This window comes from Corynebacterium timonense, assembly GCF_900105305.1.
Classification (GTDB): domain Bacteria; phylum Actinomycetota; class Actinomycetes; order Mycobacteriales; family Mycobacteriaceae; genus Corynebacterium; species Corynebacterium timonense.
Map to the genome: position 1 here is coordinate 2,556,862 of NZ_LT629765.1, position 57,671 is coordinate 2,614,532.

General features: G+C 66.8%; 48 protein-coding genes (1 of these 48 running past the window's edge). 35 read left to right on the plus strand and 13 right to left on the minus strand.

Annotated elements, in window-relative coordinates:
* Window positions 1-354, plus strand: partial view of a Rib/alpha-like domain-containing protein gene (locus tag BLT81_RS12110; RefSeq protein WP_019194759.1) — the final stretch only. 1,998 nt of this gene lie to the left of the window's left edge; only the last 354 of its 2,352 coding nucleotides appear in the window; its start codon lies off the left edge, out of view; the stop codon is at window positions 352-354.
* 401 nt (window positions 355-755) lie between these two features.
* Here BLT81_RS12110 and BLT81_RS12115 read toward each other — a convergent pair whose 3' ends face one another.
* From BLT81_RS12115 to BLT81_RS12135, 4 genes are all read right to left on the minus strand, one after another.
* Window positions 756-2,492 (minus strand): Rib/alpha-like domain-containing protein, encoded by a 1,737-nt coding sequence (locus BLT81_RS12115; protein ID WP_083337291.1) that lies wholly within the window; start codon window positions 2,490-2,492, stop codon window positions 756-758.
* 198 nt (window positions 2,493-2,690) lie between these two features.
* The gene (locus tag BLT81_RS12120) at window positions 2,691-4,634 is read right to left on the minus strand and encodes an ABC transporter ATP-binding protein (protein WP_155860864.1); all 1,944 of its coding nucleotides are present in this window, start codon (window positions 4,632-4,634) and stop codon (window positions 2,691-2,693) included.
* Window positions 4,631-6,346 (minus strand): ABC transporter ATP-binding protein, encoded by a 1,716-nt coding sequence (locus tag BLT81_RS12125; RefSeq protein WP_019194756.1) that lies wholly within the window; start codon window positions 6,344-6,346, stop codon window positions 4,631-4,633. Before BLT81_RS12125 ends, BLT81_RS12120 begins: the two co-directional genes overlap by 4 nt.
* Before the next feature lie 932 nt (window positions 6,347-7,278).
* On the minus strand, window positions 7,279-8,628 hold the full coding sequence (locus BLT81_RS12135; protein WP_019194755.1) for an FAD-dependent oxidoreductase: 1,350 nt from the start codon (window positions 8,626-8,628) through the stop codon (window positions 7,279-7,281).
* A gap of 296 nt (window positions 8,629-8,924) precedes the next feature.
* Between BLT81_RS12135 and BLT81_RS12140 the strand changes: the two genes are divergently transcribed.
* From BLT81_RS12140 to BLT81_RS12175, 8 genes are read left to right on the plus strand one after another with little or no spacing between them, the layout of a single operon-like run.
* Window positions 8,925-10,595 (plus strand): nitrite/sulfite reductase, encoded by a 1,671-nt coding sequence (locus BLT81_RS12140; protein WP_019194754.1) that lies wholly within the window; start codon window positions 8,925-8,927, stop codon window positions 10,593-10,595.
* Window positions 10,592-10,888, plus strand: a complete 297-nt coding sequence (locus BLT81_RS12145) for a hypothetical protein (RefSeq protein WP_019194753.1) — start codon at window positions 10,592-10,594, stop codon at window positions 10,886-10,888. Before BLT81_RS12140 ends, BLT81_RS12145 begins: the two co-directional genes overlap by 4 nt.
* Window positions 10,881-11,657: a phosphoadenylyl-sulfate reductase gene (locus tag BLT81_RS12150; protein ID WP_019194752.1), complete on the plus strand. Its 777-nt coding sequence runs from the start codon at window positions 10,881-10,883 to the stop codon at window positions 11,655-11,657. The genes BLT81_RS12145 and BLT81_RS12150 overlap by 8 nt, the downstream gene beginning before the upstream one ends.
* A gap of 44 nt (window positions 11,658-11,701) precedes the next feature.
* The gene (gene cysD / locus BLT81_RS12155) at window positions 11,702-12,610 is read left to right on the plus strand and encodes a sulfate adenylyltransferase subunit CysD (RefSeq protein ID WP_172812427.1); all 909 of its coding nucleotides are present in this window, start codon (window positions 11,702-11,704) and stop codon (window positions 12,608-12,610) included.
* Entirely contained in the window at window positions 12,610-13,878 is a 1,269-nt protein-coding gene (locus tag BLT81_RS12160) for a sulfate adenylyltransferase subunit 1 (RefSeq protein WP_019194750.1), read from the plus strand. Before cysD ends, BLT81_RS12160 begins: the two co-directional genes overlap by 1 nt.
* Before the next feature lie 10 nt (window positions 13,879-13,888).
* Window positions 13,889-14,584: a sirohydrochlorin chelatase gene (locus tag BLT81_RS12165; protein ID WP_019194749.1), complete on the plus strand. Its 696-nt coding sequence runs from the start codon at window positions 13,889-13,891 to the stop codon at window positions 14,582-14,584.
* Between the two features lie 3 nt (window positions 14,585-14,587).
* Window positions 14,588-15,550, plus strand: a complete 963-nt coding sequence (locus BLT81_RS12170; protein WP_019194748.1) for a sulfite exporter TauE/SafE family protein — start codon at window positions 14,588-14,590, stop codon at window positions 15,548-15,550.
* 10 nt (window positions 15,551-15,560) lie between these two features.
* Window positions 15,561-16,118 (plus strand): nucleosidase, encoded by a 558-nt coding sequence (locus BLT81_RS12175; protein WP_019194747.1) that lies wholly within the window; start codon window positions 15,561-15,563, stop codon window positions 16,116-16,118.
* Between the two features lie 6 nt (window positions 16,119-16,124).
* Here the strand turns inward: BLT81_RS12175 and BLT81_RS12180 are convergent, their stop codons facing one another.
* A complete protein-coding gene (locus BLT81_RS12180; protein WP_019194746.1) occupies window positions 16,125-16,649 on the minus strand; it encodes a type 1 glutamine amidotransferase domain-containing protein in 525 nt (174 codons plus the stop codon).
* 54 nt (window positions 16,650-16,703) lie between these two features.
* Complete coding sequence (locus BLT81_RS12185; protein WP_155860875.1) at window positions 16,704-18,089, minus strand: AI-2E family transporter; 1,386 nt, start codon at window positions 18,087-18,089, stop codon at window positions 16,704-16,706.
* Between the two features lie 267 nt (window positions 18,090-18,356).
* Between BLT81_RS12185 and exaC the strand changes: the two genes are divergently transcribed.
* The 6 genes from exaC to BLT81_RS12215 all read left to right on the plus strand — a co-directional run bounded on the left by exaC (window position 18,357) and on the right by BLT81_RS12215 (window position 25,290).
* The gene (gene exaC, locus BLT81_RS12190; protein WP_019194744.1) at window positions 18,357-19,877 is read left to right on the plus strand and encodes an acetaldehyde dehydrogenase ExaC; all 1,521 of its coding nucleotides are present in this window, start codon (window positions 18,357-18,359) and stop codon (window positions 19,875-19,877) included.
* Window positions 19,878-19,946: 69 nt separating this feature from the next.
* Entirely contained in the window at window positions 19,947-20,768 is an 822-nt protein-coding gene (locus tag BLT81_RS12195; protein WP_019194743.1) for a hypothetical protein, read from the plus strand.
* Between the two features lie 265 nt (window positions 20,769-21,033).
* Window positions 21,034-22,875 carry a molecular chaperone DnaK gene (gene dnaK / locus BLT81_RS12200; protein ID WP_019194742.1) on the plus strand — a complete coding sequence of 614 codons (1,842 nt, stop codon included), beginning with the start codon at window positions 21,034-21,036 and terminating at the stop codon, window positions 22,873-22,875.
* Window positions 22,876-22,887: 12 nt separating this feature from the next.
* The gene (grpE, locus tag BLT81_RS12205) at window positions 22,888-23,538 is read left to right on the plus strand and encodes a nucleotide exchange factor GrpE (protein ID WP_019194741.1); all 651 of its coding nucleotides are present in this window, start codon (window positions 22,888-22,890) and stop codon (window positions 23,536-23,538) included.
* Window positions 23,539-23,693: 155 nt separating this feature from the next.
* On the plus strand, window positions 23,694-24,881 hold the full coding sequence (dnaJ, locus tag BLT81_RS12210; protein ID WP_019194740.1) for a molecular chaperone DnaJ: 1,188 nt from the start codon (window positions 23,694-23,696) through the stop codon (window positions 24,879-24,881).
* A 10-nt stretch (window positions 24,882-24,891) separates the two neighbouring features.
* On the plus strand, window positions 24,892-25,290 hold the full coding sequence (locus BLT81_RS12215; RefSeq protein WP_019194739.1) for a heat shock protein transcriptional repressor HspR: 399 nt from the start codon (window positions 24,892-24,894) through the stop codon (window positions 25,288-25,290).
* Here BLT81_RS12215 and BLT81_RS12220 read toward each other — a convergent pair.
* Window positions 25,287-26,294 carry a LacI family DNA-binding transcriptional regulator gene (locus tag BLT81_RS12220; protein ID WP_019194738.1) on the minus strand — a complete coding sequence of 336 codons (1,008 nt, stop codon included), beginning with the start codon at window positions 26,292-26,294 and terminating at the stop codon, window positions 25,287-25,289. The genes BLT81_RS12215 and BLT81_RS12220 overlap by 4 nt on opposite strands.
* 106 nt (window positions 26,295-26,400) lie before the next feature.
* On the opposite strand from BLT81_RS12220, the gene BLT81_RS12225 reads away from it, so the two are divergent.
* On the plus strand, window positions 26,401-27,381 hold the full coding sequence (locus BLT81_RS12225) for an alpha/beta hydrolase fold domain-containing protein (protein ID WP_172812412.1): 981 nt from the start codon (window positions 26,401-26,403) through the stop codon (window positions 27,379-27,381).
* Window positions 27,382-27,496: 115 nt separating this feature from the next.
* Complete coding sequence (locus BLT81_RS12230) at window positions 27,497-28,825, plus strand: extracellular solute-binding protein (RefSeq protein ID WP_019194736.1); 1,329 nt, start codon at window positions 27,497-27,499, stop codon at window positions 28,823-28,825.
* On the opposite strand, the gene BLT81_RS12235 is transcribed toward BLT81_RS12230, so the two are convergent.
* From BLT81_RS12235 to BLT81_RS12245, 3 genes are read right to left on the minus strand one after another with little or no spacing between them, the layout of a single operon-like run.
* Entirely contained in the window at window positions 28,822-30,600 is a 1,779-nt protein-coding gene (locus BLT81_RS12235; RefSeq protein WP_019194735.1) for a pyruvate dehydrogenase, read from the minus strand. The genes BLT81_RS12230 and BLT81_RS12235 overlap by 4 nt on opposite strands.
* A gap of 34 nt (window positions 30,601-30,634) precedes the next feature.
* A complete protein-coding gene (locus BLT81_RS12240; protein ID WP_019194734.1) occupies window positions 30,635-31,807 on the minus strand; it encodes an alpha/beta hydrolase in 1,173 nt (390 codons plus the stop codon).
* Entirely contained in the window at window positions 31,804-32,061 is a 258-nt protein-coding gene (locus BLT81_RS12245; RefSeq protein WP_155860863.1) for a hypothetical protein, read from the minus strand. Before BLT81_RS12245 ends, BLT81_RS12240 begins: the two co-directional genes overlap by 4 nt.
* Before the next feature lie 100 nt (window positions 32,062-32,161).
* On the opposite strand from BLT81_RS12245, the gene BLT81_RS12250 reads away from it, so the two are divergent.
* Window positions 32,162-32,953, plus strand: coding sequence for a carbon-nitrogen hydrolase family protein (locus BLT81_RS12250; RefSeq protein WP_019194732.1), 792 nt, complete (start codon window positions 32,162-32,164; stop codon window positions 32,951-32,953).
* On the opposite strand, the gene BLT81_RS12255 is transcribed toward BLT81_RS12250, so the two are convergent.
* Window positions 32,950-33,936: a ferredoxin reductase domain-containing protein gene (locus tag BLT81_RS12255; protein ID WP_019194731.1), complete on the minus strand. Its 987-nt coding sequence runs from the start codon at window positions 33,934-33,936 to the stop codon at window positions 32,950-32,952. The genes BLT81_RS12250 and BLT81_RS12255 overlap by 4 nt on opposite strands.
* A gap of 107 nt (window positions 33,937-34,043) precedes the next feature.
* Between BLT81_RS12255 and BLT81_RS12260 the strand changes: the two genes are divergently transcribed.
* The 13 genes from BLT81_RS12260 to BLT81_RS12320 all read left to right on the plus strand — a co-directional run bounded on the left by BLT81_RS12260 (window position 34,044) and on the right by BLT81_RS12320 (window position 49,066).
* Complete coding sequence (locus tag BLT81_RS12260; RefSeq protein ID WP_019194730.1) at window positions 34,044-35,408, plus strand: sodium/glutamate symporter; 1,365 nt, start codon at window positions 34,044-34,046, stop codon at window positions 35,406-35,408.
* A gap of 720 nt (window positions 35,409-36,128) precedes the next feature.
* Complete coding sequence (gene clpB, locus BLT81_RS12265; protein WP_019194729.1) at window positions 36,129-38,678, plus strand: ATP-dependent chaperone ClpB; 2,550 nt, start codon at window positions 36,129-36,131, stop codon at window positions 38,676-38,678.
* Between the two features lie 139 nt (window positions 38,679-38,817).
* On the plus strand, window positions 38,818-39,849 hold the full coding sequence (gene adhP, locus BLT81_RS12270) for an alcohol dehydrogenase AdhP (protein WP_019194728.1): 1,032 nt from the start codon (window positions 38,818-38,820) through the stop codon (window positions 39,847-39,849).
* An 80-nt stretch (window positions 39,850-39,929) separates the two neighbouring features.
* A complete protein-coding gene (locus BLT81_RS12275; RefSeq protein ID WP_019194727.1) occupies window positions 39,930-40,343 on the plus strand; it encodes a DUF4265 domain-containing protein in 414 nt (137 codons plus the stop codon).
* Between the two features lie 28 nt (window positions 40,344-40,371).
* On the plus strand, window positions 40,372-41,214 hold the full coding sequence (locus BLT81_RS12280) for a sulfurtransferase (RefSeq protein ID WP_019194726.1): 843 nt from the start codon (window positions 40,372-40,374) through the stop codon (window positions 41,212-41,214).
* A 30-nt stretch (window positions 41,215-41,244) separates the two neighbouring features.
* Entirely contained in the window at window positions 41,245-42,177 is a 933-nt protein-coding gene (locus tag BLT81_RS12285; protein ID WP_019194725.1) for a type III secretion system chaperone family protein, read from the plus strand.
* A gap of 11 nt (window positions 42,178-42,188) precedes the next feature.
* Window positions 42,189-42,755, plus strand: a complete 567-nt coding sequence (gene pyrE / locus BLT81_RS12290; RefSeq protein ID WP_019194724.1) for an orotate phosphoribosyltransferase — start codon at window positions 42,189-42,191, stop codon at window positions 42,753-42,755.
* Window positions 42,709-43,398, plus strand: coding sequence for a TrmH family RNA methyltransferase (locus tag BLT81_RS12295; protein WP_231286666.1), 690 nt, complete (start codon window positions 42,709-42,711; stop codon window positions 43,396-43,398). The genes pyrE and BLT81_RS12295 overlap by 47 nt, the downstream gene beginning before the upstream one ends.
* Window positions 43,399-43,451: 53 nt before the next feature.
* Window positions 43,452-44,645 (plus strand): glycoside hydrolase family 76 protein, encoded by a 1,194-nt coding sequence (locus BLT81_RS12300; protein WP_019194722.1) that lies wholly within the window; start codon window positions 43,452-43,454, stop codon window positions 44,643-44,645.
* Window positions 44,646-44,684: 39 nt separating this feature from the next.
* On the plus strand, window positions 44,685-46,070 hold the full coding sequence (locus BLT81_RS12305) for an ATP-binding protein (protein WP_040421691.1): 1,386 nt from the start codon (window positions 44,685-44,687) through the stop codon (window positions 46,068-46,070).
* Window positions 46,067-46,729: a hypothetical protein gene (locus BLT81_RS12310; protein ID WP_019194720.1), complete on the plus strand. Its 663-nt coding sequence runs from the start codon at window positions 46,067-46,069 to the stop codon at window positions 46,727-46,729. The genes BLT81_RS12305 and BLT81_RS12310 overlap by 4 nt, the downstream gene beginning before the upstream one ends.
* Window positions 46,730-46,780: 51 nt before the next feature.
* The gene (fbaA, locus tag BLT81_RS12315) at window positions 46,781-47,815 is read left to right on the plus strand and encodes a class II fructose-bisphosphate aldolase (RefSeq protein ID WP_019194719.1); all 1,035 of its coding nucleotides are present in this window, start codon (window positions 46,781-46,783) and stop codon (window positions 47,813-47,815) included.
* Between the two features lie 84 nt (window positions 47,816-47,899).
* A complete protein-coding gene (locus BLT81_RS12320) occupies window positions 47,900-49,066 on the plus strand; it encodes an FUSC family protein (protein WP_040421689.1) in 1,167 nt (388 codons plus the stop codon).
* 60 nt (window positions 49,067-49,126) lie between these two features.
* Here the strand turns inward: BLT81_RS12320 and BLT81_RS12325 are convergent, their stop codons facing one another.
* Complete coding sequence (locus BLT81_RS12325) at window positions 49,127-49,978, minus strand: DUF2382 domain-containing protein (protein ID WP_019194717.1); 852 nt, start codon at window positions 49,976-49,978, stop codon at window positions 49,127-49,129.
* 306 nt (window positions 49,979-50,284) lie between these two features.
* On the minus strand, window positions 50,285-51,196 hold the full coding sequence (locus tag BLT81_RS12330; RefSeq protein WP_040421731.1) for a hypothetical protein: 912 nt from the start codon (window positions 51,194-51,196) through the stop codon (window positions 50,285-50,287).
* A 50-nt stretch (window positions 51,197-51,246) separates the two neighbouring features.
* Here BLT81_RS12330 and BLT81_RS12335 point away from each other — a divergent pair, with 50 nt between their 5' ends.
* The 4 genes from BLT81_RS12335 to BLT81_RS12350 all read left to right on the plus strand — a co-directional run bounded on the left by BLT81_RS12335 (window position 51,247) and on the right by BLT81_RS12350 (window position 56,495).
* Window positions 51,247-52,536 (plus strand): adenylosuccinate synthase, encoded by a 1,290-nt coding sequence (locus BLT81_RS12335; RefSeq protein ID WP_019194715.1) that lies wholly within the window; start codon window positions 51,247-51,249, stop codon window positions 52,534-52,536.
* 58 nt (window positions 52,537-52,594) lie between these two features.
* Window positions 52,595-53,653 (plus strand): ATP-grasp domain-containing protein, encoded by a 1,059-nt coding sequence (locus tag BLT81_RS12340; protein ID WP_019194714.1) that lies wholly within the window; start codon window positions 52,595-52,597, stop codon window positions 53,651-53,653.
* Between the two features lie 290 nt (window positions 53,654-53,943).
* Window positions 53,944-55,296 (plus strand): phosphate acetyltransferase, encoded by a 1,353-nt coding sequence (gene pta, locus BLT81_RS12345; protein WP_019194713.1) that lies wholly within the window; start codon window positions 53,944-53,946, stop codon window positions 55,294-55,296.
* A complete protein-coding gene (locus BLT81_RS12350; RefSeq protein ID WP_019194712.1) occupies window positions 55,296-56,495 on the plus strand; it encodes an acetate kinase in 1,200 nt (399 codons plus the stop codon). Before pta ends, BLT81_RS12350 begins: the two co-directional genes overlap by 1 nt.
* The last annotated feature ends 1,176 nt before the right edge of the window (window positions 56,496-57,671 follow it).

The following is a 57,671-nucleotide window of genomic DNA, read 5'->3' on the forward strand; positions in this document are numbered from 1 at the left end:
GAAGTACGGTACACACTGAACCTGGAGCAGGGGACGTTCACGAGGGTCGAGCATGCTCCAGACATTGGCGCCGCAATCGCCGGCGCCCTCTTGGGGGGTGTTGGTCTGCTTGGCGGACTGGCCCAGATACCAGGTGTGAAGGAAAACGTCACTCGCTTCCTCAACAACGCACTCGACCCCCAGACGGCCAAGGTGGCTGACATGGCGCTGCCCGTTATCAGCGCAATTCTGGGTCTGACCGGGCTGGCGTTCCTTGTCACCGCAGTCCTGCCCAAGACCAACAACGACGGCGCGTCCGTCACGGTCGGCGACACCGCGTTCACGCCTGTTGGTAGCAGCGGCAGTTCTATCTAGGACATACAAGCTGCTCTGAGCAAAGACCTGTGTACGGGAGGGGGAGCACGTCCCCGAAACCTTTCGTACATAGGTCTCTTTTCTGATGTAACGCCACACCCGCGACCCCATCTCACCCCTCCGGGAGCGCCAGCCTCGAAGCACGTTTCTGCGAACAATCCACCTCAGAGCCGTTGGACTCGCAGTGCACAGGGGTGGTGGCTCAAACACCGGAAAGTACACGCGAGCGATCGGGTAGGGGGCTTGGGTCCTCTCAGTACCTTTCGCGGGTAGGCCGCCTGGAGAAGTGCCGTCACCACGACTGAGGCGCCACCCGCGCGAACTCCGGACATATGGCTGTCAGGCAACGCGCGGTGGCGCCTCAGAGGGAAATCGATGTGCGGGGTGCCACCGAGTACCGGTTAGATCCGGATTCCGAAATGCTGGTTCAAAAATGCTGACACCTGCGGACTGGTGACAAACGCGAAGCCACCGAGGCCGAGGGCAAGCAGAACTCCAACGACGACGCCTCCTACGATCAACATTGTGTTGTCACTCGATCCTTCCGAGGAAGCGGAGCTCAAGTGAGTCCTGATCTCAAACCACACCTCGACAGTATCCGTCGACTGATCGGGGTACGTCACCGTGACCACACCGTTAGGATCGGCGGCGGTAGGAAGCTTTGTCCACTTCATTGAGGTGCCCTGTGGGAGCGACTCCACGTTACTGATGACCTCGCTCGGATCCGGCAAGCTACCCCCTTCGTAGGCCGAAAAGATCTGGCTCGTATCCCTAACGGGGTTGTACTTGTCCGCATCCCGGTTCGCGGGGGTGGTTGTGGTCGGCTCCGCGGGGGTGGTTGTGGTCGGCTCAGCGGGGGTGGTTGTGGTCGGCTCCGCGGGGGTGGTTGTCGTCGGCTCCGCAGGGGCGGTTGTGGTCGGCTCCGCGGGTGCGGTTGTCGTCGGCTCCGCGGGTGCGGTTGTCGTCGGCTCCGCAGGGGCGGTTGTCGTCGGCTCCGCAGGGGCGGTTGTGGTCGGCTCCGCGGGTGCGGTTGTCGTCGGCTCCGCGGGGGCGGTTGTGGTCGGCTCCGCGGGGGCGGTTGTGGTCGGCTCCGCGGGGGCGGTTGTGGACGTCGTGGGGGTCGGGCTCTGTTCCTCTGTCGGGAGCTCGTTGCGTGCTGGCAGGTCCTTAGCGGCGATGCGGAAGACTGCCTCTTTCATCGGCACGAGGACGTGGGTGGAATCCGTGTACTTGTACGCGGCGTATTGCGGCACGTGCAGCCCAGGAACATCCGGGGCGATGAAGTCGGCACCGATCTCGAAGGTGGTGCCATTGCCCGCGTTGTAGGTTCGAAGGTGTTGGAGGTCGACATAGCCCTCATTGACTGCGGGCCAGGGCTCCTTTCCCCAGTCAGAAGAATAAAAATCACCGGCGGTGTCAGTGGTGGTGACACCGTGGGCGTTGGCCCGTGTTTTAACGACCATGTTCGTCTCGGCTGCGCCGCTGTTCGGGTGGAAGCGAGACGCCGTGCCTTCCACATAGGTGGAGCCCGGCGAGGGGTTCAGGCCGGCCTCGTAAATCCGGGAATTAACAAAGGTGCGGACGGTCATGCGGCCCCGCAGGTGGTATTTCGCGCCCGGCTGGAGGTCCAGCGGGTTGGAGGCGGTGTGAACGTTGCCGTTGATGAGGAACGGGCCATAGTCGTCGGCGTCCGTATTGGTGTTCCCCTTGTCATTGCGGGAGTACTTTTCGGGAAAGGGGGTTGTGAACGTCGCGGTCCCGTCGGGGTTGACGTTGTAGGGGGTCTCGTTCTTTATGGTGACGTAGCGGGCGGTGAGGGTGTGCTCGCCGTAGGACAGCGGCGTGATGTTCGCGATTGCTTGACCTTCGGAGTTCACGTTGGCGGTGGCAACGGCAACGCCATCGAGGTAGAACTCAACCTTGCCGTTGGTAGCGCCGGGGATCGCGGCGGTGTAGGTGGCGGGGGTCTTGATGGCCACGGTCGTTGGGCCGGCAACCTTGACTGCTTCGCGGGTGTCGGCGGCGTGCGCGACGGATACATTGGGAACAGGGGCGTCAATCGGTGCGACGGCGGGGGCGATCAGCCCGACAGCGCACAACCCGGCGATGGCGGTGCGATAGGGAAAACGCTGGGACATGGAAAGTTACACCTCGGAGAGTTCAACCCGCGTGTGCAGCGGGAGGGGCAGGGCATGGCAGGGCTGATTCTATGAAATCTCACAGCTTGCGGCAATGCACGGTGTGGAATATGACCAGCAATGACGGAAAAATTCCGCATGAATTAATCAGGGATTAACTGAATGTGGCGCATGCGGTGACCAGAACTCCCGTTCCGCTCAGTTCTCCCCGGCGAACTGGGACTGGTTCAGCTGGTAGTAGGTGCCCCGCCGTTCCAGGAGCTCGGCGTGCGTGCCCTGTTCCACGATGCGGCCGGATTGCATGACCAGGATGAGGTCCGCGTCGCGGATAGTGGAGAGGCGGTGCGCGATGACGAAGCTGGTGCGCTGGGAGCGCAGCGCGTTCATCGCCTTCTGTACGAGCACCTCGGTGCGCGTGTCCACGGAGGACGTCGCCTCGTCGAGGATGAGCACGGCGGGGCGCGCGAGGAAGGCGCGGGCGATGGTGATTAGCTGGCGCTCGCCGGCGGAGATGGAGCCGCCGTCCTGGTCCACCACGGTGTCGTAGCCCTCCGGCAGGGAGCGCACGAAGCGGTCCACGTAGGTCGCCTTCGCGGCTTCGAGGACCTCCTCGTCGGTGGCGTCGAGGCGGCCGTAGCGGATGTTGTCCATGATTGTGCCCTCGAAGAGCACCGCGTCCTGGAGCACCATGCCGATGTTCGAGCGGAGGCCGGCGCGCGGCATGTCGCGGATGTCGGTGCCGTCGATAAGGATCGAGCCGGAGTCGACGTCGTAGAAGCGCATGATCAGGTTGACCAGGGTGGTCTTGCCCGCCCCGGTGGGGCCGACGATGGCGGCGGTCTGGCCGGGGCGAACGTGCAAGGTGAGGTCTTGGATGAGCGGGTCGTCGGTGTACGAGAACGCGACGTCGCGGAACTGGACGTCGCCGCGCACCGCGGGGGGCGCGGCGGTGGCGGTGTCGGCGGGTTCCTCCTCTGCGTCGAGGAACTCGAAGATGCGCTCGGCGGAGGCCACGCCGGACTGGAGCATCTGCGCCATGCCGGCGAGCTCGCCGAGGGGCTGGTTGAACTGGCGCGAGTACTGGATAAACGCGGTGGCGTCGCCGAGGGTCAGGGCGCCGGAGGCGACGCGCAGTCCGCCGAAGACGGCGATGAGCACGTACGACAGGTACGAGATGAACTGCATGATGGGGAGCATGGAGTTCGCGAGGAATTGGGCTTTCGATGCGGCGTCGAAAAGCGAGGTGTTCTTCTCGTCGAAGTCCTCGCGCAGCGCCTCGGTGCGGCCGAAGATGAGGGCGACCTCGTGGCCGCTGAAGGACTCTTCGACGTGGCCGTTGAGGTCGCCGGTGGAGCGCCACTGCGCGGTGAACTGGCGCTGGCTGCGCGTGCCCACCACGGCAATGACGACGGCCGTGAGCGGGATAGACAGCAAGACGATGAGGGCGAGCTGCCACGAAATCCAGAACATCATGCCGATGATGCCCACGAGCATGAGCGCGGCATTGAACAGCTGGGAGAGCGTCTCCTGCAGTGCCTGCTGGACGTTGTCCACGTCGTTGGTCGTGCGCGACATGACGTCGCCGCGTTGGCGCGTGTCAAAGTAGTTCAGCGGCAGGTGGTTGAGCTTCCGCTCGACGTCCTGGCGCAGCCGGTAGACCGTGGCCATGGTGATGCGGTTGAGGATCGCCCCTTGGGCCCACATGAGCACGCTCGACGCCAGGTACAGCAGCAGCAGCGTGACCACGAGCGCGCGCAGCCGGTCGACGTCGATGCCCTCGCCGGGGCGCAGGTCCATCGCCTCCGCCATGTCCGCGAAGCGGTCCTGCCCGCTTTCGCGAAGGCCCGCGATGGCCTCCTCCTCGCTCACCCCCGCCGGGATCTGCTGGGAGACCACGCCGCTGAAGATGACGTCCATGGCAAACCCCAGAACGCGCGGCGCGTAGACGGCCAGCACGACCGAGGCGGCGTTCATAAGAAAGACGAACGCGAGGCTCACCTTGTAGGGTTCCAGCAGCCGCAGCAGCCGCATCGCGGACGGCCAGAAGCGCTTGGCCTGGCGCGGCGCCTTGCCGCCCCACTCGTCGCCGGCCATGCGCTCCTCGTAGTCCGCGAGCTGCTCGTCGGTCATCGGCTCACTCATGCGCTCACCTCCTGCTGCGACGCCACGATTTCCCGGTACGTGCTGCTGCTGTCCAGCAGCTCGTCGTGCGTGCCCCGCGCGACGATCCTGCCCGCCTCGAGCACGAGGATCTGGTCGGCATTGCTTATCGACGCCACACGCTGCGCCACCACCAGCACCGTCGCGTCCCGGGTGTAGGCCTGCATCGCCTCGCGCACCTTCGCGTCCGTGATGGCGTCGAGCGCCGAGAAGGAGTCGTCGAAGATGTACACCTTCGGCCGCGCCACCAGCATCCGCGCGATGCACAGGCGTTGGCGCTGGCCGCCTGAGACGTTCGTGCCGCCCTGGGAGATAGGCATGTCGAGGTTCTCGACGAAGTCGGCCTGCGCGGTGCCGAGCGCCTCCCACAGCTCGGCGTCCGTGGCGTCCGGGTTGCCCATGCGCAGGTTGGAGGCCACGGTGCCCGAGAACAGGTACGGCTTCTGGGGCACCATGGACACGCGCTGGACCAGGTCGCTGCGGTCGAGGGCGGTGACATCTGTGGCGTCGATAAGCACGTGCCCACTCGTGGCCTCCCGCAGCCGCGGAAGGAGGGAGACCAGCGTGGACTTGCCCGCGCCCGTCGAGCCGATCAGAGCGGTGGTGGTGCCGGGGCGGGCGGTGAACGAGATGTTGTGGAGCACCGGCTCCTCCGCGCCCGGGTAGCTGTAGGACACCCCACGGAACTCCACCACGCCCTCGTTGGTGGCGGGGCGCGCGGTGCGCGGGCGCTGCTGGGCGACCGACTCGTAGAGCAGCACCTCCCGGACGCGGCGCGCGCACACGAGGGCGCGCGGGAGCATCATCACCATGAACGTGCCCATGACGAACGCGACCAGGATCTGCATGATGTACTGGATGAACGCCGTGAGCGCCCCGACCTCCATCTCGCCCTGGCCCACGCGCTGCCCGCCGAACCACACGACCGCCGCGATGGCGGAATCGAGGATGAGCATGATCAGCGGGAAAAGCAGCACGAAGACGCGGCCGATGTTCAACGACACGCGCGTGATCGCCCTGTTGGCGTCGGTGAAGCGCTCGCTCTCGTGCTCCTCGCGCACGAAGGCGCGCACCACACGCACTCCCGCGATTTGCTCGCGGAGCACCCCGTTGATCGCGTCGAGGCGGGCCTGCATCGCCGTGAACATGGGCATCAGCACCGCGACGAGCACGCCGGCGACGGCGAAGAGCACCGCGATGGCGATGGCGATGATCCACGACAGCCCCGCGCCCTGGCGCAACGCCATGACCACGCCGCCCACCCCCATGATGGGCGCTGGCACCATGAGGGCCAGGAAGAGCAGAAACGTCATCTGGATCTGCTGCACGTCGTTCGTGCCGCGGGTGATCAGGGTGGGGGTGCCAAAGCGGGCGAGGTCCTCCGCGTTAAAGCCGTTGACGCGGCTATAGACGGCGCGGCGGATAGCGCGCCCGGTGCCCATGGCGGTGCGCGCGCTGAACCACACGGCGCCGATCGCCGCGAGGCCCTGAACGAGAGCGACGACGAGCATGACGCCACCGACGCGCCAGATATAAGGGATATCAGCCTGGGTGATGCCTTCGTCGATGATCTGCGCGTTGAGGTCCGGGAGATACAGCGTGGCCAGCACGGTCACAACCTGCAACGCCACCGCCGCCACGATGTGGCCGCTGTAGGGTGTGGCCGCCCAGGCCAGGGTCTTGACAAAGTCCACGGCGACCGCCTTTCCTACGACTGTTGAGATGACCCGTTCAGCGTAATCTATTCGGCCTCCGGGCGTTGCGTGCCCTTGGTGGGGTTTCGGGGAGTGTGGTCGACCTCAGGGTGTTTGGGGTCTTTGCGACCTGGGGTTTTGTGCGTTGGTTTTCGTTGAGGTCGACCGGGGGGCGTGCCTAGTCGACGTCAGCGTGTGTGGGCCCGTTGCGACCTGGGGTTTTGTGCCCCGGAAATCCTTGAGGTCGACCGGGGACCGTGCCTAGTCGACGTCAGCGTGTGTGGGCCCGTTGCGACCTGGGGTTTTGTGCCCGAGAAATCCTTGAGGTCGACCGGGGTGTGGGGCCTAGTCGACCTCAGCGTATTTGAGCCCTTCGCGACCTGGGGTTTTGCGCCCCGGGAATCCTTGAGGTCGACCGGGGACCGTGCCTGGTCGACGTCAGCGTGTTTGGGCGATGTGCGACCTGGGGTTTTGTGTCCCGGAAATCCTTGAGGTCGACCGGGGACCGTGCCTGGTCGACCTCAGCGTGTTTGGGGTTTTTGCGACCTGGAGTTTTGTGTCCCGGAAATCCTTGAGGTCGACCGGGGGCCGTGCCTAGTCGACCTCAGCCTGTATGAGCCCATCGTGACCTGGGGTTTTGTGCCCCGGAAATCCTTGAGGTCGACCAGAGACTGTGCCTGGTCGACCTCAGCGTGTGTGGGCCCGTTGCGACCTGGGGTTTTGTGCCCGAGAAATCCTTGAGGTCGACCAGAGACTGTGCCTGGTCGACCACAGCGTGTGTGAGCCCTTCGCGTCCCGAGAAATCCTTGAGGTCGACCAGAGACTGTGCCTAGTCGACCTCAGCGTATGTAAGCCCTTTGGTATCCCGGGAATCCTTGAAGTCGACCAGAGACCGTGCCTAGTCGACCTCAGCCGCCGCTGACCACGAGCACTTAGGCGTGCGCGTGGCGCACCATCTCCTCCCACTCGACGATCTTCTTGCGCTCGCGCGGATGGATGGAGCAGGACTCGCCGAGGGTGCGCTCCGCCTTGTCCAGCTCGTACCAGCCTTCCCACGTGGTGTACTCGATGCCACGCTCGGTGAGCAGGTCGAGGATGGCGTCAGGGTCGGAGTGGGTGGGGGTGTTCAGCGTGCCGGCCGCGGCGTCGGCGAAGAGCATGTCGGTGGTTTCCTTCGCGTCCGACTTGGTGTTGCCGATGAGGCCGACGGGGCCGCGCTTGATCCAGCCGGTGACGTAGAGGGAGTCGGCGAACGTGGAGCCTTCCATGACGTGGCCGCCGTCGTTGGGGATGACGTTGCGCTCCAGGTCGAAGGGCACGCCCTCGACGGGCTCGGAGCGGTAGCCGATGGCGTGGTAGACCTGCTGGACCGGCCAGTCGGTGAACTGCCCGGTGCCGCGGATGCCTCCCTCGCCGTCGAGCTCCTGGCGTTCGGTGCGCAGGCCGACGATGGCGTCGCCGTCGCGCAGCACCTCGACGGGCTCTTCGAAGAAGTGGATGTGGATCTTGTGCGGGGCGTCGTCAGGCTCGCGGATGGCGTACTGCTCGAGTACCTGGCAGACAAGGTCGACGGACTTGTCGGCGCGGCGCACCTCCTCGGACTGCGCGTCGTAGTCGATGTCCTCCGGGTCGACGAGCACCTGGATCGTGTCGGACTCGTCGAGCTCGCGCAGCTCCTTCGGCGTGAACTTCGCCTGGGCGGGGCCGCGGCGGCCGAACATGTGGACGACCTCGGCCTTGTTGTTCTTCAGCGACTCGTAGACGTTGTCTGGGATCTCGGTGACCAGCAGCTCGTCGCCGGTCTTGGCCAGGACGCGGGAGATGTCGAGGGCGACGTTGCCCACGCCGATGACGGCGACCTCGCGGGCCTCGAGGTTCCAGGAGCGATCGAAGCGGGGGTTGCCGTCGTAGAAGCCGACGAACTCGCCGGCGCCGATGGAGGCGTCGCCGCCCGGCAGGAGCAGCTCGCGGTCGCGCACCGCGCCGGTGGAGATCACGATGGCGTCGTAGTACTGGCGCAGCTCGTCGATGGTGATGTCCTTGCCCACCTCGATGTTGCCCAGGAGGCGCAGCTCGGGCTTGTCCAGGACGCGGTGCAGCGAGTTGACGATGCCCTTGATGCGCGGGTGGTCCGGCGCGACGCCGTAGCGGATCAGGCCGAAGGGGGCGGGCATCTGCTCGAACAGGTCGACGTGAACGTCGTAGTCCTCGTTGCGGATGAGCAGGTCGGAGGCGTAAATACCGGCGGGGCCGGCGCCGATGACTGCAACGCGCAGACTCATGTGTGATGGTCCTTTCGCAGGGTGCTGGGGTCTAATTCGACCATAGTACCTCATAGACAGAGCAGTCTGAAAAATTACCCGGGGCCCGCGCGTTGTCACGACGGCGCGTTCCACTCTGTCTGTCACGCGCTGAAGGGGTTATTAAATTCACGCGCGAACAACCAGCTCAAACGCGGTATGGGCGGTGTGCCTGTTGTTACAGACCAAGCAGTATGGCATGCTGTGCCGATGTTGCCTCAGGGCGAGAAAAACTAGACCTATCGGTTCATTCCTGAACCACAGGACAAGGAGCAGCTATGTCGGCGGCACAGACAGCACACACGCGGGCGCGGGCGAAGAAGCCCGAGGGCCAGTGGCTTATCGACGGCACAGACCCGCTCAACCACGACGAAGAGCTCAAGCAGGTCGAGCCGGTGATGCAGGTGAAGCAGCGCGTCATCGACATCTACTCCAAGCAGGGCTTCGATTCCATCCCCGCGGAGGACCTGGCGCCTCGCTTCAAGTGGCTGGGCATCTACACCCAGCGCAAGCAGAACCTCGGCGGCGAGTACACCGGGCAGGACAACTCGGTCCTGCAGGACACGTACTTCATGATGCGCATCCGCTTCGACGGCGGGCAGTGCACCACCGAGCAGGCCCGCGCCGTCGGCGAGATCTCCCGCGACTGGGCGCGCTCCACCGTGGACCTCACCGACCGCCAGAACATCCAGCTGCACTGGGTCGCCATCGAGGACGTCCCGGCGATCTGGGACAAGCTGGAGTCCGTGGGCCTGAACACGTGGGACGCTTGCGGCGACGTGCCGCGCGTCGTGCTCGGCTCGCCGGTGGCGGGCATTGCCAAGGACGAGATCATCGACGCCACGCCGGCGATCCAGAAGATCCACGAGATTGTCACCCACGACGAGTTCCAGAACCTGCCGCGCAAGTTCAAGTCCGCCATCTCCGGCAACGCCCGCCAGGACGTCGTCCACGAGATCAACGACATCGCCTTCATCGGCGTCGAGCACCCCGAGCTCGGCCCCGGCTTCGAGTGCTACGTCGGCGGCGGGCTGTCCACCAACCCGATGCTCGCGCAGTCCCTCGGCGCCTTTGTCACCCTCGAGCAGGTGCCCGAGGTATGGGCCAACGTCGTGCGCGTCTTCCGCGATTACGGCTACCGCCGCCTGCGCAACCGCGCCCGCCTGAAGTTCCTCGTCGCCGAGTGGGGCGTCGCAAAGTTCCGCGAGATCCTGGAGCAGGACTACCTGGGCTACGCGCTTCCCGACGGCCCCCGGGCGCCCAGCAACCTCGTCGACCGCGACCACATCGGCGTCCACGAGCAAAAGGACGGCAACTTCTACATCGGCGTCAAGCCCACCCTCGGCCACATGTCGGGCGAGCAGCTGCTCGCCGTGGCGGACCTGGCCGAATCCTACGGGCTGACCCAGCTGCGCTTTACCCCCTTCAAGGAGCTGCTGTTCCTCGATGTCGCCGAAGAGGACGTCGATAAGCTGCGGGCGGACCTGGAAGAGATGGGCCTGTACTCCGCGCCCTCCGAGTTTCGCCGTGGGCTGCTGTCGTGCACCGGGCTGGAGTACTGCAAGCTCGCGCACGTGACCACCAAGTCCCGCGCCATCGAGCTTGCCGACGAGCTCGAGGAGCGCTTCGGCGACCTCGACTCGCCGATCTCGATCTCGCTCAACGGCTGCCCCAACGCGTGCGCGCGCCACCATGTCTCCGACATCGGGCTCAAGGGCCAGATGGTGCCCGGGCCCGACGGCGAGAAGGTCGAAGGCTTCCAGGTCCACCTCGGCGGCACCATCGGCGAGGGCGCGAACTTCGGGCGCAAGCTGCGCGGCCACAAGGTGCGCTCCGACGAGCTGACCGAGTACGTCACCCGCGTCGTCGGCAACTACCTCGACGACCGTAAGGACGGCGAGATCTTCCGCGCCTGGCTGCAGCGCGCAGACGAGGAGAAGCTGAAGTGAGCCTTCGCCGCGCGCCCAACCCGAACCGCAACTTCCCCACGTACTGCCCCTACTGCGCGGGCGAGGAGCTCTACCCCAACGAGGAAACGGACTTCGCCTGGAAGTGCGGCGAGTGCCTGCGCGTGTTCGACGTGAAGTTCTACGGCCAGGACGACCCCACCTCCACCCACGCGGCGGCGCCGTCGACCGAGGAGGCGCTGCAAGCATCGCTCGCGCGCCACGGCCACGATGCGGCGCTCGCGGGTTTCAGCGACACTGGTGGGAGCCAAAGAAAGGTAGATCATCATGCTTAACATGCTGGGAGGGGCCGGGAACTTCCGTGACCCGGAGGTCTCCCCCGAGGGCCCCCGCACGACGCAGCCGCTGCCCGAGGACGTGGCGGAGAAGAACCGCGAGCTCGTGGACGCCTACGCCGACGAGCTCTACAACGCTCCCGCCGAGGAGATCCTCGCGTGGGCTCACGAGCACGCCCCGGGCGACGTCGTTATCACCCTGTCGATGGAAAACACCGTGCTCGCGGAGCTGGCGGAGGCGCACCTGCCGCGCGCGGACTTCCTCTTCCTCGACACCGAGTACCACTTCCCGGAGACGATGGACGTGGCCGAAAAGGTGGAAAGGCGCTACCCGGCGCACCGCCTCGTGCGGGCGAAGGCCATCCTGTCGCGCACCGAGCAGGATAAGGTCTACGGCCCCGCGCTGTACCGCTCCAACCCGACCGCCTGCTGCCGCATGCGCAAGGTGGAGCCGCTGGCCGCGGCGCTGTCCCCCTACGTCGGCTGGGTCACCGGCCTGCGCCGCGCCGACGGCCCGACCCGCGCCGAGGCCCCCGCGCTGTCGCTGGACGCCACCGGCCGGCTGAAGATCTCCCCGCTGGTGACGTGGTCGCTCGAGGACACGGACACCTACGTCGCTGACCACGACCTCATCGTCCACCCGCTCACCCAGCAGGGCTACCCCTCCATCGGCTGCGCAACCTGCACGCTGCCGGTGGCGGAGGGGGAGGACCCGCGCGCCGGGCGCTGGGCCTTCTCCGACAAGACCGAGTGCGGCCTGCACGGGTAAAGGCTGTAGAGACGGACACCGAGAAAGAACTTAGGACAGTGACTATCACACAGACGAACGCGCTTTCGCCGCACTTGAAGGAACTCGAAGACGAGTCCATCCACATCCTGCGCGAGGTGGCCGGGCAGTTTGACAAGATCGGGCTGCTGTTTTCCGGCGGCAAAGACTCGTGCGTGGTGCTGGAGCTGGCGCGGCGCGCCTTCTTCCCGGCCGCCATGCCGCTCGAGCTCCTCCACGTGGACACCGGGCACAACTTCCCGGAGGTGATCGAGTTCCGCGACCGCGTGGTCGAGGAGTACGGCGTGCGCCTGCGCGTCGCCAAGGTCCAGGATTGGATCGACCGCGGCGACCTGGTGGAGCGCCCCGACGGCACCCGCAACCCGCTGCAGACCGTGCCGCTGGTGGACACCATCGCCGAGGTCGGCTACGACGCCGTGCTCGGCGGCGCCCGCCGCGACGAGGAGCGGGCCCGCGCGAAGGAGCGCGTCTTCTCGGTGCGCGACTCCTTCGGCGGCTGGGACCCGCGCCGCCAGCGCCCCGAGCTGTGGGACCTCTACAACGGCGAGAAGCTGCCCGGCGAGAACATCCGCGTCTTTCCCATCTCCAACTGGACGGAGGCCGACGTCTGGGAGTACATCGGCGCCCGCGCCATCACGCTGCCCGACATCTACTTCGCGCACGACCGCGAGGTGTTCAACCGCGACGGCATGTGGCTGACGGCGGGCGCGTGGGGAGGCCCGCGCGAGGACGAGACCCTCGAGGTGCGCCGCGTGCGCTACCGCACCGTGGGCGACATGTCCTGCACCGGCGCGGTCGACTCCGAGGCGACGACGATCGACGAGGTCCTCGCCGAGATCGCCAACTCCACCCTGACCGAGCGCGGCGCGACCCGCGCCGACGACCGGCTCAGCGAGTCTTCGATGGAGGACCGCAAGAAGGAGGGCTACTTCTGATGACCGTCTCCACTGTTTTGTCGCAGCGCCAGACCCTGCGCCTGTGCACCGCCGGCTCCGTCGACGACGGCAAGTCCACCTTCGTCGGCCGCCTGCTGCACGACACCAAGTCGGTCCTCGCCGACCAGCTCGCCAGCGTCGAACGCACCTCGGCCGACCGCGGCTTCGAGGGCCTCGACCTGAGCTTGCTTGTCGACGGCCTGCGCGCCGAGCGCGAACAAGGCATCACGATCGACGTCGCCTACCGCTACTTCGCCACCGACAAGCGCACCTTCATCCTCGCCGACACCCCGGGCCACGTGCAGTACACCCGCAACACGGTCACCGGCATGTCCACCTCCCAGGTCGTCGTGCTGCTTGTCGACGCCCGCCACGGCGTCGTCGAGCAAACCGTGCGCCACCTCAACGTCGCCGCCCTGCTCGGCGTGAAGACGGTCATCCTGGCCGTGAACAAGATCGACCTCGTCGACTACTCCCACGACGTCTTCGACACCATCCGCGCCGAGTTCGAGTCCAAAGCCGCCGAGCTGGGTATTTCCGACCCCCACGTGGTGCCCATCTCGGCGCTGCGCGGCGACAACGTCGCCGAGCGCTCCACGAACATGGACTGGTACGAGGGACCGACCGTGCTCGACCTTCTGGAGGAGATCCCCGTCCAGTCCGGCCGCGCCCTCGACCTCGACTTCCGTTTCCCGATCCAGTACGTGCTGCGCGAACACGCGAGCGACTACCGCGGCTACGCCGGGCGCGTCACCGCCGGCCGCGTCGCGGTGGGCGAGACCGTGAGCGCCTCCGGCCGCACCACGACGGTGACGCACATCGACACCGCCGACGGCACCCAGGACTCCGCGGTGGCGGGGGAGTCGGTGGCGCTGCGCCTCGCCGACGACATCGACCTCGCCCGCGGCGACCTCATCGCCGGCGGCGACACCCCCGAGACGGTGCGCGAGTTCGCGGCCACCGTCGTCGGCCTCACGGAGAAGAACATCGCGGCCGGCGCGACCGTCAAGCTGCGCTACGGCGCCGCCCTCGTGCGCGCCCGCGTGACCAGCATCGACCGCCTCGTGGACATCGATTCCCCCGCGGGGGACGTGGACAACCCGGAGGCTGTCGGCCTCAACGACATCGCCCACGTGACCATCCAGACCGCCCGGGACGTCCCCGCCGAGAACTACGCCGCGCGCGGCGCGGTGGGCAACTTCCTGCTCATCGACAACGCCTCCGGCGCCACCCTCGCCGCCGGCTTTGTGGGAACGCGCCTGCGGTAAGGACCACGCCATGGACGCGCTGATCACCCTTTCGCACGGCTCGCGGCACCCGCGGGCGAGTGCTGGCATCGACGAGCTCACCCGGGCCGCCGGGCGCGAGCTCGGCGTCACCGCCGTTGCCGCCCACCTTGAGTTCGACACCCCGGACCTCACCGGCGCGGCCCGCCAGCTCGCCGCCGCGGGCCACACCCGGGCCGTCGTCGTGCCGCTGCTGTTCACCCGCGCCTTCCACGCCACCGTCGACGTGCCCGCTGCACTCGACGCGGCGCGCGAGGCGAGCGGCGTCGAGCTCGTCGCCGCCGAGGGCCTGGGGCAGGGGGAAGACATCGCCGAGTTGCTCGCCGCCCGCGTCCGCCGCGACGCCCCGCACGCCTCTCGCATCGTGCTGTACCCGGTGGGGACGTCCAACGAGAAGGCCGCTCAGAAGACGGTGGCGCTCGGGGTGGGCGTCGAAAAGCAGGCTGGCACCCCCGTGACCACCGTCCCCGCGACTGGCTACGGCGAGCGCGTCGGCAGCTCCGGCGTGGCCGAGGTCGCCAGCGCTAGCGCCCACCTGCTGCCGCTCTTCGTCACCGAAGGGCTGCTGCTGGACCGGGTCTTCCGAATGTGGCCCGGCACCACCTCCGCACCGCTCGGCGCGGACCTTTCACCCATCGTCGCCGCCCGCTACCGCGCGGCGCATCCTTCCTCACACGCAAAGGTGTAAATCATGAACGGTTGGGTCACTCTCCTCCTCATCGCGCTGGCCGGCCTGGCGGGCCAGCTTGTCGACGGCGGGCTCGGCATGGGCTTCGGCGTCACCTCCACCACCTTCCTCGTCTTCCTCGCTGGCCTCGGCCCCGCCCAGGCCTCCGCCGTGGTGCACACCGCCGAGCTGGGCACCACGTTCGTCTCCGGACTGAGCCACTGGCGCTTCGGCAACGTGAATTGGAAGCTCGTCGCACCCCTCGCCATCCCCGGCGCCATCGGCGCCTTCGCGGGCGCGACCGTGCTGTCCAACCTGTCCACCGAGGCCGCGCAGCCGATCATGTCCGCCATCCTCGCCGTACTCGGTGGTGTGCTGATCTGGCGCTTCTCCATCCGCCTCAACCAGCGCCGCCGTCCTGAGTACAAGCAGCACTCGAAGCCCTTCCTCGGCGGGCTTGGGCTCTTCGGCGGCTTCATCGACGCCACCGGTGGCGGCGGGTGGGGCCCGGTGACCACCACCACTCTTCTCACCGCGGGCCGCAACGAGCCGCGCCGCGTGGTGGGCACCGTCAACACCGCCGAGTTCTTTGTTACCGCGGCGGCCACCGCCGGCTTCGTCCTCGGGATGTGGCAGGACCTGGTGGACAACCTCGCGGCCGTCGTCGCGCTGCTCGTCGGCGGCGTCGTCGCCGCCCCGCTGGCTGCGTGGCTGGTCACCCGACTCAACCCGGTCCTGCTCGGCGGCCTCGTGGGCACGCTCATCCTCACGCTCAACCTGCGCACCGTGCTCCGCTCGCTCGAGGTGGACGATACACTCCGCCTGATCGTGCAGGTTGTGGTGCTGGTCGGCGGCGTGGCCCTGGCCATCAACGCGTGGCTGAAGGTGCGGGAGAACTCGCGCGCGGCGGCCGAGAAGGAAGGTAACAGCAGCGGTAGCGGCAGCACGGCCCTCGACCTGTCCGAGAACGCCGACGCGCACCGCTAGCCTGGGGCGCATGAGCATTCTTATCGTCGCGGCCATGAACGAAGAGGCCGCTGTCATCGCCGCCCGCACCGACCACGAGGTGCTGGTCACCGGCATCGGCACGATCCCCGCCGCCGTCCGGCTGAGCCGGCGGCTCGCGGCGGGGCCCGCGCCGGAGCGCGTGGTCAACGTCGGCACCGCCGGCGCGCTTAGCGACGTCGCGGCCGGCGTGTACGAGATTTCAAGCGTGGTCAAGCACGACCACAAGGCGCTCGAGGTTCCGGGGCTGACCGACTTTGTCTACCCGCGCCGGATTGCGCTCGAGCCCGTGAGCGACCTGCCGCAGGCGCGGTTGGCAACGGGCGATACTTTCGTCAACGACTCCGCCCTGCGCGCGGAGCTGGCGCGCGAGAGCGACCTCGTGGACATGGAAGGGTACGCGCTCGCCGCGGTGTGCGGCGAGTTCGGGGTGCCGCTGACCATGCTCAAGCAGGTCTCCGACAACGCGGACGAGTCCTCGGACGTCTCGTGGCCCGAGGCGCTCGCCGCGGCCGCGGAGGACCTGCACGGCGCGCTCGCGCGGCTGTAGCCCGCCCTACTTGGCGAACTCCTCCACGAACGCCTTGTTAAACGCCGGGAGGTCGTCCGGCGTGCGGGAAGAGATGAAGCCCTGGTCGACCACGACCTCCTCGTCCACCCACGTGGCGCCCGCGTTGCTCAGGTCCGTCTTCAGGGAGGGGAAGGACGTGAGCGTGACGCCCTGAATCACGTCGGCGTCGGCGAGAATCCAGCCGCCGTGGCAGATGACGGCCACGGGGCGGTGGGCCTCGCGCAGCGCCTTCACCAGAGCGACCGCGTCGGAGTCAAGGCGGATCGCGTCGGCGTTGCCCGTGCCGCCGGGAAGGATGAGCCCGGCGTAGTCGTCGGCCTTGGCGTCGGCCGTGGTGACGTCGACACGCACGGCCGTGCCGTTCTTTCCTGTAATCTCCCCGGTCTCGGTGGAGATGACCTCGGTGGTTGCCCCCGCGGCCTCCGCTGCCTCCTTCGGGGAGGTCAGCTCGGAGTCTTCGAAGCCGTTGGTGGCGATGATGGCAATCTTCGTGCCGTTCAAGTCAGACATGTGTGTACCTTTCTGTCGTTGCGATCAGTTCCGGTACCCACGTTAGGCAAAAGATTAGTCGCCACGCATCCTTTCGTCGTCCTTCTCGGCCTCCGGGCGCTCCTCGACGGCCTGGTGGTTGCCAGGAATCTCCCTGTCGTACTGCTTCGACGGGTTCTCCTTCGAGTCGGGAACACGTGTCGATCCCACCCCGTCCGAGTTCGCGGAACTGGGGGCCAGGCCGCGGCTGCGGCCGATGGACCGCATGCGCTTGCGGATGGCCAGGAAGGCTTCCTTCGAGTCCATCGTCTGGCTTTGCTGGGTGACTATCTTGATGTCGTCCGGGGTGATATGGCCCGCGCGGAGCGAGACCATCTCGGACCAGTAGCCGAGGAAAACGGCGGCGACGGCGGCGACCGGGACGGCGAGGAAGGCGCCGACGATGCCGAAGAGCGTGCCGCCCAGAGCCACGGCGAGCAGCACCACCGCAGCGTGCAGGCCCATGGCGCGGGACTGCAGAACCGGCTGCAGCACGTTGCCCTCGATCTGTTGGACGGCGACGACGAGGATGAGCACCAGGATCGCGTTGGTAAAGCCGTTGGAGACGAGGGCGACGATCACGGACAGGGCGCCCGCGGTGAAGGCACCGATGATGGGGATGAAGCCGGCGAAGAAGGTGAGCACGGCGAGCACCGGCCACAGGGGCACGCCGAGGAAGATAAGCCCGACGCCGATGAAGAAGGCGTCGACCGCCGAGACGATCGCCTGGGTGCGGATGAAGCCCGACAGGGTGTTCCACGAGCGCATGAGTACCTCAGTGAGGTGCCAGCCGGTGCGCACGCCCGCGTACTTGCGCAGGAAGGGCAGGAAGCGGTCGCCGTCTTTGAGGAAGAAGAAGGTGAGGATCAGCGTGAGCACGAGGGTGGTGCCGATGCTGGCCACCGCGCCGAGGCCACTAAAGACGCCGGAGGCGATCGTCGAGGCCTGGTTGCTGATGAAACTCCTGAGTTGATTCAAGCCCTCCTGGATCTGGCCGCCCTCGACGAAGTCCACGTTCTTTTCGACGAAGCGGGCGATTTGGTTAATGCCCTGCTGGGCTTGAGCCACGAGCTCGCCGCCCTGGCGTTGCACGATCGGGGCCATGGCCGCGATGACGGCGGCGAGGATGCCGAAGGCCGCGAGGATGACGATGATCACGGCCAGAGCGGCGGGCAGCCCAACCTTGCGCAGCGCGCGGACTGGCGGCCACAGCACGGTGCACACGATGAGGCCGAGCAGCACCGGCAGCAGGCCGAACCACACGTAGCGCAGCAGGTAGAACAGCAGCGCGAGCGCGGCGATGATGACGATGAAGCGCAGCGCCCACGCGGCGGCGTTCCGCCCGTCGGCGGCGATGACGTCGCCGCGGTCGATCTCCTGGCCGGACAGGCGCATCGCCGCGTCCGCCGGGGTGGGGAACATCTCCGTCTCTTCGACCTGCGTGTCGAGGGCGCCGACGAAGTCGTTAACGTCCTTCGGCTGGCTCTTTGCGTGCTGGTTCTTGGTTTTTGAGCCGTCACGCTCCTGTGGGGAGGGGGTGGCCTTCTCATCCTTCGTATTCACGGTGCCTTATCTTGCCAGAACCTGGAGGGCTGGGCACAGGGCGGGGCTCTGAGTGGTAGCGCCCGGCTGCATCCTAATGTAACTTAGATCACTGTCATAGGTTTTGGTGAGGAAAGGAGAATTCCCATGACTGTGTACGCTGCGCCCGGAACCGAGGGCTCGAAAGCGAACTTCAAGAAGCGCTACGACAACTTCATCGGCGGCGAGTGGGTCGCGCCGGTCGGAGGCGAGTACTTCGACAACGTCACTCCGGTCACGGGAGAGGTCTACTGCCAGGTCGCTCGCGGCACGGCGGAGGACATCGAGAAGGCTCTCGACGCCGCCCACGCGGCCGCCCCCGCCTTCGGGGCGACTCCGCCCGCGGAACGCGCGCTCATGCTCCTGCGCATCGCCGACCGCATCGAGGAGCACCTCGAAGAGCTCGCCGTCGTCGAGACCTGGGAGAACGGCAAGCCCGTCCGGGAAACCCTCGCCGCGGACATCCCGCTGGCCGCCGACCACTTCCGCTACTTCGCCGGGGCGATCCGCGCGCAGGAGGGCCGCCTCTCGCAGATCGACGAGGATACGGTCGCCTACCACTTCAACGAGCCGCTTGGCGTCGTCGGCCAGATCATCCCCTGGAACTTCCCCATCCTCATGGCCGCCTGGAAGCTCGCCCCCGCGCTCGCGGCGGGCAACGCCATCGTGCTCAAGCCGGCGGAGCAGACCCCCGCCTCCATCCTCTACCTCGTCGAGCTCATCGCCGATCTCATCCCGCCGGGGGTGCTCAACATCGTCAACGGCTACGGCGACGAGGCCGGCGCCGCGCTCTCCGGTTCCGACCGAGTGGCCAAGGTGGCCTTCACGGGTTCGACCGAGGTGGGCAAGATCATCAACAAGGCCACCGCCGACAAGATCATCCCCGTCACCCTCGAGCTGGGCGGCAAGTCCCCCTCGATCTTCTTCGAGGACATCCTAGACAAGGACGACGACTTCCGCGCCAAGGCGATCGAGGGCTTCGCCATGTTCGCCCTCAACCAGGGCGAGGTGTGCACCTGCCCCTCGCGCGCGCTGGTCCACGAGTCCATCGCGGACGAGTTCCTCGCCCTCGGCGTCGAGCGTGTGAAGAAGATCAAGGTGGGCAACCCCCTCGACACCGAGGTCATGATGGGCGCCCAAGCCTCCCAGGAGCAGATGGACAAGATCACCAGCTACCTCGAGCTCGGCCCGCAGGAGGGCGCGCAGACCCTGACCGGAGGCGGCGTGAACACCATCGAAGGCCTCGACGGCGGCTACTTCATCGAGCCGACCGTGTTCAAGGGCACCAACGACATGCGCATCTTCCAGGAGGAGATCTTCGGCCCCGTGCTCTCCGTGGCCACCTTCACGGACTTCGACGAGGCCATCCGCATCGCCAACGACACCATCTACGGCCTCGGCGCGGGCGTGTGGTCGCGCAACGGCACCACCGCCTACCGCGCCGGGCGCGCCATCAAGGCCGGGCGCGTGTGGGTGAACCAGTACCACAGCTACCCCGCGCACGCCGCCTTCGGCGGGTACAAGCAGTCCGGCCTGGGCCGCGAGAACCACCTCATGATGCTCAGCCACTACCAGGAGACGAAGAACCTGCTCGTCTCCTACGCGGAGAAAGAGACGGGACTTTTCTAAAAACGGGGACGAAGGCCTCGGCGGCGGGTTACAGTTCAGTCACATGTTTCTGCTAGGAAAGGACATAGCGTGACGCTGACCCGCCTCGCCGCACCCGTTGTCGCGGCTTCCCTCGTTTTCTCCGGTCTCGCGGCGCCCCAGGCGCAGGCGCACGAGACGGTGTACAACAAAGACACGGATACCTGCACCATCACCTTCACCGACAAGGACCAGGAGCGCGTCAACGGCGCGTACAAGGCGTTGTTTGTGCGCCTCGCGGAGCAGACCCGCGACAGCTTCACCGGGACGTACGCCGGCCAGGAGGCCAAGGGCGACGCCCAGATCGTGTGGGAGTACGGCACACGCGACGACGTGAAGAGCGCCGCCGACCTCCCGATCCCGGCCGACCTGCGCATCTCCAACGCGCAAACCAGGCTCGCCCTCGGCGACGAGAAGGACAAGTACTGGCAGATGGTCGGCTTCCTCAACGCCTCGAAGAAGCCTGTGGTGACCGAGCGGACCATCACGATGACGCCCGAGGTCGCGGCCGAGAAGGGCGGCGTGACGTACGGCGTGGACCTCGGCAGCGCCATCGGCGGCGTGGCCGGCGGCCTCCTGCTCGGCGGCGACACCCGCGAGCTGCGCGACCGCATCCTGGCCGCGGCGACAGCCCACGCGCCCGAGTTCGGCGCCCCGATCCTGAGCTACGGCAAGCTTTTCGAGGCCTGCGCGAACCGCCAGAACTCCTCCGGCACCATCCTGCCGGGCAGCGCGCTGACCTCGAGCCAGGCGGCGGGCATCGGTATCGCCGGATTGGTGGCGGGGTTGCTCGCGCTCGTGGGCATCGGCTTCGCGCTGCGGCCCTTGGTTGATCAGCTCTCGGCGCAGCCGCCGATCAGGCTCTCGAGTTAGTGCGAGCCGTGGCCGCCTTCACCCCGTTGTGGGGTGGGGCGGTTTTTTGCGCGTAAGGGCAGGTCAGGGCGTTTCGCGGAAAAAAGTTGAGCCGGGTGGGAACAACTTTTGTCGGCGTGCCGTTGTAGGCATTGAGTGCGACGGACTCAAGGTCTTCGGCACCGGGTGTACACTGGTCGCCGGAAGTTGAGCCACGGGCAATCAACGTCAATAAAGAAGGGCGGCCGGCAGGCCGTCGACAAACCGTCAACAGGAGGAATCACACATGGCACGTGCAGTAGGTATTGACCTGGGTACGACGAACTCCGTCGTCTCCGTCCTCGAGGGCGGCGACCCCGTGGTCATCGCGAACGCGGAGGGCTCCCGCACGACCCCGTCCGTCGTCGCGTTTGCCAAGAACGGCGAGGTGCTCGTCGGCCAGTCGGCGAAGAACCAGGCCGTCACCAACGTCGACCGCACCATCCGCTCCGTCAAGCGCCACATGGGCGAGGACTGGACCGTGGACATCGACGGCAAGAAGTACACCCCGCAGGAGATCTCGGCGCGCACGTTGATGAAGCTCAAGCGCGACGCGGAGGCTTACCTCGGCGACGAAGTCACCGACGCCGTCATTACCGTCCCCGCCTACTTCGAGGACGCGCAGCGCCAGGCCACCAAGGAGGCCGGCCAGATCGCGGGCCTGAACGTCCTGCGCATCGTCAACGAGCCGACAGCCGCAGCGCTCGCCTACGGCCTGGAGAAGGCCGACACGGAGCAGACCATCCTCGTCTTCGACCTCGGCGGCGGCACCTTCGACGTGTCCCTGCTGGAGATCGGCGACGGCGTCGTCGAGGTGCTCGCCACCGCTGGCGACAACGAGCTCGGCGGCGACGACTGGGACCAGCGCATCGTCGACTGGCTGGCGGATAAGTTCAAGGCGCAGAACGGCATCGACCTGACCAAGGACAAGATGGCCCTGCAGCGCCTGCGCGAGGCGGCAGAGAAAGCGAAGATCGAGCTCTCCTCCGCGCAGCAGGCCTCCATCAACCTGCCGTACATCACGGTCGACGCTGAGAAGAACCCGCTCTTCCTCGACGAGACCCTGACGCGCACCGAGTTCCAGAAGATCACCTCGGACCTGCTCGACCGCACGAAGGCGCCGTTCCACCAGGTGATCAAGGACGCCGGCCTCTCCGTCAGCGACATCAACCAGGTCGTCCTCGTCGGCGGCTCCACCCGTATGCCCGCCGTGAGCGACCTTGTCAAGGAGCTCACCGGCAAGGAGCCGAACAAGGGCGTCAACCCGGACGAGGTGGTCGCCCTCGGCGCCGCCCTCCAGGCCGGCGTGCTGCGCGGCGACGTCAAGGACGTGCTGCTTCTCGACGTCACCCCGCTCTCCCTCGGCATCGAAACCAAGGGCGGAGTGATGACGAAGCTCATCGAGCGCAACACGACCATCCCGACGAAGCGCTCCGAGACCTTCACCACCGCCGAGGACAACCAGCCCTCCGTGCAGATCCAGGTGTTCCAGGGCGAGCGCGAGATGGCGTCCGCCAACAAGCTGCTCGGCTCCTTCGAGCTGGCGGGCATCGCCCCCGCGCCGCGCGGCGTGCCGCAGATCGAGGTCACCTTCGACATCGACGCCAACGGCATCGTCTCCGTCTCCGCGAAGGACAAGGCCACCGGCAAGGAGAACACGATCAAGATCCAGGAGGGCTCCGGCCTGTCCCAGGAGGAGATCGACCGCATGATCAAGGACGCGGAGCAGCACGCCGACGAGGACCGCAAGCGCCGCGAGGAGCAGGAGACCCGCAACAACGCGGAGTCGATGGCCTACCAGACGCGCAAGTTCATGGACGAGAACTCCGACAAGCTGCCGGAGGACCTGAAGACCCGCGTGGGCGAAGCGGCCGACGCGGTGGACGAGGCGCTCAAGGGTGAAGACCTGGACGCGATCAAGTCTGCCGTCGAGAAGCTGACCACCGAGTCCCAGGAGCTGGGCAAGGCCCTCTACGAGGCCGAGGCCAACTCCGGCGCCACCCAGGCTGACGCCCCGTCCGGGGACGACAACGTGGTCGACGCCGAGGTCGTCGAGGACGACGACACCACCGACTCCGACAACAAGTAAGGAGGCCCGCCGATGTCGAACCCGAACCCGCAGATGCCCACCGATCCGGGGGCGCCGGAGAACAACGACGAGCAGTACGTCTCGCCCGACCAGGCGGAATCCCTGGCGGACGAGGCCGCCGAGACCGAAGCCCTCGAGGCCGACGAGGATCCCCTCTCGGTCGCGGCTGAGGAGGACCTCGGCGACGTGGTCTCCGAGGAGACTGACGCCGACGCCGACGGCGACGGCATGGTCAGCGACGCCGAGATGCAGCTCGCCGAGCGCACTGAGGACCTGCAGCGCCTGAGCGCCGAGTACACCAACTACCGGCGCCGCACCGAGCGCGAACGCGCCCAGGTGGCCGACCAGGCGAAGGCCTCCGTGCTCACGCAGCTGCTCCCGCTTCTCGACGACCTCGAGCTCGCCGAGCAGCACGGCGACCTCGCCGAGGGGCCGCTCAAGGCGTTCGCGGACAAGTTCCGCGCCCTCGTTGAGGGCCAAAGCCTGACCGCCTTCGGCGCGGAGGGCGACCCCTTCGACCCCGAAGTGCACGAGGCCGTGCAGGACCTGTCCACAGGCGACACCAAGGTGGTGGGCACCGTCCTGCGCAAGGGCTACCGGGTGGGCGATCGCCTGGTGCGCAACGCGATGGTGATCATCGCCGACCCTGACACCGACAGCTAGCCCGCGCTCCGCGAGGCTGCTGCGCCGGGGAGAGACCGCGCCACGTCCCACCGCCGGGGCCGGTCTTTCCCCGGCGCTTTTTAGTGATACGACCAGCGAACGGAAATTAGGATGCAGATAACAACACGCCCGACGCGGAAGGAGGGGTGAAGCAGATGGCCATGCAGCAGGAATGGGCAAACAAGGACTATTACGGCGACCTTGGTGTCTCCTCCACGGCGAGCGCCGCGGACATCAAGAAGGCCTACCGCAAGCTCGCGCGCGAAAACCATCCGGACTCCAACCCCGGCAATAAAGCTGCCGAGGAAAAGTTCAAGCGCGTTGCCGAGGCCTACGACGTGCTCGGCGACGAGAGCAAGCGCAAGGAGTACGACGAGCTCAAATCCATGATGAACTCCGGGGGCTTCGGCCGCTTCGGAGGGGGAGGGGGCCCGGGCTTTACCGGCGGGTTTCGCTCGCCGCAGAGCGACTTCGACTTCTCCGACATCTTCGGGGGCGCCTCTGGCGGACAAAATTCAGACGGCGGCTTTGGTGATTTCCTCGGTGGCTTCTTTAACCGCGGCGGCGGTTCTGGCCGGAACGCTCGGCCGTCGCGGGGGGCGGACGTCGAAACGGACATAACCCTCGACTTCCGCGAGGCCGCGAAGGGCACGACGATCCCGCTCGAACTCACCGGCGACGCGCCCTGCACCGTGTGCCACGGCTCGGGCTCGAAGTCGGGCCGCACCACCACGTGCGACCTGTGCAACGGCTCCGGATTCATCCGCGAGAACAACGGCACCTTCGGTATGGCGCGCCCCTGCTCGCAGTGCGACGGGACGGGCACCTTCGTGGAGGACCCCTGCGCCACCTGCGGCGGCACCGGAACGGTGCGGCGCACCCGCTCGATCACGGTGCGCATCCCGGCGGGGGTCGTCGACGGCCAGAAGGTCCGCCTCGCGGGCCAGGGCGAGGCGGGCCCGAACGGGACGCCGGCCGGCGACCTCTTCGTCAGCGTCCACGTGCGCCCCGACCCGGTGTTCACCCGCTCGGGCGACGACCTCGAAGTCACCGTCCCCGTCAGCTTCGGCGAGCTCGCGCTCGGCGGCACGGTGACGGTGCCCACCCTGGACAGCAAGGTGCGGGTGAAAGTGCCCGCGGGCACCCCGAACGGGCGGACGCTGCGGGTCAAGGGCCGCGGCGTGCCCACGCGCTCCGGCGCCGCGGGCGACCTGCTGGTCACCGTCGAGGTGGCGGTGCCCACGACCCTAGACGCGTCCGCGACGAGCGCGTTGCGCGCCTACGCCCAGGCCGAGAAGGACTCCGGCTTCGACCCGCGCGCCGGGTGGGCCGGAGCACAGTAGGTGGTGAGCGATGGCTGAGGAGTACTACGTCATCTCCGTCGCCGCCGAGCTGACGGGCATGCACGCTCAGACGCTGCGCACCTACGATCGGCTGGGCTTGGTCACCCCGGCCCGCACCTCCGGTGGCGGCAGGCGCTATTCGCGGCGCGACATCACGATGCTGCGCCGCATCCAGCACCTGTCCCAGGAGGAGGGGGTCAACCTCGCCGGGATCAAGACGATCATCGAGCTGAGCACCCAGATTGAGCAGCTGCAGACCGAACTGGACGAGCAGCGGGCCCAAAACGACGAGCTGCGCGACCGCCTCAGCGCCGGGGCGCGCCGGGGCGGGGAGCTCGTCCACGTCCCGCGCTCGACCGCGCTTGTCGCGTGGGAGCCGGCGTACCAGAGGCGTCGCAAAGCCCGCTAGGCGGGCAGCGTTGCGACGGTCCGCCCGGGCAGGATCCAGCCCGGAAGGAGCAGGCGCAGCGGCTCCTCCGGCTCGCCCTCGCGGATGAAGCGCATCATCGCGTTGACGGTGAGCTCCGAGACCTTCTCCACGGGCTGGCGCAGAGTGGACAGGCCGATGAAGCTCAGCCCGTCCATCACCCCGTCCGAGCCAATGAGGGAGATGTCCTCCGGGATGCGCAGGCCGTTCGCCTCGAACTGCGCCCAGAGCTTCAGCGCGAGCCGGTCGTAGAGGCAGCACACGGCTGTGGCGTTACCGGCACGGATGACGCGGTTGATGAGGTCGTCGTAATCCACCCCGCCCGTGACGTCGACCTCGGTGACGTTCATGCCCAGCTCGCGGGCGCGCTCGACGGCCGCCGTTGCGCGGACCGCGCTGCCGAGAGAGGCCTCCGCCGACACTGTCTGGACGATGATCGAGCGGTGGCCGCGCTCATACAGGTGGTCAATGCTCAGTCGACCATTCGTGTGCTGGTCGTAGGCGATGTTGTGCAGGCTCGGGTCCGTCTCGGGGCGCCCGACCACGATGAGAGGGACCTGCGAAGCGTGCGACACCAGCGCCTCCGAAGGGATGGTGCCAGAGGCCACGACAATCCCGCTGACGCGCAGCCCGCGGATATGGGCGAGCTGGTCGGCTTCGTCGCTGACGGGATGCTTTCCGACGGTCGTCTCCTGCACCACGGCATAGCCATGGGACCGGAAGTATTTGTGCAGGTGGTAGTTCAGCCGCGAATAAATCGGAGTATCAATGTTGCGCAGTAACAGGCCGATGCTCTTCGTATCGGTCATGCGGAGATCTTGGGCCGCGGCTACGGGGACGTAGTTGAGCTCGCGCATCGCCGCCCGTACGGCGTTCTGCGCGTGGTCCGAGACCCGCGGGTCCTTCTGAATGACCCGCGAGACCGTGGACTTGGAAACGCCGGCGGCGCGGGCGACGTCAAGAATGGTGGGGCGTTTATGGGTCATGAATAGTTCCTTGAACGGAAGGGGTCCACGAAGAGAGTATATGTGTGGAAAGCTCAGTTTTGGCCCAGGCTGGATCTGGGAACGATACCGGCAGCGAAGGGGAAGCGTGAGGAAAACGATGGGTAAGGCATGGGTAGTTGCCGGGGTCGCAGCAGCAGTGGTCGTGCACAGGATCGAGCAGTACAGGGCGGTAGACGCGGACGCGCGGTCGGCCGGTCTGCTGGTTCCCCGGGTGCGGAGGAACGCGCAGGTTCTCACCGAGGCGCTTCGCCCAACGCCCACGGGGCCGAGGCCAGGCTGGGCGGGCGACGGTGTGCGCACGGAGAACATCGAGCAGCACACACAGGCGCGCTACCACACCCCCGAGCGCGAGCCTGGGGACACCGCGGTGTTGTGGTTCCACGGCGGCGGGCTCGTGATGGGCACGCCCGACTCGAACGACAACGTCTGCCGCCAGCTCGCCCGCGACCTGGGGGTGCCGGTGCTCGCCGCGGGCTACCGACTCGCAGGCCAGGCCCCGTTTCCGGCGGCGCTCGACGACGCCGTGGGCTGGCACGACTATCTGGTTACTCAAGGGTTTCGCCGCATCATTGTCGGGGGCACCAGCGCGGGCGGCGGCATTGCTGCGGCCCTCGCGCAACTCCTCGTCGACGCGGGACGCCCGCCCGCCTTTCAGATCCTCATTCACCCCATGCTCGACGACCGCACCCAGCTGCGCCCGACGCCGGGCCGCGGAGTGTTTGCGTGGAACAAGCTGAATAACCACGTGGGATGGTCCGCGTACCTCCGGTCGCGGCCAGGGCGCGGCGCGAAGCCGCGCTACGCGGTGCCCGCCCGCCGCGACAACTACGAGGGGCTACCGCCGGCGTTCATCTCCGTCGGCTCGCAGGATCTCTTCTTCGACGAGGACGTGCGCTACGCCAACTCGCTGATCGACGCCGGAGTGTGGGCGCGTCTGCACGTCGTCGTCGGCGGCATCCATGGCGACATCATGGAGCACTGGGCGTCTGCGCCCTACCAGCAGCTGTGGCGCTCGCTGTTGGGGGCGCTGGCAGAGCACGGCGTGGTTCAGGAAAAGTTGCGCTGATTTTCTCTGTCTATTAGCCCAAAGGTAACCCCGCCAACTTAGCGTTGGGACCGGTCCCAAACGGGCGGCTCAAAGCGTTGTCCGAGGAGTTTCACGACGATAAAAGGGGTTTCATATGGCGAAGACGATGGGAGCGCTGTGCTCGGTAGCGGCACTCGGGCTCGTGCTTGCGGCCTGTGCGAACGAGGAGGACTCACAGGCAAACGGGCAGGCGGACGCGCAGGAAGAAATCCAGATCGAGTTCTGGCATTCGACCGCGGGTAACGCAGGCGAGACGTTGCAAGCACTCGTTGACGAATTTAACGACGAGCACGACGGCGCCATTGAGATTCTTCCGCTTTACCAGGGCAACTACGCCGACTCCATTGCGAAGTTCATTTCCTCCGTGCAGACGGGTGACCTGCCTGCCCTTTACCAGGCGAACGAAGCGCAGGTGTCCTACCTCATTGACTCAGGACTGGCGGTGCCCGCAGAGGAGCTATCAGAGCGTTCTGGTGCCTACGACTTTGACAACCTTTTGCCGGCCGTGCGCAGCTACTACACGGTTGACGGGACAATCCACTCGATGCCGGCGATGGTGTCCCAGCCGACCGTGTTTGTGAACAAAGACCTGCTCGACGAGGCGGGTGTTGAGCTTGAGCAGCTGCAGACAGTCTCCGGCTTGTTGGACGCTACGGAGGCGATCCACGCCGCCACCGGTATTCCGGGGACGACGTTCCACCACAACGCGTGGTACGTGGAGATTTTCAACTCGGCCCTCGGCAACGAGACCTGCAGCCCGGACAATGGAGTCGGTGCTGAACCGGCCACGGAATTCAACATTGCGAACGACGAGCTGGTGGCCATGCTCGACCGCTTCGGCGAGTTCTATGCAACTGGGGCGCTGCACAACCCAGGTGCCGACGGCCAAGCAGCCACCGGCGCATTCCAAACCGGGAACGTCGCCACACAACTGGTGACCTCCTCAGCGTTGAGCGGTGTCGAAGAGGCCGCAAAAGACTTCGAGTTCGTGCTGTCCCCATGGCCGCAGGAGACCGAGGACGCAGGTGCTGTCATTGGCGGCAACTCCTTGTGGGCTATCCAGGAGGGGCACTCCGAAGAGGTGCAGAACGCTGCGTGGGAGTTCATGAAATTCATGGGCTCCGATGATGTTCAGGAGCGCCTTTTCTTGGAGACGGGCTACCTGCCCACCACGCAGCGCTCGATCGAGAGTCTCGATGGTCTCAATCCGCGGCAGGAGACGTTGCTTGCGCAGTTGCGTGACACGCCCGAGACCGTCGTCACGGCCGGGTGCCACACGGGGGCGTTGAACACCGCCCGCGCCGAATACCAGCTCGCCCTAGCGAACATCGCGGGCGGTGCGGACGCGGCCCAGGAGCTCGCCACCGCTGAGGAAGCAGCTACCAGGGCGATCGCCGACTACGAGTCGCGCTCTGGCCGCTAGCTGCCGTCCTCCTTCTTGAAGGTGATCGAGGCCGCCGCGTCCAGGTGCCGGATGTTGGCGCGCGCCAAGTTGACCATCCGGCCGATGCCACCGTCGAGAACTTCCTTGACGCCGGCGGTGGTAAAGCCCGTCATCATGTCCCACGTGATGTTGGGAGGAAGCGACAGGGCGTCCGGGTCGGTGACGATGTCCACGAGGACGGGGCCGTCGTGGGCGAGCGCCTTCTCCAGCGTGGGGCGCAGGTCCTCGGGCTTTTCGATGCGGAAGGCCGTGATGCCCGCGCCTTCGGCGATGGCGGCGAAGTTGACCTGCTCGTGGTCGGTTTCGTGGTCGGGCAACCCGGCGACGAGCATCTCCAGCTTCACCATGCCGAGGGAGGAGTTGTTGAACACCACCGTCTTGATGGGCAGGTTGTGCAGCTTCACGGTGAGCAGCTCGCCGAGGAGCATGCCCAGCCCGCCGTCGCCGGACCAGGAGATCACCTGGCGCTCGGGGAAGGCGGCCTGCACGCCGATTGCCTGCGGCAGCGCGTTGGCCATCGTGCCGTGGCGGAAGGAGGCGGATTCGCCGCGCTTGCCGTTCGGCGTGAGGTAGCGCGAGGACCACACGTTGCACATGCCGGTGTCGACGGTGAAGAAGGCGTCGTCGTCCGCGAGCTCGTCGAGCACCGAGGCGGCGAGCTCGGGGTGGATCGGTGTGCTGGATTCGCCGGCCTTCGAGGTGTATTTGTCCACGACGTCCTCGAGAAGCTCGGCGTGCCGTCGGAGCATGGAGTCGAGGAAGGTGCGGTCTGTCTTTTCCTCCACGTGCGGCAGAATGTTGTCGATCACGCTGGCGACATCACCCACGACCGGGTAGGCCACAGGCGTGCGGCGGCCGATGTGGGCGCCGTTGATGTCGATCTGCCCGACGTTGTTTGTGGGCAGCCAGTCCGTGTACGGGAAGTCGGTGCCCACCATGAGGAAGAGGTCCGCCTTCATCGACGCCTCGTAGCAGGCGCCGTAGCCAAGCAAGCCGGACATGCCAACGTCGAAGGGGTTGTCGTACTCGATGAACATCTTGCCGCGGAAGGAGTGACCCACGGGGGCCTTGACCTTGTCGGCGAGGGCGAAGAGCTCGTCGCGGGCATTGCGCGCGCCGTAACCGGCGAAGATACAGACGGTGTCGGCCTCGTTGATGGCCTCCACGAGGCGGGCGGCCTCACTGGGGTCGGGGTAAAGGCGCGCGTCCGCGCCCGTGGCGTACGTGGAATCGGCGGTGCGGGGCCCCGTCGAAACCTCTTCTTCGAGGATGTCGCCGGGGACGACCAGGACGGAGACCCCGTTACCCGCCAGCGTGTTCTGCAGCGCGCTGTGGAGCACGCGCATGCCTTGGTCGGCGGAGTTAACCACCTCGAGGTACGAGGAGCACTCTTGGAAGAGGTATTGGGGGTGTGTCTCCTGGAAGAAGGAGGAACCGATCTCGGGGGAGGGGATGTGGGAGGCGATGGCCAGCAGCTTGGCGCCGCTGCGGTGCGCCTCGAACAAGCCCTGAATGAAGTGGGTGTTGCCGGGGCCGCAGGAGCCGGCGCACACGGCGAGTTCGTCCGCGGCGAGGGAGTCGGCGCCGGCGGCGAAGGCGGCGGCCTCCTCGTTGCGCACGTGGACCCACTCGATGTCGTGGGTGCGCACAGCGTCAGACAGCGGGTTAAGGGAGTCGCCCACGAGGCCGTAAATGCGCTTGACCCCGAGCCGCTCTAACGTGTCGACGATCTGGTGGGCAAGGTCCTGTGACATGGTTCTCCTTGAGTCGCTGGGCTGGACATATTGCTTACCCACCATGTGTACACTTTTCGCCCCCGCACGGCAGGAGCGTCAGGGCACGGAGGAAGTCGGGGTCGTCGAAGTACGCGGAGTGCCCTCCCTCGACGCCGCCGACAACGCGGGCGCCGAAGGATGGGTGGGAGGGCGACGCGCCGTGGACGGCTCGGTCCCCGAAGCGCAGCGCCCCGATGGGGTCCGAGTCGGCGTCGACGACGAAGACCTCGGGAGCGTCGCCAAGCAGCGTCATCTCCGCGGTCGAGGCGACGGGGACCCCGGGGGAGCCGAGGAGCCACAGGTCGTCGGCGTAGAGCCCGGGTCCGCCAGCGGCCCGCGCGGCGACGACGGTGCCGTAGCTGTGGGCGACGACGCTCTTGCGGGCGGCGGGGAAGCGCTCCTCGACGGCGAGCTGGAAGGCGGCCAGCGCGTCGCCGCCACGGCGGGCGGCGCTGGGGTCCAGCCCGCGAGGCACGTCCGGCGGCGGGACGTAGCCCTGCCAGACCACCACCGCGCCGCCGGTGGCTTCGGCGATGCGGCGCGCCTTCGCCAGCTCGCCGGCCAGCTGATGCGGCTGACCCGTGGACACGCCGGCGACGAGCGTGGTCACGCGGGCTGGGTCGACGTGGTCGCCGACGAGCACGCTCGTGCGCCCGGGGCCGGCCTCGAGGATCAGCCCGCCGGCGTCGGTGATCGTGCTCGCCGTGGACGCGGGCAACGTGGCGAGGTGGCCCGCGTGGATGTCCTCGAGGGAGTCGAAGGGGCGGTGGACCAGCTCGTCGAACTGCGCTTCTGTCTCGTCGAGCGCGAGCACGTCGACCGCGACGGCCGTCGCCGTGTCCAGCAGCCACGCCATCATGTTGAGCCACTCGATCACCTGGGCGCGTTGGGCGTAGATGGCGAGCTCCGCGAAGGCGTCGAGCTTTTCTTGGGCGGAGCTGGCCTCGCTGAGAATCCGGGCAGCGTGGTGGTAAAGAGCGGCGCGGGCGAGGAACGCCTCTCCGAAGGAGGTCAGTCTGGACAGCCCCGCAGCGGCGGCGGGCCCGGCGAAGCCCGTGCGCGCGACGAGGTCCGCCGCGCGGGAGGTGTCGGCGGCCCGTGTCGTCAGCGCCGCGGCGGCGGCGCGCAGGGTGCCGGCTGCGGAGGTGAGCTCGGCGGCCTTCAGTGGGGGAGCGTAGGCGGTCATGGGTGGCCCCCGAGACGCGCCGCGAGCAGGGAATCCAGGCGGTGGGCCTCCTCGGCGAAGGCGGCGAGGGACGCGGTGTGGGTGTGGGTGGCGGCCGCTGTGGCGTCGATAAGCAGGGCCCACCTCTCTTGCGCAGCGGTCAAAGCGGAGGAGAGCGCGCCGGGCGAGAGCTGGGCCCGCGGCGGAGAAGACCAGTCGGGCAGGCACGAGCGGGCGGTGGCGGCGGTGGCGGTGGATAGCTGCAGGAAACCCATGAGCACAGCGTGCTCGCGCGCCGGGCGGACGGCAACGACAGGCCTGCGCGCCTGTGGACAACTCGTGGTGGGTGAAAAGTTTTCCACATATTGTGGCCCTATGAAGATCGCGTTGTTGCAGTTGACAAGCACAGGTGATAAGTCGGAGAACCTCGCGCTGGTAGAGCCGAAGATCCGCCAGGCGGCGGGGCAGGGGGCGAGCCTCGTCGTGCTGCCGGAGGCGACCATGCAGGCCTTCGATAACGGCAGGTTAGACACCCAGGCGGAGGAGCTCGACGGGGACTTCGCCACGGCGCTGCGGGAGCTCGCGGCCGAGCTCGGCGTCACCATCGTCGTCGGGATGTTCCGCCCCGCCGACACCCATAAGGAGCGCAACCGCGTGTACAACACCGCCCTGATCACCGGAAACGGGATGCACAGGGGCTACGACAAGATCCACACCTTCGACGCCTTTGACTACCGCGAGTCCGACACCGTCAAGCCGGGCGAGGCGCTGGTCACGTTCGAGCACGAGGGCGCTGTCGTGGGCGTGGCCACCTGCTACGACATCCGCTTCCCGGAGCAGTTCAAGGAGCTCGCGCGCCGCGGCGCCGACATCGTGGTCGTGCCCACGAGCTGGGCCGATGGCGAGGGCAAGCGGCACCAATGGCGCACGCTGACCGTCGCGCGGGCCCTCGACGCCGGCGTGTTCATCGCGGCCGCCTGCCAGGCCCGGCCCGGCGGGGAGGCCAAGGCGGGGCAGGCGAGCGGGCCGACCGGCATCGGGCACTCGGTCGTGGTGTCGCCGACCGGCGAGCGCCTCGCGGAGTCCGGCTACGGCGAGGACCTGCTCGTCGTGGACATCGACCCGGCGGACGCGGCACGGGCGCGCCGCGCGCTGCCCCTGCTTTAATCCCAGCTCACCGGCGCGTCCGGCGCGATCCGCACGGCGGGCACCCCCAGGCCGTCGGCGATCTCGCCAACGCGTGTCGACGCCCCACAGACCACCACCCTGCGCCCCCGCGCGAGCTCCTCGCTCAGCGGCGCGCGGGAGACCCTGAACCAGTCGTGCAGCTCGGCGAGCGCCGAAAAGACCTGGTCGTCGTAGCTGTCCCCGCGCAGGACCAGGTGGGTGTCTGGGCGGTGGCTGCGCTGCGCAAGCGCGAAGACGATGGCCTTCGCGGCCGCCGCGCCCGTGCCCTCGGCGACGATGAGCAGGCCCGCGTCATCGTCGAGGTCGAGCTCCGGCCCGCGCGCCGCCCCGAGCGTGACGTACCCACCGACCTGCGGGGAGAACTCGTCGGTGACGTGGAACTCCAGCTGGCCGAAGGGGTTGGCGGGCAACGCCGGCGCCAGGTTGTGCCACTCGCCTTGGTGCCCGGCCGCCATCGCGGGCACGTACTGGCCGGGCTGGTAGCCCAGGCCCATCCCGGCCTCTAAGCGCACCACCGTCACCGGCCCGCGCGGATCCACCGAGGTCACGAGCGCGGCCGTCGCCGCCGGGATGCCCGCCACGTCGGCGGCCTCAGCTTCACGACGCATCACCTCCGCCGCGCTGTCCAGCAGCGTCTCGGCCGCGGATCCGCCCAGCGGGGCGAGCGTGCGTGCCGCCGCTGCGGCGAAATCCTCGTAGGCCGCGGCGGGGAAGCCGAAGCGGCGGAAGTCGAGTGCGAAGGCCCGCAGCCGCTGGGTGGTGTCCGGGCGGAGCACCCCCTCGGGGGAGGTCCGGAGCAGCCAGAGGAGGGCGTCGATAAGCGAAGCTGGGACCTCGGACGCGCCGGGGGAGAAAATGCCTCGTGCCTGCGGGACCTGCTCGGCGAGCGCGGCGAAGAAGTCGCGGCGCAGGGCCGTGCGATCGCGGCTGACCGCGTCGCGCAATTCCGTGAACGAACCCATGCGTGCAAGCGTACTGATTGAGGAAAACCAACGGACAACGGTTAATGTTGCGTAGGTAACAATAAACGAGGGAGCCCGCGCTCCCAGGAAACAGGGAGGTCGCGCCGATGGATTACACCCCGTACACGCTGCTTCTCGACGTCGGCTGGATCTCCATCCTCCTCATCGTCGGCAACGCACTGCGCAACCGCTTGCGCGTCCTGCAAAACCTACTGCTGCCCGCGCCCATCACCGCGGGCTTCATCGGCCTGCTCCTTGGCCCGGAAGTGCTCGGGCTAATCAACTGGTCGGACAAGATCAGCGACTACACCACGCTGCTCATCGCCGTCGTCTTCGCCTCCATGGCCTACTCCATGAGCCTCGGCGGCTCCGTCGCCTCGGGTGCACGCAACATGTGGGGCTACTCCACCGCCATGTTCATGGGCCAGTGGGGCATCTTCACACTGCTCGGCGTGTACCTGTTCACCAGGGTCTTCGACACAGAGCCGTGGTTCGGGCTGATGCTGCCCGTCGGCTTCGTCGGCGGCTTCGGCACCGCCGCCGCCGTGGGCTCCTCGCTCGAAGAAATCGGCGTGGCGGAGGCCTCCTCCCTCGGCTTCACATCCGCCACCGTCGGATCCATCGTGGCCATCATCGGCGGCGTCATCATGGCCAACTGGGGCATCCGCAAAGGCAAAGCCACCGAGCTCAAGGGCGACCTGCCCGACGACCTGCGCACCGGCTACATCGACAACCCGGAGGAACGCCCCTCCATCGGCAAAGCCACGACCAACCCCTCCTCGATCGAGCCCCTGGCGCTGCACGGCGGGTTCCTCGTGTTCACCGTGCTCATCGCCTACCTCATCAACGACGCGATTAAGAGCCAGTGGCCCAGCGTTTCCATCCCGCTGTTCGCCATGTCGTTCGTGGTCGGGCTGCTTGGGCGCCTCGTGCTGCGATTGGTGGGCCGCAAAGACTTCCTCGACGGTGGCACCATCACGACCATTTCCGGCGCGGCGACCGATTACATGATCGCCTTCGGCATCGCCTCCATCGTTCCCGCCGCTCTCGCCGGATACTGGCAAGCACTGCTCCTGCTCTTCGTCCTCGGCGTCATCTTCTGTGTCGTGTGGGCGTTCTGGGCCGGGCCGCTGTTCTTCGGCAACAACTGGCTCGAGCGCGGAATCTTCGGCTGGGGCTGGGCCACCGCGGCCACCGCCACCGGTATCGCCCTGCTCAAGATGGTCGACCCGAAGCTCAAATCCGGCACGCTCAACGAATACGGCGTGGCCTACGTTGGCTTCGCCCCCTTCGAAATCGGCATGACCATCCTCGCGCCCATCGCCGTCACCGCGGGCATCACCGCTGGCTTCGGGTGGGCGGCGTTCCTCGTGGCCGCGGGCGTCATTGCCGCAGCCTTCGCGCTGAAATGGATCCCCGCGGAGAAACACGGCACTGCGCCCAAGCCCCGACGGCGGCGCGCGCAGGAGTAGCGCGCTAGCGGGGGGTTTCGTTCTCGGGTGTGCGCTGAGGTCGACGTCAGCGTTTTGGGGGTTTGGCGACCTGGGGTTGTGTGCCGGGGTGTTGCTTGAGGTCGACTGTGGTCGACGTCAGCGTTTTTGGGGGTTTGGCGACCTGGGGTTTTGCGCCGGGAAATTCCTTGAGGTCGACTGTGGTCGACGTCAGCGTGAAACAGGGTTACGCCACCTGGGGTTGTGCGCCGGGATATTGCTTGAGGTGGACTGTGGTCGACGTCAGCGTGAAACAGGGTTTGGCCACCTGGGGTTGTGTGCCGGGAAATTGCTTGAGGTCGACCGTGGTCGACGTCAGCGTGTTGAGCCCCTCAGCGACCTGGGGTTGTGTGCCGGGAAATTGCTTGAGGTCGACCGTGGTCGACGTCAGCGCAAAACAGGGTTAGGCGACCTGGGGTTGTGTGCCGGGATGTTCCTTGAGGTCGACCGTGGTCGACGTCAGCGCAAAACAGGGTTTGGCCACCTGGGGTTGTGCTCCGGGAAATTCCTTGACGTCGACCACAACGCACACGACCCCAACGCGACCTGGTGTTTCACGGGAAAACCCCTGACGCCATCCCGAACCTGAGCGCCATCCGCTCAACCTGAAAAGCGTTGAGTGGAACAGACTCAACTTGCCGGGCGTTACAGAAGGTGTAGCGAACGTTGAGCAAGACAAGACAAGAAAGGACGGGTGCGGTCATGGCATCTTTCAACCCCACAACGAAGACGCAGGAGGCGTTGCAGCAGGCGCTGCAGCGTGCTTCGGCGGCGGGTAACCCGGATATTCGTCCGGCCCACCTGCTTGAGGCGATTCTGCAGCAGGAGGAGGGCATTGCGGCCCCGGTGCTGCGGGCGACGGGCGTGGACCCGTCGACGGTGGCGCGCGAGGCGGGCCAGATCGTCGATGGTCTCCCGAGCGCCGAGGGCCAGAACATGGCCAACCCGAACTTCAACCGCGATGCTCTCAACGCGTTGAACGCGGCGCAGGAACTTGCGGGCGAGCTTGGCGACGAATACGTGTCCACCGAGGTCCTCCTCGCCGGCATTGCGCGCGGCGGGGACGAGGCCGCAGAGCTGCTGAAAAAGCGCGGCGCCACCTACGACGTGCTCAAGGGGGCGTTCCCCTCAGTGCGTGGCAACAAGAAGGTCACCTCGCAGGACCCGGAGGGGCAGTTCCAGGCGCTGGAGAAGTACTCGACGGATCTGACGGCGCGGGCCCGGGAGGGCAAGATTGACCCGGTGATTGGCCGCGATTCGGAGATCCGCCGCGTGGTCCAGGTGCTCAGCCGCAGGACGAAGAATAACCCTGTCCTGATTGGTGAGCCGGGCGTCGGCAAGACTGCGATCGTCGAGGGCCTGGCGCGCCGTATCGTGGCCGGGGACGTGCCCGAGTCGCTGAAGGGCAAGACCCTGATTGCTCTGGATCTGGGCTCGATGGTGGCGGGCGCGAAGTTCCGCGGCGAGTTCGAAGAGCGGCTCAAGGCGGTGCTGGATGAGATTAAGTCCTCGGAGGGTGAGATCATCACCTTCATCGACGAGCTGCACACGATCGTCGGCGCGGGCGCGTCCGGCGAGGGCGCGATGGACGCCGGCAACATGATCAAGCCGATGTTGGCGCGCGGCGAGCTGCGCCTGGTCGGGGCGACGACGCTGGACGAGTACCGCCAGTACATCGAGAAGGATGCCGCGCTGGAGCGCCGCTTCCAGCAGGTGTACGTGGGCGAGCCGACGGTGGAGGACACCATCGGTATCCTGCGCGGGCTGAAGGAGCGCTACGAGGTGCACCACGGCGTGCGCATCCAGGACTCGGCGCTGGTGTCGGCGGCGGAGCTGTCGAACCGCTACATCACCAACCGCTTCCTGCCGGATAAGGCGATTGACCTTGTCGACGAGGCCGGCTCGCGCCTACGCATGGAGATCGATTCCTCCCCGCAGGAGATCGACGAGCTCGAACGCGTCGTGCGTCGCCTGGAGATCGAGGAGATCGCGCTGCAGAAGGAGCCCGACGCCGCCGCGAAGGAGCGCCTCGGCGCCCTGCGCCAGGAGCTCGCCGACCAGCGCGAGCGCCTCGGCGAGATGAAGGCGCGCTGGGCGAACGAGAAGGCGGAGATTGACAAGGTCCAGAACGCCAAGGAGGAGCTCGAGCGGCTGCGCAACGAGTCGGAGATCGCCGAGCGCGAGGGCGACTACGCGAAGGTGTCCGAGCTGCGCTACGGCCGCATCCCGGAGCTGGAGCAGCAGGTCGCCGAGGCGGAGGCCGAGGAGTCCCCGCGCACGATGCTCACCGAGGAAGTCACGCCCGACGTGATCGCCGAGGTGGTCTCCAGCTGGACGGGCATCCCGGCCGGCAAGATGATGGAGGGCGAGACCGAAAAGCTGCTCACCATGGAGTCGGTGCTCGGCGAGCGCGTCGTGGGCCAGACCGAGGCGGTCACCGCGGTCTCGGACGCGGTGCGGCGCTCCCGCGCGGGCGTGTCCGACCCGAACCGCCCGATCGGTTCCTTCCTCTTCCTCGGCCCCACCGGCGTGGGCAAGACGGAGCTGGCGAAGGCGCTGAGCGAGTTCCTCTTCGACGACGAGGCGGCCATGGTCCGCATCGACATGTCCGAGTATGGCGAGAAGCACTCCGTCGCGCGCCTCGTCGGTGCCCCTCCCGGATACGTCGGCTACGACGCCGGCGGCCAGCTCACCGAGGCGGTGCGCCGCCGCCCGTACTCGCTCGTGCTTTTCGACGAGGTGGAGAAAGCGCACCAGGACGTCTTCGACGTGCTGCTTCAGGTGCTCGACGAGGGGAGGCTGACCGACGGCCAGGGCCGCACGGTGGACTTCCGCAACACGGTGGTGATCCTCACGTCCAACCTGGGCGCGGGCGGCACCCGTGAGCAGATCATGGGCGCGGTGAAGGCGCATTTCAAGCCGGAGTTCATCAACCGCCTCGACGACGTCGTGGTCTTCGAGCCGCTGTCGAACGAACAGCTCGTGGGCATCGTCGACATCCAGCTCGCGGGCCTGGCCGAGCGCCTCGCCGGGCGCCGGCTCACGCTCCACGTCTCGGACGCGGCGAAGTCCTGGCTGGCGGAGCGCGGCTACGACCCGGCCTATGGCGCGCGCCCGCTGCGCCGCCTGATCCAGCAGGCGATCGGCGACCGGCTGGCCAAGGAGCTGCTAGCCGGTTATGTCCGGGACGGCGACACCGTCAACGTCGACGTGGCTGACGGCGGCGACGCGCTGACGGTCGACGCCGCGTAGCGCGCTGCGAGAATACCCGCCGGGGGTATAACTGGCGGGTGTTCTAGTCCAAAAGCGTATAAAAAACATAAGTAAAACAAAACTATATGCCGATAACGTGTGGTCCAAGGGATAGCGGCGAGTATCTAAGGAGGAAGTCATGTCCGTCCCGACCACCATGCGTGCGGCTGTTGTTGAAGAGTTCGGCCCCCGCGTTACTGTCAAAGAAATCGATCTGCCTCAGCCCGGTCCGTTCCAGGCGCTGGTCAAGTTGAAGGCCTCTGGCATCTGCCACACGGACCTTCATGCGGCGCACGGTGACTGGCCGGTAAAACCCGCCCCGCCGTTTGTGCCGGGGCATGAGGGGGTCGGGGAGATCGTGGAGCTCGGCCCGGGCGAGCACCCGGTGAAAGTCGGCGACATCGTCGGCAACGCCTGGCTGTGGTCTGCCTGCGGGGCATGCGAGTTCTGCCGCACCGGTCGAGAGACGTATTGCGACGAGGCTGAGTATGGCGGCTACACAGTGAATGGGTCTTTTGGGGAGTACATGCTGGTAGATACCCGCTACGCGCCGCTGATTCCTGAGGGTGCTGATCCCGTCGAGGTTGCCCCGATCCTGTGTGCTGGCGTCACCGTTTACAAGGCGCTGAAGGTAACGGAGACGAAGCCGAGCCAGTTCGTTGTCATCTCGGGCGTCGGAGGGCTCGGCCACTTGGCGGTGCAGTACGCCCGCGCGATGGGGATGCGCGTGATTGCCGTCGACATCGCTGATGAGAAGCTTGACCTGGCGCAGCGCGTCGGTGCGGAATACACCGTTAATGCGCGGGAGAAAGACCCAGCAGCCGCGGTCCAGGAGTACACCGAGGGCGGGTCGCATGGCGTGTTGATCACGGCGGTGCACCCCCAGGCCTTTGGGCAAGCGCTCGAGATGGTACGCAAAAACGGCACGGTTGTGTTTGTGGGGCTGCCTCCCGGAGAGTTCTCAGTGCCGATCTTCGAGTCGGTACTGCGTGGTGTGACGCTTCGAGGCTCAATGGTGGGCACCCGCCAAGACATGGCGGAGGCGCTGGGCTTTTACGCTCGAGGCGAGGTCACACCGCACGTGACAGCGTGTGGGCTTGATGAGGTCAACGACGTGTTCGCTCGGATGGAAGAGAACAAGATCGAAGGGCGGATGTCCATCAAGTACTAACCAACTGCTCACACCGTGGGCTGCAGGCGGGCTCCCGCGTCTGCAGCCCCGCGCGGCCGCAACAGGCTAAGGTACGAGGCATGCAGCCAACGACGACGATTATCACCCGCGTGGCCGTGCCTGGCGTCGAGAACGAGCAGCTCGCGGCGCATCAGCTGGGTGAGAACAAGTTTGTGGTGGCCAGCGTGCCGTTCGTGGACACGACGCTCGCGCTGGGGGACATCGTGGAGTGCGTCATGGTGGGTGGCCGCTTCCACGTCGACCGCGTGGTCGTGCGCGGCGGGGCGTCGACGGTGCGCATCCTGCCGAACGAGGAGCACCCGCAGGACATCGCGGAGACGCTGCTTGCCTTCGGCTGCCGGGTCGAGCTTGGCCCGGCCGGGATGCTCGCGGCGAGCATCGGCGCCGACTGTCCGCGCGAGGGGATCACCGAGTGGCTCGACGGCCTGGCGGACGAGGGCGTCATCGATCTCGCTCCCGGATACACGGCGTAGGAGCTGCGCAGACCCTACACTGGGCCGCATGAGCGTATTTGTCCCGGCAGAGCAGCTGCGCGAGCGAATCCACACCGGCAAAAATCAGACGATCATTGCGGCCCTGTGGGAGCCCGAGGAGGGCAAGGCGTGGTCGAAGTTCCAGTCCGAGCACATTCCCACCGCGAAGTTTTGTGACCCGTCGGCGGTGCTGTCGGGCCTGCCGGGGCGCCGCGTCGGGCGTAACCCGTTGCCTCACCTGGACGTGGTGGTGAAGGCGGTGCGGAGCTGGGGCGTCGATAAGAGCCGCCCCACCTTTATTTATGACACGGGTTCGGGCCTGTTCGCGGCGCGCGCGTGGTGGCTTCTGCGGTGGCTCGGCATCGACGACGTCTTCATCGTCGATGGCGGCTTCCGCGCGTGGGACGCGGCGGGCCTGGAGACGATCGCGGGGCCGGGCAACCTATCCGTCGCGGCGCACGTCGAGCCCAGCCCGGGGGCCCTCCCGGTGGCCACGCTCGAGGATGTCAAGGAGTTCACAGGCTTGCTTATCGACGCCCGCGGGGCGCGCCGCTACAGCGGTCGGCGCGAAATCTTCGACCTGAAGGCGGGGCACATCCCGGGCGCGCTCAACCTGCCCGCCACCGACCTGTTTTCCGCAGAAACCGGTGAGGTCGTCTCCGCGGCCGAGATCCGCGAGCGCGCCGCCACGGTCGGTCTGACCGTGGATTCCGACCCGGCCGGTGCCATCGCGTACTCCGGTTCGGGCAACCACTCGGCGCTGCTGTTGGCGGCGCTGGCGCACGCCGGATTGCCAGTAGTCACGCATTTCGTCGGTGGCTGGTCCCAGTGGGCGGGCGATGCGGCCAACCCGGTGGCTACAGACCTGTGACGTCGGGGGTGGGCGCTAGAGTGATCTCTAATGGCCTACGTACTGATCTTTCTTGGCGTCGCCGCCCTCGTGGCGGCGCTCGCGCTGCTGCTCGGGGACGCGAAGCGGCGTTCCACGCAGACGCGCGCCGGGCTGCAGCTGCCCGGCACGTCGCGGCGCGAGCGGCGCAGCTGGGCGCGAAAGCGCCACTTCGACTTTTCCCCGCGGGATGACTACCTCAACGGTGAGTGGACGCGCGGCGCGGCCGCCGGCGGCGCGACCCCGAAAGACATCGCCTCGGGCACGGCCTACGGCCACGACACCTTTGTGATGGACATGGGCGGGGTCACCGTCATGGCCATGCGCACCGGGGAGGTCAGCGACGTCGTGGTGGACCTGCGCCGCGAGGGGTTTTCCGCGGATTCCTCAGACGACCTCGTCGAGGTGGGTAAGGCGGAGGGCTTCCGCGTCTTTGCCACGGAGCCCGGGCCGGCGCAGCGGTTCGTGGACGTGCGGGTGACCACGGCGCTGGAGCAGCTGCCCGAAACGGTGAACGCGGTGTGGCTCGAGTCGGAGTGGGTGCTCGCGCAGACGCAGCCTGAGTCGGCGCCGGAGCAGTGGGACGCGATGCTCGCCCCGTTGGCCTTGCTCGCCGACGCCGCCCGTGTGCTCCCCCCGCGCGAGTGGCACGAGGTGTCCGCGCCCTACCCAACGCGCGCGATGGCCGAGGCAAGCGACGTGCCGGGCGAGGCCGACGTCGAGGGGGTGCACGCGCCGGTCGTGCAGCGCCCGGAGGAGCCGCTGGCGCTTCCCACCCGCACCACCGGCGCGGTGCGCGGGGTGATCGACCACCGCGCCGTCGGCGGCGACGAGGTAGAGGCCATCGCGGACGGCGTCGCGCGCGGCGACGCGGGCCCGGACCTGACGCGGGTAAAGCGGGACCAGGCGCCTCCATCGATTTTCGGGGATGACGGCGGGGACTAAGGTGAGTGGGCATGGGTACTGTGAATGAGGCCAATGCCGGCGCTGGGGCCAGCAGGGATGAACTGGCGGAGCTTGTCAAGGAGCTCGCCGTGGTGCATGGTCGGGTGACGCTGTCCTCCGGCAAGGAGGCGGACTACTACGTGGATCTGCGCCGCGCCACGCTGCACCACCGGGCGTCGCGCCTGATCGGTGAGCTGCTGCGCGAGCTCACGGCCGACCTCGACTTCGACGCCGTGGGTGGCCTCACGCTGGGCGCGGACCCGGTGGCCACGGCGGTGATGCACGCGCAGGGGCGCCCCATCGACGCGTTCGTGGTGCGCAAGGAGGCCAAGAAGCACGGGATGCAGCGCCGCATCGAGGGCCCGAGCATCGCCGGCCGGCGCGTGTTGGTGGTGGAGGACACCACGACCACCGGAAACTCGCCGCTGACCGCCGTCGAGGCGTGCCGCGCGGAGGGCGCGGAGGTCGTGGCGGTCGCCACCGTCGTCGACCGCTCCACCGGGGCGCAGAAGGTCATCGAAGAGGAGGGGCTTGAGTACCGCTACCTGCTTGGCCTCGGCGACCTTGGGCTGCGGTAGCGGCGCGAAGGGGCCCACCGAGTGGGCCGAGGGGCGCCACGGCGTCGGGCCGTGGGAGGGGCCGTGGCCGGAGGACCCGCGCTACGACCCGGAGCTGTTGGAGCGAGGGGACCGGCGCAACGTCGTCGACGCGTACCGCTACTGGTCGCTCGAGGCGATTAACGCCGACCTGGATGCGAAGCGCCACCCCTTCCACGTGGCCATCGAGAACTTCGAAAACGACATGAACATCGGCACCGTGGTGCGCACCGCCAATGCCTTCCTGGCGCGAGCGGTGCACATCGTGGGACGGCGCCGCTGGAACCGGCGCGGGGCGATGGTGACGGACCGCTACCAGCACATCCACCACCACGACACGGTGGGGGACCTGATGCGCTGGGCCAAGGAGGAGGGCCTGGCCGTGGTGGGCATCGACAACACCCCAGGAGCGGTGCCGCTGGAAACGGCGGTGCTGCCGGAGCGCTGCGTCCTCGTCTTCGGCCAGGAGGGGCCGGGCATCACAGGCGAGACGCGGTCGGCAGCGGCGATGACCTGCTCGATCGCGCAGTTCGGGTCGACGCGCTCGATCAACGCGGGCGTGGCGGCGGGCATCGCCATGCACGCGTGGGTGCGACAACACGCGGACCTGAAACAATCCTGGTAGTTCTGGCACTATAGGAATGATGAGGAGTTCGACGACCACCGAGGAGGAAGCCCGTGCCGGAAACCTGGGCGCACCGCGCTGACCTGGCGGAATCCGCCATCCAGGACCGTCACGCAACCCGCCTGTGGGGGCTGCCTCGGACGAACCTCGCCGCGGTGGCGTGGCCGCCGGGCTGGCGCGAAACCACGTTCTTGCACTGGCATTTCTGGTGGCAGGCGCACTACATCGACTGCCTGATCGACGCCGCCGAGCGCCGCTCCACCAAGCGGCGGCGCAAGCGCATCCACCACACTTTGCGCGGCGTGGTCCTCCGCAGCAACGGGCGGCCCACGTCGAACCGTTACTACGACGACAAGGCGTGGCTGGCGCTGGCCTGGAACCGCGCGCTCGGCCTGGAGGGCTTCCAGCGGACGAAGCGGCTGACGGCGCTGGAGTTCGACATCCTCGCCGGCATCGACCCGACGACGGGGGTGCTGCCGTGGCGGAGCAACGAGACCTTCTATAACGTGCCCTCGAACGGGCCCGCCGCCATCTTGTTCGCCCGCACCGGCCGGCTGGACAAGGCGCGCGAGGTGACGGACTGGATCTTCGACAACCTGATGGCCGACAACGGCCTGGTCCAGGACGGCCTCCGCATGCGTATGAACGGCCCGGAGGTGGTGGACAAGATCTACACCTACAACCAGGGCACGGTGCTCGGCGCGAGTCTGGAGATCGCGCTGGCGCTGCGTCACGACGTCGGGCTGGCCGACGACGAGCCGATCGACTCCTTCGACCACTCCGAGCGCGCGGACGCCTCGGTGTTTTACATCACCCACATCCGCGCGCTGGTGAGGGCGATCGCCCGGCACATGGCCACCCCGCGCGGGGTGATCACGCGCCCGGAACACGAGACGCGCGACGGCGACGGCGGGCTGTTCCACGGCATCCTGGCGCGCTACCTCGCGGACGTGGCCCTGCGGATGCCGGAGGACAGCCCGGAGAGCGTGGCCACGAAGAAGCTCGCGGCGCGGCTGGTGATGGCCTCGGCGGAGTCGCTGTGGGAGCACCGCCTCGAGGTGGACGGCCTGCCTGTGTTCCCTTCGGACTGGACGGAGGATGCGCGGTTGCCGCACAACTACGGTTTGGGTCCGTCGTCGATTAGCGAGGCCGTGGGCCTCGTCCGCATCGACGAGCGCGACTTGTCCGTGCAGCTGTCCGGCTGGATGCTGCTGGAGGCGGCGGCGCGGGTGGCGGCTGCGACGTAGGCTGGCCTGCTGTTTTCGCTTTTGTGCTAGTGTGACCTCATGATTACGCGATTTGAAGTGGACGGGTTCAAAAACCTGCGAAACTTCAGCTGCGATTTCGGGCCGTACACGTGTATCGCCGGGCCGAACTCAGTGGGTAAGTCCAATGTTTTTGACGCGTTGGGCTTTTTGTCTGCTACCGCGACCACATCCTTTCACACCGCCGCGGCGGCGATTCGGGGGGAGGGCGGTGACCTCGACGATCTTTTCGCTCCAGGCTGCGACCGGATCCGCATGGCGGCCGAGTTGGTTGTTCCCGCGGAATTCTACGACGACTTCAAGCGCCTCGTAGAGGTCAACCACACGTATCTGCGCTACGAACTGACCCTTGCCAAGCAGGATCTGTCTGTTGCCACTGGCGGGGCAGTGACTGCTATTTCGCTGGTGGAGGAAAGGCTGGTTCCGCTGTCGCGCCAGTACGCGGAGGAGCGCCTGGGATGGGTGGATTTCAATGGCGAGTTTAAAAAAACTGCGCTGCGGTTTTCCAGAAAAAGTAAACCGCTCATTGAGACGATCACTGAACCCCCAGCAAAGGTGATTGTGTACGCGGGGACCAGCACAGGCCGTCCCCCCGAGGTTCCGCTTCCGGAGGGTCAGACCGTGGGAACGTCGGCGCTGTCTGGATTCGGCGGTGCTGAGTACCCGTTCCAAGCCGCGATGAAATATGAGATGCGCCGCTGGCTCACCCTCTCGCTAGAACCCTCGGCCATGAGGGCACCGAGCGATGCCACAGCACCTGACCAGGTCAGCGCGGAAGGGGGGAACCTACCGAAGACGCTTTCGCGGCTGATGAGGACGGTACCCCGATCCGACGTCCTTGGGGCTTTGACCGAAAGCGTGCGCGACCTCGTCGACATTCGCAAGATCGACGTCGATTTCGATAACTCGAGACAGTTGTTCACGTTGCGCGCGCAAGTCGGCAGCGCCCCAATGCTCGCCGCGCGTTCGCTTTCCGACGGCACACTGCGCTTTTTGGCCCTTTCGATCTTGTATATGGACCCCGAGTTCAGCGGGTTGATTTGTTTCGAGGAACCGGAAAATGGGATTCATCCGAGGAAAATGGAGCAAATGTACCGCCTGATGCGTGATTTGGCGGCGGACCCAAAGGAGGCGATAGGCCCGCAGAACCCCCTGCGTCAGGTCATAGTGAATACTCATTCGCCAGCGTATATCTACCAACACGCGGACGCGCCGGACAACCTCATGATTGCTTCGCATCGACCGGGTACCCATGAGCTGGCGTTGTCGCCCGTGCGCACAGCGGCCTCGTGGCGGAAGCACGAGGACGGTCAAGTACCGCCTGATATGGTCACCGAGCTTATGGAGGAAAGCTTCCCCGGGACCGACTTCGACTGGTGGAACGAGACTGCCGAGGAGACCGCATGACGGCGGCGGCGCGCGCGGCAAGCGTGCTTTTTGTCCGGGAAGGCAGTAGTGACGATTACCTCCTCAACGTGATTGTTTCTGTGTTTCGTGGGTTCGGGATACAAGCAGCGATTGATTCCTTTCCGTTTAACAAGCGCCGGAAGAACCTCGCGAAAGCACTTGAGGATGTAGCCGCCCATTACCCGCACAAAACGGTGATCCTTGTACACCGAGACGCCGACAATGCGGGGTGGAATAAGCGCATCGCGGAAATCCGAAGTGCGGGGGCGAGCCTCAACGAAGGCCAGCAGGTAATACCCGTGATCCCCGTGAAAGAGACTGAGGCGTGGATTCTTCACGCGATGCACGATGACCGGTACCTGGAATGTGTGGGTGTGGACAGGCGGAAGATAAGCGAGGTGCTGCCTAAAAAGAGCGAGTGTTCCGAAGTCAACGCGAAAGACCGACTGCAGAAGATCCACGATAAGGTGCACTCCCATAACACGAGGGGCCGGGCGGCGAGGCGGCGGACCCCGACCTTCGAATCCTCGCGGCAATCATGGCTGACGCAGCTCGATGATTCGGCTTACCTCGCCGGAAACAAGTCCTTTGAGGAGTTCACGGCCGCTTTAGCGGCGGTGTTCCCCGGTGCGGAAACCGGAGCCGCACCGAAGCGTTAAAAAGGGCATACTGGGGGCGTACGTCAACCCGCACATCGGAGGTTCATCAGCATGCCTATTGCCACCCCTGAGGTCTACAACGCGATGTTTGACCGCGCGAAGGAGCAAGGCTTCGCGTTCCCGGCCATCAACTGCACCTCGTCGGAGACGATCAACGCGGCGATCAAAGGTTTCGCGGAGGCGGAGTCCGACGGCATCATCCAGTTCTCCCTTGGCGGCGCCGAGTTCGGCTCGGGCCTGGCGCTGAAGAACAAGGTCGCTGGCGCGCAGGCGCTGGCGGCCTTCGCGCACGAGGTGGCCAAGCACTACGACGTCAACATTGCCCTGCACACCGACCACTGCCAGAAGGAGATGCTGGACGAGTACGTGCGGCCGCTGCTGGCGATTTCACAGGAGCGCGTGGATCGCGGCGAGAACCCGCTGTTCCAGTCGCACATGTGGGACGGTTCGGCCATCCCGATCGACGAGAACCTCGAGATCGCGCAGGAGCTTCTGGAAAAGGCGCGAAAGGCGAACATCATCCTCGAGGTCGAGATCGGCGTCGTCGGCGGTGAGGAGGATGGCGTCGAAGCGAAGGCCGGGGCCAACCTGTACACCACGCCGGAGGACTTCGAAAAGACCATCGACGCCATCGGCACCGGCGAGAACGGCCGCTACTTGCTGGCCGCGACCTTCGGCAACGTCCACGGCGTGTACAAGCCGGGCAACGTGAAGCTGCGCCCCGAGGTCCTCGGGGAGGGCCAGCGGGTGGCCGTGCAGAAGCTGGGCCTGAACGAGGGCGACAAGCCCTTCGACTTCGTCTTCCACGGCGGCTCGGGCTCCGAGAAGGAGAAGATCGAGGAGGCGCTTACCCACGGCGTGATCAAGATGAACGTGGACACCGACACCCAGTACGCGTTCACCCGTCCGTTGGCGGCGCACATGTTTGCCAACTACGACGGCGTGCTCAAGGTCGACGGCGAGGTGGGCAACAAGAAGGCCTACGACCCGCGCTCGTACCTGAAGAAGGCGGAGCAGTCCATGTCCGAGCGCGTCATCGAGGCGTGCCAGGACCTGCACTCCGTGGGCACCACGCTGAGCAAGTAGGCACGCGCTTATCGACGCCCCACCACCCCGGTGGGGCTTTTCGCTGTGTGGGGGTTGTGTGCGCCTGCGGCTAGTGTTAGGTGCATGGCCAAGCAACGGATGAGCACGCGCGAACGCCTGCACCAGATCGACAGTTCGCTCCACGCCCGGTTCAAGCGGGTGGTCAACCGCTTGCTGCCCATCACCCAGATCGCGTTGGCGGCGGGCGTTGCCTACTGGATCTCCACGAGCATCTTCGGCCACGGGCAGGCGTTTTTCGCGCCGATTTCGGTCATCATCGTCATCGGCATGACGGGGGGCGACCGCATCACCAAGGCGGTCGACGTCTCCATGGGCTGCATCATCAGTGTCCTCGTCGGCGACCTGCTGTTTGCCAACCTCGGCCAGGGCGGGTGGCAGATCGCGGTGATCGTCGGCGGCGCGCTGCTCATCGCGTCGTTCTTTTCCAAGTCGCAGCTGGTGAACAACCAGGTGGCGATCGGCTCGATCCTCATTGCCACGATCATGCCGCCGGGCGGAGAGGTCACCGGCATTGACCGCACCATCGACGCCCTCGTGGGCTGCACTGTGGCGATGCTGGTGCTGGCGCTCATCCCGCAGTGGCCGATGTCGCGCGCGCGGACGGAGATCGCGCACGTGTTGAAGTTCATGTCCTCCATCCTCGACGACGTGAAGAAGGGCCTGAAGGAGCGTGACGAGGAGGTCATCGCCGAGGCGCTGGAAGCCATCCGGTCCAGCCAGTCCGACGTGGACAGCATGGCCACGGCGATCCGCTCGGGACAGGAATCGGCGCGGCTGTCGCCGTTTTTGTGGGGGGCGCGGCGCTACGTGATGGCGCTGAGCCGCGTGATTACCCCGACGGACCAGGCGGTGCGCACGACCCGCGTGCTGGCGCGCCGGGCGCACGTGCTGTGCGAGGACAACGACACTGTCTCGGACGCGCAGGTTGAGATTATTGATTGCCTGGCGCGGATCTGCCTCGAGATTTCGGAGGTGTACGAGGTGAACTCGCGCCAGCTGCAGGCGCGGGTGATCCCGGAGGTTGTCAACGAGCTGCGCGGGCTTGGTGCGGACGCCGGGATGGACGTGCTGGACAAGGACGCCGTCCTGTCCGCGCACGTGATTTTGGCGCAGTCGCGCTCGCTGATCGTCGACCTGCTGCAGGTGTGCGGGATGTCGCGGGAATCGGCGGTGGCGGTGCTGGCGCCGACCTCGCCGACGCCGAAGTACCCGCCGGAGCTGTATAAATAGACTGCGCACGAGAACGTGCCCCCGGCCGAGGCCGGGGGCACGTGCGCTTAGGGGGAGGGTTTATCGCTGCTCGCGGGGGGCGTCGCCCTCGGTCTCGATGCGCTCCTTAGCAACCTCCTCGGTGACACGCTCGGTGTCCTGGACGGTCTGCTTGTCCAGGGAGACCTTCTCCACCGGGACGGACTCCTTGGAGACGTTGACGCGCTCCTCGTTCAGGGTGACGGAGGCGACTTCCTCGCCGAGATCGCCATCGGTGTTGACGCCGTCGGTGTCGGTGACGGGCTCGCGGGTGATGCGGACCTCTTCGCGCTCCACCGGGACCTCGACGGTCTCGGTCTCGTTGACAACGTACTTGCGCAGGCGTACCTCGCCGGACTGGACGCGCTCCTTGTCCACGTTCAGCTGCTCCTCGGAGCGGACGAGGGACTCGCGGTCGGCGTCGGTGACCTCGGCGTCCGGGGCCGGGGCCGGGGCGGCGGCTGCGTCCGGCGCAGGGGTGCCAGCTGCTGCGCCGGCGGCGGCACCAGCGGTGCCGGCAGCGGCGCCTGCCTCCGGAGCAGCCTGGGGACGGTCAGCCTCGTACGTGGTGACGTCCTGGGCGCCTTCCAGGCCGTAGTGGCGGTAGAAAGCCTCCTGGTCCTCCTGGGTCAGGTGGCCGTCCTCAGCGAGATCCGGGGCGTCCTTGACGCGGTCCTTCGGGAAGGCGAGGTGCAGTTCGCCGTCGCGAAGCGTGTGGCCGCGCAGCGGAACGATGGAGTCGCTGCCGCCGAAGAGGCCGTGGCTCACGGCCACGAAGTCGGGCTGGCCGCTGTTGTCGTTGACGTAGACATCCTTGACGGCGCCGATCTTGTCGCCGTCGACGTCGTAAGCAGTAGCGCTTGCGAGGTCTTCGATCCGGTTGTAGTCAGCCATGAGTGTGATCTCCTTTTGAGTCGTGAGTAAGTTCGCTCGGGTTTTTTGTTGTCCCGTTTGGGAACATCACCGAATGTAAGGAGACTGACGGAGGCTCGCTTGGACGTCCGCACAAACTGGGGCCGTTACCAATTGGTTGTGGAATGTACGCGGGGTGTTCGTTATTATTGCTGCCTCTGGCCCTCTGAGCTGGGGCGATGTCACCCGTGGGTGCTCGGCGACGACCGGGCCTGCCGCGCGGAGCGCGCCATAGCGGTGCGACGATGCATAAAAAGAGAAGAATGTGATATATGTCACTATCCCGGATCAGGCGGGCAGCTTGACGCTCTGGAGGTCGCGCAGGTGCCGGTAGAAGGTCACCCGGTCGACCGGCCGGGGGCGCGCGACGCCGTCGACGGTGACGCAGATATCCAGCCCGCCGGCCTGCACCGCGCGGCCCGTGAGCACCGAGGAGGCGTCGACCCGGCCGGGGGCGACACGGGCGCGGCGGGTGAAAAAGGCCCCGAGGGGCAGGCGCGACAGGGCCTCGAGCTGCTCGGGCGAGCGCCTGCCTGCCGGGCCGGTGGCGTTGGTGGGCGTGGTCAGGCGGGAGGCGGCGAGACCGGGCTGGTCGTTCATGGGCACGAGCTTTGCTCCGAAATCCCCGGAGAAGCGGGCGGAAAAGCCGGGGTCCTCCCGGAACAGGAGCACCTGGGAGTCCACGACGATCTCGCCGACGAACTCGCGGGCGGGGTCGTGGTGGGTCAGCGTCGCCGATCCCGCCACCACCTCGGAGCGGTCGGTGCGAATGCAGGGCGAGGGCGTGACCGGGGCTTCTATGGCCGCGGCGAGGCGGTCCGCTTCCGACAGGGCGGCCACGCCCCAGACCGCCGCGCCCGCGGACGCCGGGTCGGTGGGAATGTAGGCGACCTCGGCCCACAGGTAGTCCGCGCGCATCATCCGCGAGAGCACGGCGGCGAGCGCCGCGTCGGAGCCCGAGACCACCACGCGCAGCCGCTCGGCGGGTTCCTGCGGGGCGAACGTGGGCGCGCCGAGGTGTTCCACGGACGGGGAGGCGGCGATCTCCGCGAGCGAGGGTGTCGGGTCCACGGGCAGCAGCTCGCGCGCGGCGTCGTCGAGGAAGCGCAGGTCCGACCGCGACGGTAGGGCGGGGAGGGGGACGTTGCGTGCGGCGTCGATATGCAAGCGCGAAGCGCACGCGCAGTGGATAAGACGCATGCTGGTCACGCTACAATAGCGCCGTCAACGCCTACGTATAAGGAGTGAAGATGTCCGCCATCGTCATCGTCGGCGCCCAATGGGGCGATGAGGGCAAGGGCAAGGCCACGGATATTCTCGGCGGAAAAGTCGATTACGTGGTCAAGCCGAACGGGGGCAACAACGCGGGCCACACCGTCGTGGTGGGCGGGGAGAAGTACGAGCTCAAGCTCCTGCCCGCCGGTGTGCTCAGCGAGAACGCCACGCCGATCCTCGGCAACGGCGTGGTGATCAACCTCCAGGCGCTCTTCGAGGAGATTGACGGGCTCACCGCGCGCGGGGCCGACGCCTCCCGCTTGCGGATCTCGGGCAACGCCCACCTCGTTGCCCCGTACCACCAGACCCTCGACCGCGTGCAGGAGCGATTCCTGGGCAAGCGCGCGATCGGCACCACCGGCCGCGGCATCGGTCCGACTTACGCAGATAAGGTCGCGCGCGTGGGCCTGCGGGTACAAGACATTTTCGACGAATCGATCCTGCGCCAGAAGATCGAATCCGCCCTCGACGTCAAAAACCAGATGCTGGTGAAGATGTACAACCGCAAAGCCATCGGCGTCGACGAGACGATGGACTACTTCCTGGGCTACGCCGACCGGCTGAAGCCCATGGTCATCGACGCCGAGTACACGCTCAACACGGCGCTGGACCAGGGCAAGCACGTGCTCATGGAGGGCGGGCAGGCCACCATGCTCGACGTCGACCACGGCACCTACCCCTTTGTCACCTCCTCCAACCCGACGGCCGGCGGGGCGTGCGTGGGCGCGGGCATCGGGCCGACGCGCATCACGGCGTCGCTGGGAATTGTCAAGGCCTACACCACCCGCGTCGGCGCCGGGCCCTTCCCCACGGAGCTGTTTGATAAGTGGGGCGACTACCTCCAGACCGTCGGCGGCGAGGTGGGCGTGAACACCGGCCGCAAGCGCCGCTGCGGGTGGTACGACTCGGTGATCGCGCGCTACGCGGCGCGCGTCAACGGCTTCACCGACTTCTTCCTCACCAAACTCGACGTGCTTACCGGTATCGGGGAGATCCCCGTCTGCGTTGCCTACGACGTCGACGGCGAGCGCTTCGACGAGATGCCCCTCACCCAGACCCAGTTCCACCACGCCGAACCCATCTACGAGACGATGCCGGCCTGGGACGAAGACATCACCGGCATCACCGACTTCGACGACCTGCCGCAGAAGGCCAAGGACTACGTCCTGCGCCTCGAGGAGCTCTCCGGGGCCCCGATCAGCTACATCGGCGTCGGCCCGGGGCGCGACCAGACCATCGTGCGCAACGACGTGATGGAGCGCTAACACGTCCGGCCTGCATTCGGGGCCGGACACCTTCCAGCGAAAGGCGGAAAAGACCCACATGGCTTCCACAGACAACAACGAGGTGCTCATCCTGGGCAGCGGGACGCTGGCAGAGGAGCTGGCCTCCTCTTTCCGGCGCCTCGGCTACGTCGTACGGGTGGGCAGCCTCAGCGGCGATGCCGCGCTGGCGGCGGGCACGCCCGCGCTGACCGTTGTGTGCGAGTCGGCGCCGAGCGAGAAGCTGGCTGAGCTCGAGGCCACCACCGGCACCCGCCTCGTGCCCACGGTGGAGGCCTGCGAGATTACCCGCAACCGCGAGGGCATCCGTCGCACGGCCGCGGAGGAGCACGGCCTGCCCACCATGGCGTACGAGTTCGCCGACAGCCCCGGGGAGCTGCGCACGTGCGCAGAGCGCGTTGGCTACCCTTGCGTGGTCAAGCCGGGGACATCCACGGGCGGCGAAGGCCAAAGCGTGGTCACCGGCCCCGCGGAGCTGGACGAGGCGTGGCGCAAGGCGAGCACCAGCGGCGAGGAAGGCCGCGTCGGCGTGGAGCGCTACGTCGATTTCGACTTCGAGTGCACCATCCTCGCCGCGCGCTCCATCGACCCGGAGACCGGCCAGCTGGCCACGTGGTTCTGCGAACCCATTGGCACCCACCACGAGGACGGCCACCTCGTCGAAGTGTGGCAGCCGGCGCCACTGAGCGCCGACGCGATGGACAACGCGCGCTCGATCGCCGCGCGCATCACCAACGCGATCGGGGTGCAGGGCATTTACGCCATCGACCTCTTCGTCGACGGCGACGAGGTGTACTTCTCTCAGGTCAGCGCCCGCCCCACCCTCGACGGCATGGTCACGGGGGCGACCCAGCGCGTCAACGAGTTCGACCTGCACGCCAGGGCTGTGCTGGGCTTGCCTATCGACGTCACATTGACGTCCCCGGGGGCCGCGCGCTTCGTGAGCGCACCCGCGAGCCACACCGGGCTTGCCGACGCCCTGGCGGTCCCCGAGACGGGCGTGGAGGTCGCCGGCGACACCGTGGTTGTGCGCTCTACCGGGGAAAACGTCGCGGAGGCCCGCGAGCGCGCGCGGGAGGCGGCCGCTCGGTTGGGGTAACCGAGTTGGCCAGCGTTTTTGTAGAGGAAAGCGTTGAGGTGTTACCTAACGGCACCTTGAGCGGGTTTGCCGAGCTGGTCAAGAGATTTATGTAGGCTTCGGGCATCCGTCTAGGAGCGCGCGCCGTGGCCGTTGTTCGGTCGAGCCGACCTGCCTGGGGGGTCTCGTGCGTGTGATGCTGTTCACCTGAATTTCGCTTTCGCGGCCGTGTCACATGGATACACTGGAAAGAGTTTGGTGCACCTCACTGCGACGCACGCGAAACACACGCGAACATGAAAGGTGAAAACGTGACCGCTTCGAACTCTGTCCTTCTGACCCTTGCCAACCGCAGCTTCGACGGTGTTGACCTCGAGCAGCTTGCTTCTTCGCGCGAACTTCAGCTGGTTCGCGTGGAGTCCACGAATCTTCGCGAGGCTCACGCGGCCGTGTCGGCGTCGGAAAGCGCCGTGCTCATCGTCGGTACTGGCTCGCTCGACTTTGACGCGGACCTTGCATCCGCGCTCGGGGTGCCGGTGGTGGTTCTCGCGGACTCCGCGGAGAGGGAGGAGCTGGTCACGCGGCAGGTTGAGTCCTATGGTGCGACCGCGACCGTGGTCACGGCTGAGGGTCTCGAGGCGGCGCTGGCGGGCGTCGAGAAGAGCGACGGCCCGATCATGTCCCCGGTGGTTTTTGAGGCATGGCTGGTCAACCGCGCCCGGGAGAAGCAGGCTCACATCGTCCTGCCCGAGGGCGAGGACGACCGCATCCTTAAGGCCGCGGGCGAGCTGCTGAAGAAGGACGTGGTCAAGCTGACCATCTTCGGCGACCCCGCGGACATCGAGCGCCGCGCCGCGGACATCGGGGTCGACCTGTCGCAGGCCACCGTGCTCAACCACCTCGAGTCCGAGCTGCTCGAGGAGTTCGCCGCCGACTTCGCCGAACTGCGCAAGTCCAAGGGCATTTCGCTTGACGACGCCCGAGAGACCATGCGCGACATCTCCTACTTCGCCACCATGATGGTGCACAAGGGCCTTGCCGACGGCATGGTGTCCGGCGCCGCCCACACCACCGCCCACACGATTAAGCCGTCCTTCCAGATCATCAAGACCGCCCCGGGCGCCTCCGTGGTGTCCTCGATCTTCCTCATGGTTATGCGCGGGCGCCTCTGGGCCTTCGGCGACTGTGCCGTCAACCCGAACCCGACGACCGAGCAGCTCGCCGAGATCACCACCGTCTCCGCGGAAACTGCCTCCCAGTTCGGCATCGACCCCAAGGTCGCCGTGCTGTCCTACTCCACCGGCTCCTCCGGCTCCGGCCCGGACGTCGACCGCGCCATCGACGTCGTCTCCGCCGCCCGAGCGGTGGACCCCGAGCTCAAGGTGGACGGCCCGCTGCAGTTCGACGCCGCCTGCGACCCAGGCGTGGGCAAGAAGAAAGCGCCGGACTCCCCGGTGGCCGGCCAGGCCAACGTGTTCATCTTCCCTGACCTGGAGGCGGGCAACATCGGCTACAAGATCGCCCAACGCACCGGCGACGCCCTCGCCGTCGGCCCGATCCTGCAGGGTCTGAACAAGCCGGTCAACGACCTCTCCCGTGGCGCGACCGTGCGCGACATCGTCAACACCGTCGCCATCACCGCGATCCAGGCAGGGGGTAAGTAATGTACTCGCTGGTCATCAACTCTGGCTCGTCCTCGATCAAGTTCCAGATCGTCGACCCGAACGCCGACGCCGCCGCCGACCCGTACGTCTCCGGTCTTGTCGAGCAGATCGGCGAAGCCTCCGGCGCCATCACGGTGAAGCACCCGGGCGGTAAGGAAGTCGTCGAAAAGCAGATCCCGACGCACAAGGACGGCCTGGCCGAAGCCTTCCGCATCCTTGACGAGCAGGGCGTTGGCCCCACCCAGCTGGACATCACCGCGGTGGGGCACCGCGTGGTCCACGGCGGCATGGTCTTCTCCGAGCCGGAGATCATCGTCGACGCCGTGGTGGAGAAGATCCGCGAGCTCATCCCGCTCGCCCCGCTGCACAACCCCGCCAACGTCGACGGCATCGAGGTCGCCCGCGAGCTGCTGCCGGACATCCCGCACGTCGCGGTGTTCGACACCGGCTTCTTCCAGAACCTCCCGCCCGCCGCCGCCGTCTACGCCATCAACGCCAAGGTGGCCGACGAGCACAAGATCCGCCGCTACGGCTTCCACGGAACCTCCCACGAGTTCGTCTCGTCCCAGGTGCCGCACATCATCGACCGCGACCCGGCGCACACCCGCCAGATTGTCCTCCACCTCGGCAACGGCGCCTCCTGCTCCGCCGTGGTCAACGGCCAGCCCATCGACACCTCCATGGGCCTGACCCCGCTCGCTGGCCTGGTCATGGGCACCCGCAGCGGCGACATCGACCCCGGCATCATTTTCCACCTCTCCCGCCAGGCAGGCATGAGCATCGACGAGATCGACAACCTGCTCAACCGTCAGTCCGGCGTGAAGGGCCTGTCCGGCGTCAACGACTTCCGCCAGCTGCGCGCCCTCATCGAGGACGAAAACCAGGATGCTTGGATGGCGTACAACGTGTACATCAACCAGCTGCGCCGCTACATCGGCTCCTACATGATCGCCCTCGGCCGCGTCGACGCCATCACCTTCACCGCCGGCGTTGGAGAGAACGACCAGTTCGTGCGCCGCGACGCCCTGGACAACCTCGAGATGTACGGCATCGAGATCGACCCGGAGCGCAACGCCGCGCCCAACGACGGCCCGCGCATCATCTCCACCGACAACTCGAAGGTGAAGGTCCTCGTCGTGCCCACCAACGAGGAACTCGCGATCGCCCAGAAGGCCGCGCGCCTAGCGACGAAGGCGTAGGGGCTGGTCGTCGGGTTTTGTTTTTTAGGTGCTGGGGTTTCTTTGCGGGCCCCTGTTGCGCGTTGACGTCGACTGCGGTCGACGTCAAGGGTTTTCTGGGTGCAATTCCCGAGGTCGTCTAACCTCCTGATGCGTTGACGTCGACTACGGTCGACGTCAGCGACATCGAGCCCCAGAATCCCCTGGTCGGCTAACCCCTGGAAACGTTGAGGTCGACTACGGTCGACCTCAAGGGTTTTCCGGGTGTAAATCCCCAGGTCGCCTAGCCCCCGGATGCGTTGACGTCGACTACGGTCGACCTCAGCGGAATCGAGCCCCAAAATCCCCAGGTCGCCTAACCCCTGGAAACGTTGACGTCGACTACGGTCGATCTCAAGGGTTTTCCGGGTGTAAATCCCCAGGTCGCCTAGCCCCCGGATGCGTTGACGTCGACTACGGTCGACCTCAGCGAACTCGAGCCCCAAAATCCCCAGGTCGCCTAACCCCTGGAAACGTTGACGTCGACCACGGTCGACCTCAGCGAACTCGAGCCCCAAAATCCCCAGGTCGCCTAGCCCCCGGATGCGTTGACGTCGACTACGGTCGACCTCAGCGGAATCGAGCCCCAAAATCCCCAGGTCGCCTAACCCCTGGAAACGTTGACGTCGACTACGGTCGACCTCAAGGGTTTTCCGGGTGTAAATCCCCAGGTCGCCTAGCCCCCGGATGCGTTGACGTCGACTACGGTCGACCTCAGCGAACTCGAGCCCCAAAATCCCCAGGTCGCCTAACCCCTGGAAACGTTGACGTCGACCACGGTCGACCTCAGCGGAATCGAGCCCTAAAATCCCTGGTCGCCTAACCCCCGGATGCGTTGACGTCGACTACGGTCGACCTCAGCGACATCGAGCCCGCAATTCCCCAGGTCGCCTAACCCCTGGAAACGTTGACGTCGACTACGGTCGACCTCAGCGAACTCGAGCCCCAAAATCCCCAGGTCGCCTAACCCCCGGAAGACCACGGTCGACCTCAGCGTGAAATCAAACCCCAAAACCCCCTGACCCACAGAAAACCCACAACCGCAACTGAACTGCTCCCCATTAGTTGGACTGAGAAATCAGTTGCTAACAACTAGTGGGGAGCATGTTCTTTGAGAGCACGTAGTTCGCTGAGTGAAGTTCAGCGTGAGCAGTTAGT

Excerpts from the sequence above, each read along its gene's own strand:
- BLT81_RS12115 (WP_083337291.1), bottom strand. The coding sequence starts at position 2,492 with ATGTCCCAGCGTTTTCCCTATCGCACCGCCATCGCCGGGTTGTGCGCT.
- BLT81_RS12120 (WP_155860864.1), bottom strand. The coding sequence starts at position 4,634 with ATGAGTGAGCCGATGACCGACGAGCAGCTCGCGGACTACGAGGAGCGC.
- BLT81_RS12135 (WP_019194755.1), bottom strand. The coding sequence starts at position 8,628 with ATGAGTCTGCGCGTTGCAGTCATCGGCGCCGGCCCCGCCGGTATTTAC.
- BLT81_RS12140 (WP_019194754.1), top strand. The coding sequence starts at position 8,925 with ATGTCGGCGGCACAGACAGCACACACGCGGGCGCGGGCGAAGAAGCCC.
- BLT81_RS12150 (WP_019194752.1), top strand. The coding sequence starts at position 10,881 with ATGCTTAACATGCTGGGAGGGGCCGGGAACTTCCGTGACCCGGAGGTC.
- BLT81_RS12160 (WP_019194750.1), top strand. The coding sequence starts at position 12,610 with ATGACCGTCTCCACTGTTTTGTCGCAGCGCCAGACCCTGCGCCTGTGC.
- BLT81_RS12165 (WP_019194749.1), top strand. The coding sequence starts at position 13,889 with ATGGACGCGCTGATCACCCTTTCGCACGGCTCGCGGCACCCGCGGGCG.
- BLT81_RS12170 (WP_019194748.1), top strand. The coding sequence starts at position 14,588 with ATGAACGGTTGGGTCACTCTCCTCCTCATCGCGCTGGCCGGCCTGGCG.
- BLT81_RS12175 (WP_019194747.1), top strand. The coding sequence starts at position 15,561 with ATGAGCATTCTTATCGTCGCGGCCATGAACGAAGAGGCCGCTGTCATC.
- BLT81_RS12180 (WP_019194746.1), bottom strand. The coding sequence starts at position 16,649 with ATGTCTGACTTGAACGGCACGAAGATTGCCATCATCGCCACCAACGGC.
- BLT81_RS12185 (WP_155860875.1), bottom strand. The coding sequence starts at position 18,089 with ATGTTCCCCACCCCGGCGGACGCGGCGATGCGCCTGTCCGGCCAGGAG.
- exaC (WP_019194744.1), top strand. The coding sequence starts at position 18,357 with ATGACTGTGTACGCTGCGCCCGGAACCGAGGGCTCGAAAGCGAACTTC.
- dnaK (WP_019194742.1), top strand. The coding sequence starts at position 21,034 with ATGGCACGTGCAGTAGGTATTGACCTGGGTACGACGAACTCCGTCGTC.
- grpE (WP_019194741.1), top strand. The coding sequence starts at position 22,888 with ATGTCGAACCCGAACCCGCAGATGCCCACCGATCCGGGGGCGCCGGAG.
- dnaJ (WP_019194740.1), top strand. The coding sequence starts at position 23,694 with ATGGCCATGCAGCAGGAATGGGCAAACAAGGACTATTACGGCGACCTT.
- BLT81_RS12215 (WP_019194739.1), top strand. The coding sequence starts at position 24,892 with ATGGCTGAGGAGTACTACGTCATCTCCGTCGCCGCCGAGCTGACGGGC.
- BLT81_RS12220 (WP_019194738.1), bottom strand. The coding sequence starts at position 26,294 with ATGACCCATAAACGCCCCACCATTCTTGACGTCGCCCGCGCCGCCGGC.
- BLT81_RS12230 (WP_019194736.1), top strand. The coding sequence starts at position 27,497 with ATGGCGAAGACGATGGGAGCGCTGTGCTCGGTAGCGGCACTCGGGCTC.
- BLT81_RS12235 (WP_019194735.1), bottom strand. The coding sequence starts at position 30,600 with ATGTCACAGGACCTTGCCCACCAGATCGTCGACACGTTAGAGCGGCTC.
- BLT81_RS12240 (WP_019194734.1), bottom strand. The coding sequence starts at position 31,807 with ATGACCGCCTACGCTCCCCCACTGAAGGCCGCCGAGCTCACCTCCGCA.
- BLT81_RS12245 (WP_155860863.1), bottom strand. The coding sequence starts at position 32,061 with ATGGGTTTCCTGCAGCTATCCACCGCCACCGCCGCCACCGCCCGCTCG.
- BLT81_RS12250 (WP_019194732.1), top strand. The coding sequence starts at position 32,162 with ATGAAGATCGCGTTGTTGCAGTTGACAAGCACAGGTGATAAGTCGGAG.
- BLT81_RS12255 (WP_019194731.1), bottom strand. The coding sequence starts at position 33,936 with ATGGGTTCGTTCACGGAATTGCGCGACGCGGTCAGCCGCGATCGCACG.
- BLT81_RS12260 (WP_019194730.1), top strand. The coding sequence starts at position 34,044 with ATGGATTACACCCCGTACACGCTGCTTCTCGACGTCGGCTGGATCTCC.
- clpB (WP_019194729.1), top strand. The coding sequence starts at position 36,129 with ATGGCATCTTTCAACCCCACAACGAAGACGCAGGAGGCGTTGCAGCAG.
- adhP (WP_019194728.1), top strand. The coding sequence starts at position 38,818 with ATGTCCGTCCCGACCACCATGCGTGCGGCTGTTGTTGAAGAGTTCGGC.
- BLT81_RS12275 (WP_019194727.1), top strand. The coding sequence starts at position 39,930 with ATGCAGCCAACGACGACGATTATCACCCGCGTGGCCGTGCCTGGCGTC.
- BLT81_RS12280 (WP_019194726.1), top strand. The coding sequence starts at position 40,372 with ATGAGCGTATTTGTCCCGGCAGAGCAGCTGCGCGAGCGAATCCACACC.
- BLT81_RS12285 (WP_019194725.1), top strand. The coding sequence starts at position 41,245 with ATGGCCTACGTACTGATCTTTCTTGGCGTCGCCGCCCTCGTGGCGGCG.
- pyrE (WP_019194724.1), top strand. The coding sequence starts at position 42,189 with ATGGGTACTGTGAATGAGGCCAATGCCGGCGCTGGGGCCAGCAGGGAT.
- BLT81_RS12305 (WP_040421691.1), top strand. The coding sequence starts at position 44,685 with ATGATTACGCGATTTGAAGTGGACGGGTTCAAAAACCTGCGAAACTTC.
- BLT81_RS12310 (WP_019194720.1), top strand. The coding sequence starts at position 46,067 with ATGACGGCGGCGGCGCGCGCGGCAAGCGTGCTTTTTGTCCGGGAAGGC.
- fbaA (WP_019194719.1), top strand. The coding sequence starts at position 46,781 with ATGCCTATTGCCACCCCTGAGGTCTACAACGCGATGTTTGACCGCGCG.
- BLT81_RS12320 (WP_040421689.1), top strand. The coding sequence starts at position 47,900 with ATGGCCAAGCAACGGATGAGCACGCGCGAACGCCTGCACCAGATCGAC.
- BLT81_RS12325 (WP_019194717.1), bottom strand. The coding sequence starts at position 49,978 with ATGGCTGACTACAACCGGATCGAAGACCTCGCAAGCGCTACTGCTTAC.
- BLT81_RS12330 (WP_040421731.1), bottom strand. The coding sequence starts at position 51,196 with ATGCGTCTTATCCACTGCGCGTGCGCTTCGCGCTTGCATATCGACGCC.
- BLT81_RS12335 (WP_019194715.1), top strand. The coding sequence starts at position 51,247 with ATGTCCGCCATCGTCATCGTCGGCGCCCAATGGGGCGATGAGGGCAAG.
- BLT81_RS12340 (WP_019194714.1), top strand. The coding sequence starts at position 52,595 with ATGGCTTCCACAGACAACAACGAGGTGCTCATCCTGGGCAGCGGGACG.
- BLT81_RS12350 (WP_019194712.1), top strand. The coding sequence starts at position 55,296 with ATGTACTCGCTGGTCATCAACTCTGGCTCGTCCTCGATCAAGTTCCAG.